39 protein-coding genes are annotated in these 57,628 nt (G+C 52.2%); 26 read left to right on the top strand and 13 right to left on the bottom strand.

The genetic code is table 11. From position 1 onward, the window contains the following. Positions 1-899: 899 nt before the first annotated feature. Genes HMPREF6485_RS01630 through HMPREF6485_RS01620 form a run of 3 tightly spaced genes read left to right on the top strand, consistent with a single transcriptional unit; the run spans position 900 to position 8,452 of the window. Positions 900-4,184 carry a SusC/RagA family TonB-linked outer membrane protein gene (locus HMPREF6485_RS01630; protein ID WP_004344226.1) on the top strand — a complete coding sequence of 1,095 codons (3,285 nt, stop codon included), beginning with the start codon at positions 900-902 and terminating at the stop codon, positions 4,182-4,184. Between the two features lie 16 nt (positions 4,185-4,200). After that, entirely contained in the window at positions 4,201-6,210 is a 2,010-nt protein-coding gene (locus HMPREF6485_RS01625) for a RagB/SusD family nutrient uptake outer membrane protein (protein ID WP_004344225.1), read from the top strand. Between the two features lie 7 nt (positions 6,211-6,217). Next, the gene (locus tag HMPREF6485_RS01620) at positions 6,218-8,452 is read left to right on the top strand and encodes a right-handed parallel beta-helix repeat-containing protein (RefSeq protein WP_004344224.1); all 2,235 of its coding nucleotides are present in this window, start codon (positions 6,218-6,220) and stop codon (positions 8,450-8,452) included. A gap of 260 nt (positions 8,453-8,712) precedes the next feature. Here HMPREF6485_RS01620 and HMPREF6485_RS01615 read toward each other — a convergent pair whose 3' ends face one another. Then, complete coding sequence (locus tag HMPREF6485_RS01615) at positions 8,713-9,636, bottom strand: Abi family protein (RefSeq protein ID WP_004344223.1); 924 nt, start codon at positions 9,634-9,636, stop codon at positions 8,713-8,715. A gap of 224 nt (positions 9,637-9,860) precedes the next feature. Here HMPREF6485_RS01615 and HMPREF6485_RS01610 point away from each other — a divergent pair, with 224 nt between their 5' ends. From HMPREF6485_RS01610 to HMPREF6485_RS01570, 8 genes are all read left to right on the top strand, one after another. Further along, positions 9,861-10,856 carry a YqiA/YcfP family alpha/beta fold hydrolase gene (locus HMPREF6485_RS01610; RefSeq protein ID WP_004344221.1) on the top strand — a complete coding sequence of 332 codons (996 nt, stop codon included), beginning with the start codon at positions 9,861-9,863 and terminating at the stop codon, positions 10,854-10,856. Between the two features lie 747 nt (positions 10,857-11,603). Beyond that, positions 11,604-14,063, top strand: coding sequence for an outer membrane beta-barrel protein (locus HMPREF6485_RS01600; RefSeq protein WP_004344218.1), 2,460 nt, complete (start codon positions 11,604-11,606; stop codon positions 14,061-14,063). Positions 14,064-14,183: 120 nt separating this feature from the next. Then, entirely contained in the window at positions 14,184-15,605 is a 1,422-nt protein-coding gene (locus HMPREF6485_RS01595; RefSeq protein WP_004344217.1) for a hypothetical protein, read from the top strand. Between the two features lie 27 nt (positions 15,606-15,632). Next, positions 15,633-16,088, top strand: a complete 456-nt coding sequence (locus HMPREF6485_RS01590; protein WP_004341505.1) for a hypothetical protein — start codon at positions 15,633-15,635, stop codon at positions 16,086-16,088. A gap of 24 nt (positions 16,089-16,112) precedes the next feature. Beyond that, positions 16,113-16,745, top strand: a complete 633-nt coding sequence (locus tag HMPREF6485_RS01585) for a DUF4903 domain-containing protein (protein WP_004344216.1) — start codon at positions 16,113-16,115, stop codon at positions 16,743-16,745. Positions 16,746-16,823: 78 nt separating this feature from the next. Next, positions 16,824-19,184, top strand: coding sequence for a TonB-dependent receptor (locus tag HMPREF6485_RS01580; protein WP_211205713.1), 2,361 nt, complete (start codon positions 16,824-16,826; stop codon positions 19,182-19,184). Then, positions 19,181-19,879, top strand: coding sequence for an HmuY family protein (locus HMPREF6485_RS01575; RefSeq protein WP_004341502.1), 699 nt, complete (start codon positions 19,181-19,183; stop codon positions 19,877-19,879). The genes HMPREF6485_RS01580 and HMPREF6485_RS01575 overlap by 4 nt, the downstream gene beginning before the upstream one ends. A 273-nt stretch (positions 19,880-20,152) precedes the next feature. Further along, positions 20,153-21,019: a hypothetical protein gene (locus HMPREF6485_RS01570; protein WP_004344214.1), complete on the top strand. Its 867-nt coding sequence runs from the start codon at positions 20,153-20,155 to the stop codon at positions 21,017-21,019. Positions 21,020-21,124: 105 nt separating this feature from the next. Here the strand turns inward: HMPREF6485_RS01570 and rseP are convergent, their stop codons facing one another. The 6 genes from rseP to tsaB form a co-directional block, all read right to left on the bottom strand. Beyond that, positions 21,125-22,516 carry an RIP metalloprotease RseP gene (gene rseP / locus HMPREF6485_RS01565; RefSeq protein ID WP_004344213.1) on the bottom strand — a complete coding sequence of 464 codons (1,392 nt, stop codon included), beginning with the start codon at positions 22,514-22,516 and terminating at the stop codon, positions 21,125-21,127. A 114-nt stretch (positions 22,517-22,630) separates the two neighbouring features. Continuing rightward, entirely contained in the window at positions 22,631-23,806 is a 1,176-nt protein-coding gene (locus HMPREF6485_RS01560) for a 1-deoxy-D-xylulose-5-phosphate reductoisomerase (protein WP_004344212.1), read from the bottom strand. A 92-nt stretch (positions 23,807-23,898) separates the two neighbouring features. After that, a complete protein-coding gene (gene rimM, locus HMPREF6485_RS01555; protein WP_004344211.1) occupies positions 23,899-24,420 on the bottom strand; it encodes a ribosome maturation factor RimM in 522 nt (173 codons plus the stop codon). Between the two features lie 26 nt (positions 24,421-24,446). After that, positions 24,447-25,757, bottom strand: coding sequence for a UDP-N-acetylglucosamine 1-carboxyvinyltransferase (gene murA, locus HMPREF6485_RS01550; protein ID WP_004344210.1), 1,311 nt, complete (start codon positions 25,755-25,757; stop codon positions 24,447-24,449). Between the two features lie 10 nt (positions 25,758-25,767). Next, positions 25,768-26,370, bottom strand: coding sequence for a DUF4290 domain-containing protein (locus HMPREF6485_RS01545; protein ID WP_004341496.1), 603 nt, complete (start codon positions 26,368-26,370; stop codon positions 25,768-25,770). A 4-nt stretch (positions 26,371-26,374) separates the two neighbouring features. Next, positions 26,375-27,067 (bottom strand): tRNA (adenosine(37)-N6)-threonylcarbamoyltransferase complex dimerization subunit type 1 TsaB, encoded by a 693-nt coding sequence (tsaB, locus tag HMPREF6485_RS01540; RefSeq protein ID WP_044125700.1) that lies wholly within the window; start codon positions 27,065-27,067, stop codon positions 26,375-26,377. A gap of 91 nt (positions 27,068-27,158) precedes the next feature. Here tsaB and HMPREF6485_RS01535 point away from each other — a divergent pair, with 91 nt between their 5' ends. Then, positions 27,159-28,037 carry a YicC/YloC family endoribonuclease gene (locus HMPREF6485_RS01535; RefSeq protein ID WP_004341494.1) on the top strand — a complete coding sequence of 293 codons (879 nt, stop codon included), beginning with the start codon at positions 27,159-27,161 and terminating at the stop codon, positions 28,035-28,037. A 244-nt stretch (positions 28,038-28,281) separates the two neighbouring features. Further along, the gene (gene gmk, locus HMPREF6485_RS13275) at positions 28,282-29,358 is read left to right on the top strand and encodes a guanylate kinase (protein ID WP_004344207.1); all 1,077 of its coding nucleotides are present in this window, start codon (positions 28,282-28,284) and stop codon (positions 29,356-29,358) included. Positions 29,359-29,819: 461 nt separating this feature from the next. Here gmk and HMPREF6485_RS01525 read toward each other — a convergent pair whose 3' ends face one another. After that, complete coding sequence (locus tag HMPREF6485_RS01525) at positions 29,820-31,919, bottom strand: RCC1 domain-containing protein (protein ID WP_004344206.1); 2,100 nt, start codon at positions 31,917-31,919, stop codon at positions 29,820-29,822. A gap of 30 nt (positions 31,920-31,949) precedes the next feature. Then, on the bottom strand, positions 31,950-33,215 hold the full coding sequence (locus HMPREF6485_RS01520; protein ID WP_248622187.1) for a T9SS type A sorting domain-containing protein: 1,266 nt from the start codon (positions 33,213-33,215) through the stop codon (positions 31,950-31,952). A 424-nt stretch (positions 33,216-33,639) separates the two neighbouring features. Between HMPREF6485_RS01520 and nadD the strand changes: the two genes are divergently transcribed. The 13 genes from nadD to HMPREF6485_RS01455 all read left to right on the top strand — a co-directional run bounded on the left by nadD (position 33,640) and on the right by HMPREF6485_RS01455 (position 52,657). Further along, a complete protein-coding gene (gene nadD, locus HMPREF6485_RS01515) occupies positions 33,640-34,227 on the top strand; it encodes a nicotinate (nicotinamide) nucleotide adenylyltransferase (protein WP_004344204.1) in 588 nt (195 codons plus the stop codon). 110 nt (positions 34,228-34,337) lie between these two features. Beyond that, the gene (locus tag HMPREF6485_RS01510) at positions 34,338-36,257 is read left to right on the top strand and encodes a phosphoethanolamine transferase (protein ID WP_004344203.1); all 1,920 of its coding nucleotides are present in this window, start codon (positions 34,338-34,340) and stop codon (positions 36,255-36,257) included. After that, on the top strand, positions 36,247-37,371 hold the full coding sequence (locus tag HMPREF6485_RS01505; protein WP_004344202.1) for an acyltransferase family protein: 1,125 nt from the start codon (positions 36,247-36,249) through the stop codon (positions 37,369-37,371). Before HMPREF6485_RS01510 ends, HMPREF6485_RS01505 begins: the two co-directional genes overlap by 11 nt. Beyond that, positions 37,368-38,414 (top strand): acyltransferase family protein, encoded by a 1,047-nt coding sequence (locus HMPREF6485_RS01500; RefSeq protein WP_004344201.1) that lies wholly within the window; start codon positions 37,368-37,370, stop codon positions 38,412-38,414. Before HMPREF6485_RS01505 ends, HMPREF6485_RS01500 begins: the two co-directional genes overlap by 4 nt. Continuing rightward, positions 38,411-39,292, top strand: a complete 882-nt coding sequence (locus tag HMPREF6485_RS01495) for a decaprenyl-phosphate phosphoribosyltransferase (protein ID WP_004344200.1) — start codon at positions 38,411-38,413, stop codon at positions 39,290-39,292. Before HMPREF6485_RS01500 ends, HMPREF6485_RS01495 begins: the two co-directional genes overlap by 4 nt. Then, entirely contained in the window at positions 39,289-39,882 is a 594-nt protein-coding gene (locus HMPREF6485_RS01490) for an HAD family hydrolase (RefSeq protein WP_004341484.1), read from the top strand. The genes HMPREF6485_RS01495 and HMPREF6485_RS01490 overlap by 4 nt, the downstream gene beginning before the upstream one ends. Continuing rightward, positions 39,848-40,249, top strand: a complete 402-nt coding sequence (locus tag HMPREF6485_RS01485; protein ID WP_044125697.1) for a GtrA family protein — start codon at positions 39,848-39,850, stop codon at positions 40,247-40,249. Before HMPREF6485_RS01490 ends, HMPREF6485_RS01485 begins: the two co-directional genes overlap by 35 nt. A 754-nt stretch (positions 40,250-41,003) precedes the next feature. Then, positions 41,004-44,141: a hypothetical protein gene (locus HMPREF6485_RS01480; protein ID WP_004344197.1), complete on the top strand. Its 3,138-nt coding sequence runs from the start codon at positions 41,004-41,006 to the stop codon at positions 44,139-44,141. Positions 44,142-44,329: 188 nt separating this feature from the next. After that, positions 44,330-45,175 (top strand): acid phosphatase, encoded by an 846-nt coding sequence (locus HMPREF6485_RS01475; protein WP_004344196.1) that lies wholly within the window; start codon positions 44,330-44,332, stop codon positions 45,173-45,175. A gap of 40 nt (positions 45,176-45,215) precedes the next feature. Continuing rightward, on the top strand, positions 45,216-48,152 hold the full coding sequence (locus HMPREF6485_RS01470) for a TonB-dependent receptor (protein ID WP_044126177.1): 2,937 nt from the start codon (positions 45,216-45,218) through the stop codon (positions 48,150-48,152). A gap of 49 nt (positions 48,153-48,201) precedes the next feature. Beyond that, positions 48,202-49,539, top strand: a complete 1,338-nt coding sequence (locus HMPREF6485_RS01465) for a DUF4957 domain-containing protein (RefSeq protein ID WP_004344194.1) — start codon at positions 48,202-48,204, stop codon at positions 49,537-49,539. 42 nt (positions 49,540-49,581) lie between these two features. Beyond that, positions 49,582-51,429, top strand: coding sequence for a heparinase II/III domain-containing protein (locus HMPREF6485_RS01460; RefSeq protein WP_004344193.1), 1,848 nt, complete (start codon positions 49,582-49,584; stop codon positions 51,427-51,429). Between the two features lie 19 nt (positions 51,430-51,448). Continuing rightward, positions 51,449-52,657 (top strand): membrane lipoprotein lipid attachment site-containing protein, encoded by a 1,209-nt coding sequence (locus HMPREF6485_RS01455; protein ID WP_169310378.1) that lies wholly within the window; start codon positions 51,449-51,451, stop codon positions 52,655-52,657. 183 nt (positions 52,658-52,840) lie between these two features. On the opposite strand, the gene HMPREF6485_RS01450 is transcribed toward HMPREF6485_RS01455, so the two are convergent. The 4 genes from HMPREF6485_RS01450 to HMPREF6485_RS01435 form a co-directional block, all read right to left on the bottom strand. After that, positions 52,841-54,022: a DUF4861 domain-containing protein gene (locus HMPREF6485_RS01450; RefSeq protein ID WP_004344190.1), complete on the bottom strand. Its 1,182-nt coding sequence runs from the start codon at positions 54,020-54,022 to the stop codon at positions 52,841-52,843. Positions 54,023-54,123: 101 nt separating this feature from the next. Then, positions 54,124-54,906, bottom strand: coding sequence for a Cof-type HAD-IIB family hydrolase (locus tag HMPREF6485_RS01445; protein WP_044126175.1), 783 nt, complete (start codon positions 54,904-54,906; stop codon positions 54,124-54,126). Between the two features lie 20 nt (positions 54,907-54,926). Beyond that, positions 54,927-56,156: an L-serine ammonia-lyase gene (locus HMPREF6485_RS01440; RefSeq protein WP_004344186.1), complete on the bottom strand. Its 1,230-nt coding sequence runs from the start codon at positions 56,154-56,156 to the stop codon at positions 54,927-54,929. Positions 56,157-56,188: 32 nt separating this feature from the next. After that, on the bottom strand, positions 56,189-57,346 hold the full coding sequence (locus tag HMPREF6485_RS01435) for an aspartyl protease (RefSeq protein WP_248622185.1): 1,158 nt from the start codon (positions 57,344-57,346) through the stop codon (positions 56,189-56,191). Positions 57,347-57,628 lie beyond the last annotated feature (282 nt).

Genomic DNA, 57,628 nt, shown 5'->3' with positions numbered 1-57,628 from the left:
ACTTATTGATATTGATGGGCAAAGCGGTGGATTATTCGATAAAAGGATAAAAAGACTCTGACAACGGGGCGGAAGTGCTCCGATAGGCGTAAAGTTTTTTCTACTCTGATTTGCATTTCCGCCGTTTATATCGTATCTTTGCAATAGCAAGGGGAGCGCATGTACGCTCCCCTTTTTTGTCTTCTTCCCGTTACAGGTGACAATTCGGCCCAAACAGTCTTGCCGAACGGCCTCTTCCACATTCTCACTCGGCCCGAGTGAGCTTTCAAGTGTGGCTCTTTTGCATCGTCGTTTGGGCTTAGTGAGAATTTTGATGGGGCGGATGAGGCAAATAAGACGGATGGGAATAGCCAACAGGATGGGCGTGAGAAAAGGTCATGTAAGGCTTTTTCGAAAGGTTTAATAGTTTGTGCTATATACAGAGAGAGGATGAAAAGAGGAAAACCGAGAAGGAAAAAGGGGAAAAGAGGGAAACAGGAAAAAGCAGGTTACCGCAAAGAAAGTACATAGACAAGGAGCTAATGCCAATCGACGATGAAAAGGCCGTACACGGCTTGCACCCTCCATGCCACTTGCCGGCCTTCCGTCAACATGCCGTCGTAGACTCTTGCTGATGGGTGGGGGAGCCTGACAACTGCACAGCATCAAGCTGCCGATAAGCTGACAATGGATGGGAATGGGGGTAAAAAAATGTCGGAAAGGGTGTATTTTTGTCCTTTCCGGCCATTTTTTCCATCTGAAGTGTTGCTTCGTGTTGTTTAAATGCTTATTTTTGCCGATGCTATATAATCTAATGCCCTAACAAACTGCTTAGACAAAGATGAAACCTTTTGCAGGCATAGCGTCATGAAACGATAATTCTCAATCACTTATACTAATAGTTACTAAAAACAAGACACATGAAGAATGCAATGAATCTGATGTGTAAGTTCTGTCTGCTGACGGGGCTTTTGCTGATGCCGCTTGCGGCGTTGGCGCAAGGCACCGTCAGGGGAACGGTCGTTGACTCCAATGACGAGCCCATTATCGGCGCATCGGTTGTCGAAAAGGGCAATGCGCGCAACGGCACGGTGACCGATCTTGACGGTAACTTCACGTTGAAACTGGTCAAGTCGAAGACGGCCGTTGTGACCTACATCGGTATGGTTTCACAGGAAATCACGGTTGCGGATGCCGCCCGGAAGGTGGTCATGAAAGACGAACAAGGGCAGTTGGACGAAGTGGTGGTGCTGGGTTACACCAGCCGCGCCCGCAAAGACCTCACAGGTTCGGTGGGCTCCGTGGGCGGTGCCAAGTTGGCTGCTGTGCCTGTGGCCTCGGCCGCCGAAGCCTTGCAGGGCAAGATTGCCGGCGTGCAGGTGACCACGGTCGACGGTGCGCCGGGGGCCGATGTCAATATCCGCATCCGCGGCAATACGTCGGTGACCCAGAGCAACGAACCGCTCTACATCGTCGACGGTTTCCAAGTGGGCAATATCAATGACATTCCGCCCACCGACATCGCCTCCATCGACGTGCTCAAAGACGCTTCCCTCACGGCCATCTACGGGGCCAAGGGTGGCAACGGCGTGGTGGTGGTCACCACCAAGTCGGCCAAAGAGGGCAAAATCACCGTGGGTTTCAACGGTCGCACCACCGTGGCCCATCTCTCGAAGAAGCTCGACCTGATGGACACTCCGCAGTTTGTGGGCTATCAGTACGACCGTGCGGCTGCCAACGGCACCCGTTCGAGTTGGGCAAAGCCCTTCCGTGGCAATTTCGGCAACCCCGCCGACCTTGCTGATATCTACCGCCGGGCCGCGACCCACGACTGGCAGGACGAGGTGATGGGGGAGACGCCTCTCAACTACTCGGCCAATGTGACCGTCGGTGGCGGTTCCGACAAAGTGAAGTTTAACACCTCCCTGACCCAGAGCGACGACAAGGGCATCATCATGGGCTCGGGTGTGCGGCGCACCAATCTGAACATCAAGCTGCTTGCCAAGCTCTCCAACAACTTGGAACTGACGCTCAATCCGCGTATGACCTATCGTCGTGACATTGGTGCCGGAGGCGACAACATTGGCTCGGGCGGCATCATTGATGTGCTGCGCTATCGTCCCACCAACGGTCTGCGGGAGTTTGCCTTCTGGGATCCGCGCACGGTAGACCCCGATGAGGAGGCGGCTTTCTCCTACACCAACCCCAAGAGTGACATCCAGACCAACACGCAGAAGAAGCATTCCTACAACATCGTGAATCAGGCGAGCTTGGCGTGGACGCCCATCAAGGGCCTGATGCTGCGCACGGAAGCGGCCTACAACATCACGTTCAGCGATGTCAACCGCTTCTACGGACCACTGACGCGCGTGGGAAAGGGGCACAACAGCCAACCCGTGGCGCAGGTGACCAACAGGCGCCGCATGTCCTACACATGGACTAATACCGCTACCTATAACATGACCGTGGCCGACAGGCACAACTGGTCGTTCCTCCTCGGACAGGAAATCTACAGCAGCGAGGAGCGTGTCAACTATCAGATGAACCGCTACTTCCCCCGCGACATCTCGGCCCAGAAGGCCATCGACAATCTCAATCTGGGCACTCCCTACGAGTCCAATTCCTCTTTGAGCACCCCCGACCGCACAGCCTCGTTTTTCGGACAGGCCGGTTGGAACCTTGCCCATCGCTATTTCCTTGCCGCCACGTTTCGTGCCGACGGCTCGTCCAAGTTCGGTGCCGGCGAGCGTTGGGGCTATTTCCCCTCCGTTTCGGGCGCATGGGTCATCTCGAAGGAGAAGTTCATGAAGCGTGTCAAGTGGCTCGACAACTGGAAACTCCGCGCCTCGTGGGGCCTGTCGGGCAACAACCGCATCGACAGCGACCTCTGGCGCTATCTCTATGCCATCAACTCCACCGGCGGTCCGGGCTTCGGAGAAACCGTGGAGCAGGGAGAAAAATACTACGGTTTCGGTAGCGGTGACAAGCTGGCCAACCCGCGCATCAAGTGGGAGACCACCGTCTCGCGCAACTTGGCTATGGATATCAGCCTCTTCGGCGGCCGCCTGCAACTCACGCCCGAATTCTACTGGAAGACCACCAAAGACCTGCTCTACAAGTCGGACATTCCCACCACCACGGGCTATTCCACCCAAGTGCAGAACATCGGGCAGGTGTCCAACCGCGGGGTGGAACTCAGTATCAACGCCGACCTGCTGCGTGGCAAGGACTACGTGCTGAGTGCCAATCTCAGCATGGGCTTCAACAAGCGTGTCATCGACAGGCTCAACGATACCGATGACGTGCTTTGGGATCAGAACAACCGTTGGAAATCGAGCTACAATGACTATTGCCTGCGCGTGGGCGACGAGCTCGGACTCATCTACGGTTTTGTGTACGACGGTCTTTACAGCCCCGAGGAGTTCGACTTCGATCCCAACCGGAATTTTCTGGCCGTGCCCAAGCCTCTCACGTTCGATAAAGACGGCAGGCGCGTTTCCGGCACGGTGATCAATCAGGTGTCGGCCAGCAGTAATTCCGGCGAAGCCACGTTGCCCGGCAAAATCAAGTTTAAGGATCTCGACGGCGACGGATACATCACCGAGAAAGACCGCACCGTCATCGGCAACACCAACCCCAAGGTGCAGGGAGGTTTCGGAGTGAGCGGGCAGTGGAAGAGCTTCGACTTCACCGCCAACTTCTACTACATGCTCGACTTCGATGTCAACAACGCCACGGCCTATGCCCTCTCTTCGTCAACGAAAAACCGGAATGAATTTACCAACGTGCTGGGCAAGTTCACCGACCATTGGCAATATGTCGATCCGGCTACGGGAGAGTGCATGTACAAGAACTACTATCTTGACAATTCTGTGGAGAGTTATATCGGCATGAATGCCGGCAAGAGTCTTTGGAATCCCGCCGATGTGGTGAACAATCTCACCCAATCCTATTTCATAGAAGACGGTTCGTTCCTCCGCCTGCAAGATGTGACCATCGGCTACACGCTGCCCGCGAAGCTCACCCGGCACTGGGGCATCTCCAAGTTGCGCTTCTATGCCAGTGCCTCCAACCTCTTTATCATCACCGGCTACTCGGGTTACGACCCCGAGGTGGACATCCAGACCGGCCTCACGCCCGGTATGGACTACAACCGCTACCCGCGCAACCGCGCTTTCTCGCTCGGTGTCAATCTTAATTTCTAACGAAAGGAGCCTTTATATGAAACTCAAGAATATCTTATGGATAGGTGCTGCCCTCACCACCCTTACGGCCTGCAACGACTATCTCGATGTGGACGCGCCGTCGAAATATGACAACGGCTATGTGTTCGGGGGCGTGAACGAAATCAATACCGCCCTCAACGGTGTTTATGCCCAGCTGCTCAGCGGTGACACCTACGGCAGTGCCTACCTCTCGACGTTCTGCCTGAACAGTGATGTCGACTTCGCCACCAACAGCAACGAGCAGCCCGGCACCAACAACTTCCGCCGTTTCGACGGAACCAGTGAGGCCGGTGATCTCAAGAAAACATGGAATGCCGCCTATCAGGGCATCGAATATGCCAACAACTTCATCTGGCAACTGGAGCACAGTCCGCTCTACACGCCCTCCAACAAAGACTTCGAAACCCTGCAACAGCAGATGGGTGAGGCCAAGGTGATGCGCGCCATGTTCTATCACGACCTGATGTGGCTTTGGGGAGATGTCCCGTTCTCGCTGCTTCCCACCTCGCAGATGGCCGACAAGGTGATGCCCGTAGCCTGTCGCGACACCATCAATGACAGGCTGATAGCCGACTTGAGGGCGATAGCTTCTAAGATGAAGTTTGCCAATCGGCTCGACAACGGCATCGAGCGCATTTCCAAAGAGATGTGCTGGGCCATGATAGCCCGCCTTGCCCTTACCGAGGGAGGCTACTCTCTGCGCCCAGACAAGGAGCACAACAGCTATGGCATCATGCTACGCCCCGACAACTACCGGGACTACTATGCCTTGGTACACCTTTATTGCGACTCCATCATCAGCTCGGGCACGCACCGTCTCACCAAGAGTTATCGCAATGTGTTCATCGACGAGTGCAACTATCAGGTGGACAACTCCGATGATCCGATCTTCGAAATACCCTTTGCGCAGAACTCCACCGGCAGCATCGGCTATCTCCAGGGGCCGCGCTGCGACTTCAACGAAGGCTCCACCACGGGGCAGAACGTTTGGGGCAAGGCCTCCGGTGCAGCCCGCGTGAGCACTTTCTACCGCTATTCTTTTGACCCGACTGACGAACGGTTGAAGTATGTTGATAACACTTGGTACTACCTCTACGACGGTACGCCGCAGGTGAACTTCTCCTACACCATGTACAACAACAAGTGGTCGAAGTTCTGGAGCAAGGGAGCTCCGCTCGGCCCCACGAGCGAAGGCAACACGGGCATCAACTATCCCTACATGCGTTATGCCGATGTGCTGCTGATGGATGCCGAGGCGTTGAACGAACTTAATGGCGGTCCGACCGACCAAGCCAAGGAAGACTTGGCCCAAGTGCGCCGCCGGGCCTTCCAAAGTGCCGACCAAGCGGAGAAGGTGACGGCCTATGTCAATGCCGTGAGTGGCAGCAAGGAGCGTTTTCTCAAGGCCGTGCTTGATGAGCGCAAGTGGGAGTTTGCCGGCGAAAACATGCGCTGGAAAGACCTTGTGCGCAACAATCTCTATGGCGTGGCACTCTATTATGAGTTCCTGCGCTTTATGGCTGTGGCCGAGAATGCAGGTGGTTCGTCGGAGTATGAAGACGTGCTGGCCGAGCATGACGGGCGCGACTACATCGCCACGTGGCCCTACTCGGTGTACTATCGCAAGGCCGCCAATCCCAAGAACACCGACACCTATCCCAATACGACACTAGACATACTGGAGCTCAGCGACTCTTTCAAAGACGTGCGCCCCGCCGCCGACCCGGCCAATCCGTGGAGTCAGGCCGATGTCTACGGCTGGTGGGACGAGAGCCAAGGTGTGAAAAACGAGTGTCGCTATTCGCTCTACGGCTACATCCGCACCGATCTGTTGGGCAATCCCGTTGTGGTCAATGCCGACGGACAGCCCGTTTCCATGCCCGCTCCCTCGGCAGACATGCAGCCCTCGCAGCTGCCTGTGGTGCGCTACATATTGCCCTATCCGCGCGAAGCCATCCAGCGGAGCGCCGGAGCCTACAAGAACTATTACGGTTATCTCAACTAACGCCTAAATGAAAACCCTTATGAAGAAATCACTTTTATATACACTGCTGCTGCTTGGCGGCTGTGCCCTCGCAGCTTGTTCTGACAAAGACGATGCCGGAACGGCCTCCGGGCGGGAGTTCATGACCATGTTCCGATGCGACAACAACACGGGAAAGGGCGACTATCCCACTGATCCTTACGCCTGCCACGTGCAGGACATCAACGACATACACCTCTATTGGTATGGCGTGAACGACTGTGCGGGCTATGAAATCAAGATGGCCCTGCAGCCCAATGTGTCTTCCGGACTGGCTGAAGACTGGGAAAATCCCAAGCATATTCTACTGGACACCATTGTCGGCCCCGATGTGTTGGATATGGTGATCAAAGACTTGCAATACTCCACTGACTACCGTTTCGCCATCCGCACGCTCTCCAAGCGTGGCGAGGGCTACCATTCCAACTGGTATGGCTACGGCAATGGCCGCCAATGGGCCGAATACTTAGGGCTCACCACGGGCAACCGCTATGAGGTGCCCGAGGTCATCATCGCCAGTGACGTGACCAAGACGACACTCCGCGTGAACATTGAGCGCAAGGCGGGCGAGTCGGGAACGGCTGCCGAGGTGGCCGAATTCAAGACGCACTTCTCCACCGTCGACTTCAACGGCACGGAAAGTTGGAAGATGGAGACCCTCACCGTGGAGGCTTCTCCCTCCAGTCCCGATGCACAAGTACCGGAGAAGTGGCGGAAATACCGGCTCACGGCAGAAGACTTCGAGCGCGGCTATGTGGACATTGACGGACTCACGCAGAACAGCGTCTATCTCATCAATGCCGTCGATGACGACATTCCCGTGGCTGTGGACGCCTGCTACAACACGTTGGCCATACGCATGGACGGTGAGTCGGGGGCTCCGATAGTGATCAAGCACGTGGTGAACGACCCGGCCGGCAGCACCATCACGCCCGAAGAGGCGGCCGCTGCCACTCAGTATCAGGCCTGTCGTCTGGACTCCATCATCAACAAGTACAATGTCAACTCTGCACTTGCCGAAGGGCAGATATTCTATCTTGAGGGCGGCAAGACCTATTACTTTGCCACCAATGTGAGTCTCTACAAGGGCTTCACCCTCAAGACCAATCCCGCCGACCTTGCTGCCGGGAAAGGTCGTGCCACCGTGCTTCTGAACGGAATGTACACCACCGGCGGCAACGTGAACTCCTGCAACTTCATGTTTGGCCGCCAACCGCAGAGCGGAGAGAATCCCAACGTGCGCATCAACATCAAGGCCCTCGAGTTTGAAGACATCGATTTCAACTGTCCGTTGGCCCGCAACTACGGTGATCAGGAGGCCGGTGCAGGCAACGCCACAGGCAACTATTTCGCCAACATGTATTCCAATGGCATGGGCATTCAGGTGCAGCGCTTCCTGGTGAAGAACTGCTCGTTCCAAGGCCTCGTGCGTGGCTTTGTGCGCGTGCAGGGATCTGCTGTTAAGGTGTTTGAGAACTTCATCATCGAAAACTGCGACTTCTACAACGACGGCTACTACAACAACAAAGGGGGTGGCTACCCGTGGATAGCCGGCGACGGCAAGCAGCCGAAGAGTAACGTGTTCAAGCACATGGTGTTGCGCAACAACACGTTCTACGACTCGCCGTTCCCCAGCCTGTTCAACGATGCCAACAAGAATCTTGGCTGGCCCGCTTCGGTGTCTTACGACATCACGCTGGAGAACAACACATTCGTCAACTTCAACACGCGAAGCACGGGATGCCCCATCTTCAACCTGCGCTATCTGCCCGGTGGTTCCAAGATCACGGTGCGTAACAACCTCTTCATCCTCACCAAGCAGGCCGGCGACTCGCGCAACATGTACTTCTCGGGTATGGATATACGTACCATCAACGGTTCGGGCCTCGTGTTCTTCGACATTGCCAACAACTGGTCGACCAACACCCACCTCACCAACGGGCAGATATTCTCGGGCTCAGCCTTCAGTGCCAAGAAGAACAGTGCAGGTGCCTTCGGCGACGATGCCCTGCTCAGCGGGCGCGGCGAACTCGAAGTGCATGTCGATGACATCTCGCCCGAAGAACTGATGACGGCTCCCAACCCGCCCCACCTCTCGGGTAAGGACATTCACGAGACCGACAATCTCAACGGTCTCTACTACCGGCAGACCGACAAAGTGCGCGGCAGCAACATCTTCAAGCTTGGCATTGGTGCCCCGAAGTGGCGCACGGGCGCGAAGTGACGAAGATGCATAAAGACACACCATAGCTGCCCGGTGGGGCAGTAGCCAGTTGGTAAATTCCGGCGGAGAAGTGCACACCCTGCATTTCTCCGCTTTTTGTATAGGTCCGTTTCATTTCTTTTGTTACATGGAACGGAAAGTTCAGCCATTCTTAATATCAAGAAAGTCTGAAAGATGGAGGCTTTTCAGGTCACTATTTATCAATCTCGAAACAGCCCTAAAAATATGAATTTACTTGAGAATGAGTTTCAAAGGAGAAACTATTTCCATATTGGTTCATGATGCCAATCACCCGTAAAGCCCAATTTCCCGTAGGGTATATCCTTGCTTTCTTCCAATAAGGAGAGGAGCTTTGTCTTGATGCGATTCTCCGGATATACGGCATTGCAGAGGTAGAGCATAGCGGTGATGACCCCGTAGGGTTTCTTCTTTTGGTTGTCTGTCAAAGGATTGTTCAGCCACTTGTCGCGATGTCCTTTGATATTCATAGGCTGCTTGGCAAGATTTCTGTTCCATAGTCGTGAGTGATGGGCGATGATGTTTCGGAGCACAGAGACAGCTTCCAGCCAACCGGATAGTTCTTTGGCGGAATAGAGCCCGAACTCATTAGCTATCAATGCACGCTGGGGGAGTTGGCTTTTCAGGTTCTTGTACATCTTCGATAGTGTGCCGAAGGTTGCCACTTCCATAATCATCCAAGCATCAGGGTTGTCACCCTCCATTGAGTCGACCTCCCATTCCGGATGCTTGGAGATATACTCCTTGGCAAACGGCTCCGTGCTGCGTTCGAACTCATATTTCAGATCAAGCACAAAATCCTCATAATATGTTGTATTTTCAAAGAGAGAAGCATCCAAGTACCAGAGTCCGCTACCCTTAGCCTTTGACAGATGGTTGATAATTTTGGCACGCAAGGCCACTTCGACAATCTCGATGGCATCGAAAAGTATCAGGCGCAGACGGCGATCAAAGTCGTATCGGGCAATCACATCGTTGAAGGATGCACCCTCCCGGAAGTTATGTTCCGTCTCTTCGTCGCGCATATCTGTCCAATAGTATTTTAGCCGGAAGTAACTGATGTGGGATAAACACATCTTTGCATGCTCCTCATTGCCAAATGTCATGCCCCTTGAGCGGAGCAGGCGGATTTGTTCTTCTATCGACCGTGGCTTCTGATTGCTCATATTTTCTCACGTATTAAAAAAGTGACCCGCCGGCAGATCTACGGGATGCCGACGGGTTCTGTTATTGTTTTTCCGGATGTTAGTCCGCAAGTTTTCTTGTTTTCCAATGCAAAGATAGTGTTATTTCTCGGAGTTTCCAACTTTTTTAGAAGATTTTTCACGGGGAGGTGGAAGTTTGTAGTACTTTTTTTGTTATTTTTGCAATCGTCAAAAAGCAATCAGCAATGGAGAATCCTTATATCAAACAGTTTCCCGACCTGATGTCGGGGAAGACCATTATGTATGTCCACGGCTTCGGATCGTCGGCCGCTTCGGGCACGGTGAAGCGCATCCGGGAGACGCTTCCCTCGGCCCGCGTTGTGGCCTACGACCTCCCCCTCCATCCCGAGGAGGCAATGGCGTTGCTGCAAGAGAAGTGTGCGGAGGAGCGGCCCGCTCTCATCATCGGCACGTCGATGGGGGGCATGTATGCCGAGATGCTGCGCGGCTACGACCGCATATTGGTGAACCCCGCCTTCGAGATGGGCGACACCATGCACGAGCATGGCATGATGGGCAAGCAGGTGTTTCAGAATCCCCGGCAAGACGGTGTGCAGGAGTTTATCGTCACCAAGGCTCTGGTGAAGGAATACCGAGACATCACCGCCCGATGTTTTGCCGGCATCACCGATGACGAGTGCCGTCGCGTGTGGGGACTCTTCGGCGACGAAGACCCGGTGGTACACACCTTCGAGCTCTTCCGCAGCCACTATCCGCAGGCTGTGCATTTCCACGGAGAGCACCGCATGACCGACAAGAGTTTCCTCCACGGTGTGCTGCCCGTCATCCGTTGGGTGGACGACCGCCAAGAGAGCCGTGAGCGCCCCATCGTCTATCTCCATTGGAACACGCTCGCCGACAGCTATGGTAACCCCAAGTCGAGTCTGAACAAGGCCTACGACCTGCTCGTCGAACGCTATGAGGTGTATGTCGTGGTGCCTGCCCCCACCAACGACCACGCTTCGCTCACCGCTGCGCAGGAGTGGATAGAGCGGTATCTCTCCACGCCGGCCCACGACCGCGTGGTCTTTGCCAACCAAAAGGCACTCCTCTATGGCGACTATTTCATCGACTCCGAGCCCTGCAAAGACTTTATGGGTACGACTCTCGCTTTCGGTAGCGACGATTTCAAGACTTGGGAAGAGGTCATCGTGTTTTTCGAGCGGCTCGGCGGACAGTGAGGAGGGGAGGTAAAATTCAAAGATTCAAAAATGCAAAAGGTGGAAAAATCAAATACAGAAAGGGCCTGTGTCCTGCTGTAGGGGCAGTGCATGTCTTGCTGTAGGGGCAGGCATAAAGCACTGCCCCTACAAGTAGGATACGGCCTCTGTCCCGAGGTGTTCCTTTGTTCAGACCCCCAACCCCCTAACTTAGGGGGCTCTAGACAGCCTTTGTCCCGCGAGGCCCTCCCCTCCTTCGGAGGGGTCGGGGGAGGCTCTCCCTATAGCACGAACTATTAAATCTTTCGAAAAAACCTTACATGGCTTTTTCTTACGCCCATCCTGTTGGCTATTCCCATCCGTCTCATTTGCCTCATCCGCCCCATCAAAATTCTCATTAAGCCCAAACGACAATCCAAAAGGGCCACACTTGGAAGCTCGCTCGGGCCGAGTGGCAAAGTGAAAGAGGCCGTTCGGCAAGACTGTTTGGGCCGAATTGTCATCTGTAACGGGAAGAAAACAAAAAAGGGAAGCACTCCTGCGCTTCCCTTGCTGATGCAAAGATACAACCTTTTGAGGCGAAAACAAAATGTATGACGAAAGATGTTGACATGACAAAACGTCCGAAAGTCCGTTGGAAGTATAAGATTGCCGTCTGCTATTGCTTGCTTTTGCCCTCCTCTTCCTGCCGGCATTCCATGCTCCTCACAGAATAATCATTTCAAGGTATTGCACAATCAAGTGATTTCCTCTACCTTTGCAGCGCCAATGTATAGAAGGCTTCTTTTTTTATTCGTGATACTGATAGGGTGGCAGTTGGCAGCCCTTTCCGCTTTTCGGGAAGGGTGGAGGCGTAGCGTGTCGGGCGGTGTGCCTGCCGACACGGCCCTGATAGACCGCAACATCACGCTGGGCGAGGTGGTCGTTGTGGGCCGGCGCAAGCTCATCGAACTGAGCAACGACACCACTCTCATCAACACAAGCGGCTTGCAGATACACCGTGGGGCGAATCTGGAGGCCTTGATCAAGAAGATTCCCGGCATGTCATACGACCGGGAGAGCAAGCAGCTGTCGTTCAACGGCAAGGTGCTCAACGGCGTGAACATCAACGGCGAGACCTTCATGGGCAATGACATCGCGAGTGCTTTGGAAAATCTGCCCGCCGATGCTGTGGAGCTGCTGAAACTCTACAACATGCTTTCGGAGCTGGAGAAGATGACCGGCGTGGACGACGGAGCGGAAGACTTCGTGCTCGACATCAAGACCAAGGACTCTTACAACGGCAGTCTCGTGGGGTCGTTGGCCGCCGACCACGGCAGCCGGGGCAAGCGTCTCGACGAGGCGCAGGCCAATGTGTTCAATGCCGGGGGCGAGAACCTTTCGCTCGTGGGGCGCAGTGACAATCTCAGCAGCATGGATGTGGGGCGCGGCAATTTCCAGAACATGCTCATGGGCAACGTTGTCAAGAAACTGGGCAAGCGGCTCACGCTCACCGGCAGCATCTCCACAAGCACGTTCCACAACGAGACCGAAAGCAGAAGCTACGACGAGCAGTATCTCGCCTCGGGCACGAAGTATCAGGGGTCGTCGGCACTCACGGCGGGGAAAAACCGCAGCGACTTTGCCAACTTCTCTCTGAAATACAAGATTGACGACCGCACGCTTCTCAACATCAGTGCCAACGGTAGTCGGGCGCGCACCACCGGCTCGTCTGCCACAACGACCGAGCTTTACGAGAAAGGCTCCGCCATCGACTCCCTGACCTCCTCCACGTTGCAGACCTCCACCGGAGGGCGGGCAACGAGCTACTATCTCTCGGCCGATTTCACCCGCCGACTGAACAAGGCCGGGACTTCTATAAGTCTGAAAGCCGATGCCAATGGCAACTCCGACAACTCCGATAATCTCAGCCTCTCGCAGACGCGCTACCATCGGTTGGCAGGCGCGGCGGGCGGAGACTCGCTGCTTCTGCGCCATCTCTACCAGCTCACACCCTCCCACCAGCGCAACAGCCTCGTCTCCCTGCGCTTCACGCAGCCTCTCGGCAAGCTCCTCCGCCTGCAAGCGGGCTATGGATTGGTCTACCGAAAGACCGCCAACGCCCGCGACAGCTACGACTACGGAGCCCCCATGCGGCCCCGCGTCGATAGTCTGGCCGGCGAGAGCCGGCTCGCCACCCGGGGGCAGGAGCTCACGCTGCGGATGGATTATAAGGGGCGGCGCTGGACGGTGAACGGCGGAATCGTGGTGGAGTGGCAGCGCCGCAGCATCGGTCAGCGGCAGGGCTTCCGGTCAGTCGACTCCACGCTCCGGGCTGTGGAATACAAGCCCACGGCCACGGCCAAATGGCGGAAGGGCAAGGTGAGTGTGGAGATGCGCTACGACGGCTACACCACGCAACCCTCCCTCTCGGCCCTGCTCACGCCGGTCGACGTGAGCAATCCGCTGTCCGTGCGGGTGGCTAATCCCGGTCTGAAACCCTCCTACCGGCAGCGGCTGGATGTCAGGGTGGAGCATGAGAAGTATGGGCTCACCCTCTCGGGCAATTACAGCAACACGTTCAACGACTTTGCCGAAGAAGTGTCTTATGACAATGCTACCGGTGCGCGCACCTACCGCACGGTCAACATCAACGGCAACCGGACCGTGGAAGGCTCGCTCCGGTGGCAGAAGCAGTTGGGCGCCTTCCTGCTTTCGGGCGCCGGGCGCACCTCCCTGCGCCACGATGTCGCTCTCTCCAATGAGTCTTCGCTGTCTGTTGCGGCCCGGAGCGAGACCCGCACGGTGGACGGCAGTGCCAACCTGTGGTGCAGCTACCAGCCCAAGTGGGGCTATGTGGGGCTGACTGCCGACTGGCGGCTGAGCCGTTCGCACAATCGGTTGACCGACACGCGGGTCAACTCCATTGACTACGGTGCAGGCATCAGCGGCGATGTGGAGCTGCCATGGGGGCTCGAAGTGCGCACCGACGCGAGTTGCCGGCTGCGCCGGGGCACCTACGCCACGGCGACCGACGACCAGTGGCTGTGGAACATGACGGTGGCGTGGAGCTTCCTCAGGCAGCGGCAGGCCACGCTCTCTTGCACTTGGAACGACATTCTCAGCCGTCGCAACGACATCAACCGCTCGGTTTCGGCCTACAGCTATCACGAAATCTACCGTCCGCAGATACGGAGTTATGTGCTTTTTTCGCTCAAATATCGGTTTAATATCACTCGAAAACAGTAATTGTTATCCCCATAAATGAGGATGCCGACGGGTGGTAGAATCATCATTTTAAGGTATTGTGCGTTTCTTTAATCATTGCTAACTTTGTCGGCAATATCACAGTTATTATTTTTTATAGCAATGAAAATCAAAAGTTTAGTATTGCCTTTGATGGCATTTTGTGTGTTGGGCTTCACGTCTTGCAGTGACGACAACGGCCCCGGCTACAGTGCTTCGGCCCTGAAAAATACCGAGTTGATGACCATTTTGAAGTCGAAAGGCTACACCTTCGACCAAGAGGGTAAGCTCGAACTCAACGACTTGGCCAACAACACCACGTCGCTCGACCTCAGCGGCACCAAGCTCACCGACTTCACAGGGCTCGACATCCTGCCCAACCTCAAGGAGGTGAAACTCGCCAACAACGGCTACGGCCCCTCGTTCGACTTTGCCAAGCTGCCCGCGCAGATCACCGGCATCGACCTTACGGGCAACGATATCCACAACTACGACAATCTCGTGAGCGTCAAGGTGGAAGAAAACGACGACGAGACCGTCACCAATCTGCACAACATCACCAAACTCTATCTGCCCGCAGAGGCAAAATTCAACATCAAAGACCTCGTGCGCTTCTATCGTAAGAACAAGGCCGACATCGAGTCGGGCAAGATAGACATGCAGATGGCCGACGACAAGGGCGCGCTCCAGAAGTATAACACGCTACGCACCATTCCCGACGACAACATCCGCAAGAACTTCAAGAAATTCTTCTCAAGCATCTTCGATGCCGACAGCATTCACATTGACATCAACAAGAGGATGAGCAACACGGATAAGCAGAATAATTGTAGCTTGGGTAGTTGGAATGGGGTATCCAGTGCTACTACATTGGAAGGTATTCAATACATCGTGGAAAATCCTTATTGGGAAGGAAATGCATTGTCTATTCATTTGGATGGAGCTGATAAATTACCATATATGGAGCTAAGTCCAAAAATGATGACTATGGCTTTATATAATTTAGATGCTTCTGCCGGTTTAGGATATACAAATGCAAAGAGTCTGACAACGGTACTTTTGTCAAAAGTGACAGGGTTGAAATTGCTGGATTACAGCCATAGTACTCTTTTCGGACAACGCAATATCGATATAGAGCAAAATGGTCCTGATGGGACGACAATTTACGTTATAGGTTGTCCAGACATAGAGAGTATCTTGCTTCCCGAAAAAACAGGGCTACGTGCATATCAGGTGTTTGTTGCAGGAAACGCTAAATTGAAACAGTTGGATTTATCCAAATTCAAAATGATACAGGAGTTACGATTAGGTGATATGGCAGAGAATGCCTCCCTTGCCTATCCCAACTTGACAGAATATCATACAGTGACAGGATTAACGGAGTTTGCTTGTACCCAATCTATATTTGATAAGCAGGCTACAAAAGATTTCATTAAGAAGTACTATGTCGATGCCAATCCGCCCACGTTAAAACCAAACAGGGCTGTAGGCAAAGACATAACAGGTGTATCTGGTGTCCGTTGGTGGACACTAATTGCTCAATAATTATAAATATTTTAAATCATTAAATTTATGAAAAAGTTAATGTTTAGTGCCGTATTGGCAGTAATTGGCCTTTTTGGCCTCGTATCGAATGCAAGTGCCCAAACTTCCTACAAGGGAACATTGTCAAACATTACCATGAATGGTAAGCACTTTAATAATGTAGGAGAAAAGGTTTTTACCCTGACTCAGGGTGAGGGGAATGAATATGTCCTTTCAGGCACCGTAGATAAGATTGGAAAAATGCCCGGGACTATCAGCGTGAATGTTGATGTTATCATCAATAATGGTGTTATGGTCTTTGACCCAACAGGGGAGTCAAAAACAACATTGACCGTTGCAGGTATTCCAGTGAATCTTAATGTTAAGAGCTTTACGGGTACAGTTACGGACAATACTCTTCATTTTGTCTTAGACACGTATGCTGGATGGGGGACACTTCCCGTATTCCCTGCTTCCGTCACCTTTGATGGAACGAAGCAATAGCCACATAGAGTGATTTCATTATAGATGGGAATACATCTATCTAAAAGTCTTCTTTGTCTCTTGACCGTCACCGTGTTGGGATTGTCTGCTTGTAGTAGTGATGACAATCTGGAGCAAAAGGATCCTAATGCGGAATACGTGGATGAGGCAAAGAAGATTCTGAATGGCGATATCGTGCTTTCCACAAAAGCGACGATGGCCGAAGTTGACAAGACGCTGCTGCCCAATGGCTGCCCGACGAAGTTTAATTTTAAGTGGGAGAAAGACAGCATGCAGCTGTCGCTTAATGGATTCACCGTGGGCAACATGCCGCTGGTGATCTATTTCTCCTGCAAATGCAAGTTCATGCAGCTCAACTCTTGGGAGAAAGATGAGTACAGAGGCGAAGGCTGGGTGAAGTTCAAAGGAAAGGACGGTAACGTGACGGGCGACCCGAAAGATGATTCCGGGGTGCAGAAAGGTAGCGGAGCCGGTGTGGACGGTTACCTGAACGTGAAGACCAATCAGATAATCTTCATTGTCAACTACAACATGATGAATGTGCGCTCCGAATGCTTCTTGCAGACCATTGACAAGAGCCGCATCAACAACTTTGAGGCGGAGTTTGCACAATATGAAAAAGACTTGGCTGCCTACAAGAAAGAACATGGACTGTAGGCCATGGCCGAAGCATTAACATCAGAGAGGGAGTGGAAGGCTCGGTTTCCTTTTGCTTCCTCTTTTCATACGAAGATCATGCATATACAAAAGAGACATATCGTCCTTGTTCTGCTGGGCCTGCTGTTGTCTGTGGGCATCCGGGCGCAGCAGCACAGGATAAGAATCACCGTACAAGAAAAGGGTACGCAACAGCCTCTGGCCGGAGCGACCGTCAGTTTTGCCCCCAACAAGGAGATGGCGGGGGCCTTGAATGCCATCACCGACATAGACGGGCAGGCCGTCATCGAGGCGGAGCAAGGCAAGAATATCTACTATCGGGTGGAGTCGACAGGCTATGCCCCGGTGACGGGCAGCGTGGCCCCGTCGGTCAGCGAGATGAAAGTGGTGTTGCGCGAAGACGTGATGCACCTTAACGATGTCGTGGTGACGGGCTCGCGCACGGAGCGCCCCATCAAGTTGTCGCCCATCACCACGCAGGTGTTGGGGGGCAAGGCGTTGGTCGATGCCGGCTACAGCGACCTGCAACACGCCCTGCAACAGGAGACGCCGGGAATGAACATACAGAAGGTGGGCTTCGGAAACGAAATCTCCATGCAGGGACTCGATGCGCGCCACGTGCTCTTCCTGCAAGACGGTGAGCGTATGACGGGCGACATGGCCGGCAACTTGGACTATGAGCGTTTCAATCTGCACGCCATCGACCGGGTGGAAATCGTGAAGGGAGCCAGCAGTACGCTTTATGGCAGCCGGGCCTCGGGGGCGGTCATCAACCTCATCTCGAAGAAGACCACGAAGCCGCTCGATATTCAGGCCGGTATGCGCTGGGCGCAGATGAACGAGCGCAACTACAAGCACGCCTCGCCGAAAGACTTTCTCTACATGTTCGAGAAAAACAGCGACCGCCCCAACCTGCAAGCCTGGGTGTCGGCCGGTGTCAAGCAGAAGGCCTTCACTTCGCAGACGGATGTGTGGTACAGCGAGAGCGATGCCTTCTACATGTATCAGGCCGACCACGACAAGAAGGTCTACACTAAGGAGGCCAACCCCTTCCTGCCCCACGACATCACGCTCACGAGCGTGGCCGCCCGTTCGCCGATGGGCATCGAGGGCACGGAGCACATATCCGCGGCGCAGAAGTTCTACTACGAGCCCACCGACCGGCTTTCGGTGCAGGTCTACGGTTCGATGTTTTTCATGAACTCCTACGACCTGATACAGGACATGACCTTCTCGCAGAGCCGTGACTTCATGGCGGGCCTGAAGGCCAAATACAGTGTGAAGGATTGGTTCACCGTCAACCTGAGCATGCACAGCGACTTCTATGACCGCTTCAAGCGCCATGAGCGCATCGACGAGCGCAAGAAGGTCTACAAGAGCCGCATCCTTGAGCCCCGGCTGTCGCTGACGAGCGATTACTTCAAGGGGCACAGCATGATAGTGGGCGTGGAGCACACCACCGACGACCTCACGAGCGACCGCTTCGTGAACCGCAAGATGACCACCCGGTCGCTGCACGAGACGGAGTTTTTCGCGCAAGACGAATGGACGGCCAACGACCACTGGATGCTCTCTGCCGGTGTGCGCACCAACTTCTCCAAGGCTTTCGGCTTCATGTGGATGCCCAAGCTGGCCGTGAAATATTCACCGGACAACCGATGGGCCGTCCGCGCCAACTACTCCATGGGCTACCGCGCGCCGAGCATCAAGGAGCTGTTCTTCAACTGGGACCACTTGGGCATGTTCCAAATCAGGGGCAACGAGGAACTGAAACCGGAGAAGAACAACTACTTCTCCGTGGGGGCGGAATACGGCACCGACCGCTTTTTCGTGAATGTCAACGCCTACGGCAACTTCTTCAGAAAGAAAATCGAGGGTGTGTGGCACATCTACGACATGCAGTACAACTTCGAGTACACCAACCTGAGCAGTCAGCGCATGCTCGGCATGGAGGCCATCGTGAAGTGGCACCTGCTTGACTGCCTCACGCTCAACGGCACCTACAGCTACGTGAACGTGAGCAAGCAGAACGGCGTGCAGGTGAACACCACCTCGCCCCATGCCGCAACGGGCAGTGCCGACTACACGCTCAACCGCAAGAACTATCGGCTGAAGACCATCCTCAGCGCGTCGCTGATGGGCGAGAAGAACTTCGACGTGCAAGACCGCGTGTGGGTGGAGGAGCACAAGAAGAGCTACGATGCCTACTTCCGCTGCACGCTGCCCACCTATGTGCTGTGCAATCTGGCCGTGGTGCAGACCTTTTATAATAAGGTGAAAGTGACACTGGGTGTGGACAACCTCTTCAACTACGTGCCCCACACGCTGGGTTCGGGCATCACGATGTTCAACGTGCCCGCCACCTGTGGGGCCAAGGGGTATGTGCAGGTGGAGTTTTTGGTGGATGACATTGTGAAATCTTTAAAACGAAAGAAATGAAACACTATCTCTTAGCCGTGTTGTGGGCCGCGGCGATGCTGACTTCCTGCGTCAGTTACGATGCGGAACCTTTCACGGGCAAAGTGTTGCCGCGCACCACGGGCTACACCACGGGCGTGACCAACGACTGGCTGTATATCAATCTGCGGACAGGACAGGTGTTCAATCAATACCAAGTGGGCGCCGACATCAAGGAGGGTGAGCAGAAAGGCCGCTTGGATTGGGACTTGGCCTTCTGCGGCTACCGTATGCGCACCAACAGCGGAACCTCGGGCGACGGCCGGGGCGGTGCGGCCGACTTGGGATACGGTCGCTACGATGAGTGGCAGACGGCCTCGCAGTTGCCTGCCGACCTCACGTGGGCGGTGGACGACCACTCGGTGAGCATCACCATGTCGCGCAACGACTGGAACAAATATCTCATAGCCAACAAGCTCGACTTCAACCAGAATCCGTGGTTTGACCCCAACCGCGGGCCGGCGACGACCAAGACTGATGCCAATCCGGTGCTGGCGCAGGCCATGACCTTCACGGGGCCGCCGCCCGTCTACTCTCCGTCGTTCCACACCTACGTGGTGCGCACGGCCGACGGCAAGCGGTATTTCAAGCTCCAGATTATCAGTTGGTATAAGGCCGATGTTGAAATTGGCGACACGGGAGGCCAAATGAGCTATTATTGCGACGAACTGAAATGAGGCCATCGGGCTGCTTCGGGATTGGTACAAGGGTCTTGCACCACCCGTGCAGAGCCTTTGCACGGATGGTGCACCGGCCTCGAACGAAGCGTGCAGCGGCCTTGCACCACATCCATGGCTGCCGGCCGGTGGCTGCACTTGGGCGGCATGGCATGGCCGTTGAGGCTTTCCGTCCCGCTCGGAGCTTCTGTCGTCGGGAGGCGTCGTCCGGGGGAAGCGCATTCGTGCCGGCCTAACAATCGAAAGTAAACAATCAAAAAATACAAAAGAACAATGGAAACGAAAAAGAATATCTATGTATGGCGCACGGTGGCCTCTTTCCTGCTCGTGCTCTTTGCCATGCCTTTGGGCCATGCGCTGATGATATTGATGGAGAAGTTGATGAGCGAAGGAGCCATGCACGTGGCCGGATTTCTGATGGGGCTGGTGGGGCTGGTGATGGTCATTGTGGGCGTGTTCGTGAAAGGCGACACCCGCCAGACCCTCTGGGGACTGTTCGGCGGCCTGCTCTTCTGGACGGGATGGGTGGAGTTTCTCTTCCTCTACTACGCCCGCCGCTACGGTGTGCAGCCCGAGATGGAAAACGGCGTGGTGGTCACCAAACCCGAATACCTCATTCTGCCGGCCTCGTTCGGCATGTGGATGATGACGATGGTGATGTATATCTTCAGCACCAAGAACGGCTGTGACTTCATCACGTGGATACAGAAAGTGTGCTTCCGCGACAAGCGCAAGGCGATAGTCGTGCAGCCTATGACCCGCCACACGAGCATCGTCACCTTCATGGAACTCAACATGATGTTGTGGGCACTCTATCTGTTGCTGATGTTCTGCTACGACAAGAATTTCCTCGGCGACCACCATCCCGTCACCTTCCTCGTGGGGCTGGGCTGTCTGGTGGGCTCGGTGTTCATGCTGAAGAAGCAGCTGACGATTGCCGCGTGGGGGGCCAACATCCGCATGGCCATCGCTACGGTCATCATCTTTTGGACACCGGTGGAGATACTCGGCCGCATCAACTTCTTCCGCGAATTCTGGGTGGAGCCTGAGAAGTATGCCATGCAGATGGGGGCCATCCTGATAGTGTTCATCGCATTGGGCATCTACCTTTGGATGAAGGGGAGCAGGCGGAAGCCCTGACTGTCTCTTCGGCCCGACACCCGGGGCCTGCAAATGAAAATCCCGCTACCGAAACAGCTTCGGTAGCGGGATTTTCCGTATTGTCTTTGCCTTTGTCGTGGGCGTCTACATCACTCCGAATGCCCTCAATACATCGTTGAGATTGGCTACCACCATGAGCAATATCAAGAGACTGAAGCCCACATAAATAGCTTTCTCCATGAGTTGTTCGCTGGGTTTCCAGCCGGTTATCATCTCCAGCAGGAGGAAGAGCACGTAGCCGCCATCGAGGGCGGGGATGGGCAGGATGTTCATGAAGGCGAGTATGATGCTCAGGAAGGCCGTCATCTTCCAGAAGAGGTACCAGTTCCACGTGGAGGGGAACATGCTGCCGATGGCCCCGAAGCCGCCGAGGCTCTTGACTCCGTCTGCAGTGAAGATATATTTCAGGTTTCCCACGTAGCCCGAAAGCACGTTCCAGCCGTATCGGATGCCGGCGGGGAAGCTCTCGAAGAAGCCGTAGGTGAGGTGGGTCTGCTTGTAGCCGGCGAGCGTGTTGTAGGGCGCGAAGCCCAGCATCAGGTCGGGAGTGAGCGTGGTGGTGAGCGTGTCGGTGACCCCTGTAGCCTTGTGGGTCACCACGATCGAGGCTGTGCGCAGGCGCAGGCTGTCCCGGCGGGTCCGGGCGTCGGTCATCTGGTCTTGCAACCGGCCTATGGCATCGGTGAACTCGTTGTAGGAGTCCACGGCCCGACCGTTGAGTGCGAGTATCTTGTCGCCTTTCTCCAGATGCAGTTTGGAGGCCGGTGTGCCGGGCAAAACGCTGTCGACGACAGCCGGTGTGAACGGGCGCACGAATGGAGGCTCCGTCTTGATCATGCCCAGCATGTTGAGGTTGCCGTTGAGTGCGATGCTCACCTTCTTGCCGCCCCGCAGCACATCTACTCTCCGGGCCTCTGAAATGCGGCGGTAGAGGTCGGCATCGAAAGTCTTGAATTCGCCTTCCTCCGTGCCCAGCAGGATGTCATGGTCTTGGAAACCGAGTGCCTTGGCCTCTTGGTTGAATTTCATGCCGTAGGTCATGTCTTTGGTGGCGATGAATTTCTCGCCCCATGCAAACATGATCATCGAATAGATGAAGAATGCCAGAAGGAAGTTGACCAGCACGCCGCCAATCATGACAAAGAGACGCTGCCAGGCCGGTTTGGTGCGAAACTCCCATGGCTGCGGCGGTTGCTTCATCTGTTCCTTGTCCATGCTTTCATCTATCATGCCTGCTATCTTGCAGTAGCCGCCCAACGGGAGCCATCCTACGCCGTAGGTGGTGTGGCTCTTCTTGGGCTTAAAGCGGAACAGGCTGCCGTTCCACTTGCCCACACCGGGGTCGAAGAAGAGATAGAATTTATCCACGCGGATGCCGAACAGCTTTGCGAAGAAGAAGTGGCCGCCCTCGTGCAGGAGCACCAGCAGCGAGATGGCCATGATGAATTGTAATGCTCTGATTAAGAATACTTCCATTTAGTTTTGTCTCCTCCTGACCTCCCGAGGGGAGGAAGACCGGCCTGTTAGCGGAGGAAGGGGACGGTCTTTTTGATTATATGAATATGAATGGAGTGCTGTCGTTTTTTTCCGTCAGCCCTTTGCAGCGGCCTTTTCAGCCACAAACTCGGTGGCTATCCGGCGGGCCTCGGCATCGGTTTGCAGATAGACTTCAAGGTCGGGCGAGGCGTCGAATGTGGCGCGCTGCATCGTGCGGTCGATGATGTCGGCCATGCCGAGGAACGAACATTTATTGTGGCGGAAAGCCTCGTTGGCCACTTCGTTGGCCGCATTGAGTATGCAAGGCATGTTGCCGCCGCGGTTGATGGCTTCGTAGGCAAGGGCCAGACAGCGGAATTTCTCTGTGTCGGGCTCGAAAAACTCCAGACAGTGGGCCGTGAAGAGGTCGAGCCGGTCGCCCTTGAGCGGCAGCCGTTTGGGGAAAGAGAAGGCATACTGGATGGGCAAGCGCATGTCGGGCACGCCCAGTTGGGCCTTCACGGCCCCATCGGCAAACTGCACGGCACTGTGGACGATGCTCTGTGGGTGGATGAGTACTTGTATTTTGTCTGCCGGAACGCCGAAGAGCCACTTGGCTTCCATCACCTCAAAGCCTTTGTTCATGAGCGAAGCCGAGTCGATGGTGATTTTGGCGCCCATGTCCCATGTGGGGTGTCGGAGGGCGTCGGCGGCTGTGACGGTCTGCAATCGGTCGCGGTCGAACAAGCGGAAAGGTCCTCCCGAACAGGTGAGGAGTATCTTGTCTATCTCGTTGTCGTCTTCACCCACGAGACTTTGGAATATGGCCGAGTGTTCCGAGTCGACGGGAAGGATGGACGCGTGATGCTCTTGGGCGAGCTTGCAGATGAGTTCGCCGGCCACCACAAGCGTCTCCTTGTTGGCCAGGCAAATCTTCTTGCGGGCCTTGATGGCTGCGATGGTGGGCTCCAGGCCTGCAAAACCCACCATTGCGGCGAGCACCATGTTGATGGGTTCGGCCTCCACAATCTGCTTGAGGGCTTCCTTTCCGGCGTAGACTTTGATGTCGGGTCGGTCGGTCAGCAACTTACAAAGCGTGGCGTAATGGGCCTCGTTGGCAATGACCACGGCCGCCGGATTGAACTTGCGGGCCTGTCGGGCGAGTTCTTCCACCCGGTTGTTGGCTGTCAGGGCATACACTTCGTAGAGGTCGCTGTGCTGTTCGATAACGTCAAGTGCCTGTGTGCCGATAGAGCCGGTAGAGCCCAGAATGCATATTTGTTGTTTCATAACTTGTCTTGAGAGTATGTTTGAAGGCACGTTTGTGTGCCGCAGCTTTGGCCGTGATCCTTTTGTGCGTCAGCGGCCGGGCGGAAGGGTGGTCAGAGGTCAAGCAGTCCGTCGGGCAATGTCACTGCGATTTCTTTCCTTTCAGCATCCACGCTGTTGATGATTTCTTCCGACGCAGGAATGAGGAGGTTTTTCCCGTCAGCCGTCTCCACCTCAAAGAGCGTGTTGATGGTAGTCTCATCCACAGCCCTGAGTGTTCCTATGGCCTTGCCGGTGGCCTTGTCGGTGAGCGTGAAGCCGATGATTTCGGCCCATGTCATGTCCTCATCGCTGCTGTCGGAGAGACGGCGGGGGAAGTAGACTTCGGTGCCCGTAAGTTCCCGTGCCTGCTCCTGCGTAGTAATGCCGTCGAAAAGCATAAGTGCGGTGGAGCCGTTCTTGAACCGGTATTCGTCAATGAAAAACGGCACGAGTATCTCGTCCAGTTCGAGCACAAGGTAGTCGGCGTCGGTGCGGTCGAACACATCGTCGTCGAAATGGAAGGCTATTTCGCCTTTCACGCCGTGGGGTTTGCCCAGTCTTCCTATCTTGTAGACCTCTTCTTTTCTTATCATCAGTTTCTTGTTGGTGGTTTGACGGGTCAGTCGTCCACGCGTTTGATTCTTGCCCCCAGATTGTTGAGACGCTTCTCGATGTCCTCATAACCACGGTCTATCTGTGCAATGTTGGCGATGCGGCTGGTGCCGTTGGCACTGAGAGCGGCTATGAGCAATGCAATACCTGCACGGATATCGGGGCTCGTCATGCGTCCGGCACGCAGCTGGAGCTTGTGGTCGTGGCCCACCACCACGGCCCGGTGGGGGTCGCAGAGGATGATTTGGGCACCCATGTCGATGAGTTTGTCAACGAAGAACAGGCGGCTCTCGAACATTTTTTGGTGGAAGAGCACCGAGCCACGAGCCTGCGTGGCCACCACAAGCAGCACCGACAGCAGGTCGGGAGTGAGCCCCGGCCACGGTGCGTCACTCAAAGTCATGATGGTACCGTCGATAAATGAGTCTATCACATAGTGGCTCTGGTGGGGTATCACAAGGTCGTCGCCCTCCTCTTTCACCTTCACTCCCAACCGGCGGAAGGCATCGGGGATGATGCCTAAGTTGCGCAAAGACACGTTTTTGATGCGTATGCCTTCGCCCACCATGGCTGCCATGCCTATGAACGAACCCACCTCTATCATGTCGGGCAGGATGGTGTGCTCGGCACCATGCAGTGTTTTCACGCCTACGATGGTGAGCAGGTTGCTGGCTATGCCGCTGATGCGGGCACCCATAGCATTGAGCAGGTGGCAGAGTTGCTGTATGTAAGGTTCGCAAGCAGCGTTGTAAATGGTGGTGGTGCCTTCGGCCAGCACGGCTGTCATGATAATGTTGGCCGTTCCTGTGACCGAAGCTTCATCAAGGAGCATGTAGCATCCCTTCAGCTTGCGGGCCTCAATGCGAAACACGTTGCACCCGTCGTCATGCACGAACTTCGCTCCGAGATGCTTGAACCCGAGGAAGTGGGTGTCCAACCGGCGCCGTCCAATCTTGTCACCGCCCGGTTTGGCGATGATAGCCTTGCCGAAGCGGCCCAGCAGCGGCCCTATCAGGAGTACCGACCCGCGCAGCGAGGCGCATTTTCTCACAAACTCCTCGCTCTCCAAGTAGTCGAGATTGAGGCGGTCGCTCACGAAAGTGTAGTCGTTGCGGCTGTTGCGCGTCACTTTCACCCCGATGTCTTTAAGCAGCAGGATGAGGTTGTTCACGTCGAGAATGTCGGGAATGTTCTTGATGCGCACAGGCTCTTCTGAGAGCAGCGTGGCGCAAATCACCTCCAGTGCCTCGTTTTTGGCACCTTGCGGTGTGATGGTTCCTTGGAGCGGATGTCCGCCTTCGATGATGAAAGACTCCATGGGCGTGCGGTTATTTCCTCTTTTTCTTGCCGTTGTCGGTGGCAAGGTCTTTTTCTGAAATCTTCTCGAATTTGAATGAATCGAGGTCGAGCTGTATCGCCCCGTCGGTGTATCGGGCCAGGTCGGAGGCCACTTTCTCGTCGTCGTGTGACCCGTGTCCCCACTGCATGAGGCTGCGCTTCATCTGGTTGGCAGCCAGACGGGCAAGTGCATCACGCTCTTCGCCGGGCTCCATCGTCTTGAGCCGGTCGAAGATGTCAAACAACATCTTGCCGTAGTGGCGCACGGGAATCTGTTGCATGGGATAGGGCATGGGCTCGGGTTTGGCTGCTATCTTCGCCGCCTGTGTCACATCGTAGGGATAGTCGATGTCGAGCCGGAAGTTGCTCATCAGTGCCAAGTGGTCCCAGAGTTTGCGGTCGCCCTCTTCCGAGCCTGCATCGTTGGGGAACATGCGCTTCATGATGGTGATGATTCCCTCGGCGCATTTCTGCCGTTCGGCCCGGTCTTCGAGGCCTACGGCATAGTCCACCATGCTCTGAATCTCTCTTCCGTATTCCGGGAGCACCAGTCTCTCGCGTTGCGTGTTGTAGTCCAATCCTTCTATTTTCATTATGTTATAATAATTTCTTTGCTTCTTTGGCCACAAAATCTTTCAGGTAGAAAGGCACGAAATAGGCCACGTCTTCAAACTGTTGCTGCGCAATGCGCTTCTCGGCCAGCGGGAACATGTTTTTGGCCAGTGGCTCTATGCCCTCGATGAAATGCGCGTTGGGATGGGTGATGGCCTCCATGCACTTGGCGGCACCGTTGCCGAAGAAGTAGACGGGGCCTTGGTCGAGCAGTTCCCTGTAGGTGTCGGCATCCACGATGTCGGCACTGATGGGGCGCACCTCATGCAGTGCGCGGTCGAACACTTGTGCATAGACCTCCATGCGGCGTGCGTCGAGCATCGGGCACAGGCGTGCTTCCGGCTCCGTGACGCGCTCGGCGAGCAGCACCGGCACGGCGAGCAGCTCCAGTGTGGGCACGGCAATGAGTTTCACGCCACGCCCGTAGCAAATACCTTTGGCCATGCTCACGCCGATGCGCAAACCGGTATAAGACCCCGGCCCGCAACTCACGGCCACGGCATCGAGCGTCATGGCGTGGTTGTCGATGAAAGCCAGTGCTTGCTCTACGAACACACCCAATTTCACGGCATGGTTGGGGCCGTTGTGATCTTCGAGGTTGAAGATGCACTCGGCATCGTTGCTCACGGCCACGGAACACACATCGGTGCTTGTCTCAATGTTTAGAATACACGACATATAACAAGAATATAATTCTAAATAAGGTGCAAATTTACGCTTTTTCTCCGATTTTTTTGTACTTTTGCAAAAATTTAACGCGAAAGTAACCATGATACAATCGATGACAGGTTACGGCAAGGCTGTCGTGACCCACAAGGAAAAGAAGATTAACGTAGAAATCAAGTCGCTCAACAGCAAGACGCTCGATCTCTCCGCGCGCATCGCTCCGCTCTACAGGGAGAAGGAAATGGAAATCAGACAGCTGATATCCAAGCAGTTGGAACGTGGTAAAGTGGATTTCTCCATTTGGGTGGAAAAAGACGCTTCGGCCGATGCCACACCGGTGAATGTGGCACTTGTGGAAAACTACTATCGCCAAATCAAGGACATTGCCGCCAAGACGGGCATCCCCGAGCCCACGGACTGGTTTTACACACTGCTCCGTATGCCCGACGTGACGACCAAGACCGAGGTGGAAGAACTCTCCGACGCGGAGTGGGAGGCTGCTCTCGGGGCCATCCGGCAGGCCATCGACGCGCTTTTGGCTTTCCGCCGTCAGGAGGGGGAGGCTTTGCAGCGGAAGTTCACCGAGAAGATAGACAACATCGCTGCGCTGTTGGCCGGCATCGAACCTTACGAGAAATCGCGGGTGGAGAAGATTCGGGCCAACATCGTGAAGGGGCTGGAACAGATTCCGGAAGTGGACTACGACAAGAACCGGTTGGAGCAGGAACTCATCTATTATATCGAAAAACTCGACATCAGCGAGGAGAAACAGCGGTTGGCCAACCATCTGAAATACTTCCGCGAGACCATGGCCGAAGAGGGGCATGGCGTGGGCAAGAAGCTCGGTTTCATCGCTCAGGAGATGGGACGCGAAATCAATACCACCGGTTCCAAGAGTAATCAGGCCGAGATGCAGAACATTGTGGTGAAGATGAAGGATGAGTTGGAGCAGATCAAAGAGCAGGTGCTGAATGCGCTTTAGGGGAGGGAAGCCTCCCCCGACCCCTCCGAAGGAGGGGAGGGCCTCGCGGAGTGTCGGCAGCTGAAAGGCTGTTGAAGGGGGCTTTCTGCAATGGGAGCACTGCCCCTACATGCCGGGGAGAGGTGGAAAATAGAGATTGCGGTTTGCCGGTTGACTTATACTCCAGATAGCTTTTGTATGGCTCTCAAACGGTTTTGCATATCCCCGAGCATCTTTCGTATAACTCTTCAAATCATTCTCGTGCATGACAAACAAGTTGCATGGCTATGAGACAGCCCATTCTGCCGATTACAGTCTGCTGGAGCGTTCGGCCCGGCAGCATCGTCGCTACCCTACGGCAGCCGAGGCCGTGCTTTGGGATGTCCTGCGCGGAAAGCAGTTAGGCTTCCGTTTTCGTCGTCAGCATCCGGTAGAAGGTTGCATCCCCGATTTCGTTTGTCTTCCCAAGCGTCTGATTGTAGAGGTAGATGGGCGTTACCACCTCACCGAAGAACAACTCCAATCCGACTCCGACCGCACCGCCTATTTGGCTTCCCACGGCTTTCGCGTCATCCGATTCACCAATGATGAAGTCATTGGCAACATAGAACAAGTCATTAAAACCATCAAAATGGAACTAAATAAACAAAGTAATATCCTTCAGCCCACCTCCGCCACACCATCAGGAGAAGTGGCAGCTCTCAAAAAAGAATCCATCCCCTCCCCGTCATCCACCTCTCTTCCGCCAGGCACTCCCCTCCTTCGGAGGGGCCGGGGGAGGCTCATCATCTTCTCCGCCCCTTCCGGCAGCGGCAAGAGCACCATTGTGCAATGGCTCATGCAGGCCCATCCCGAGCTCAATCTCGCCTTTTCGATAAGCTGTACCAGCCGTGCCCCGCGCGGCACGGAGCGCGATGGCATCGAATACTTCTTCCTCACCCCCGAAGAATTCAAGGCCCGCATTGCCGCCAACGAGTTTTTGGAGTATGAAGAGGTCTACGAAAACCGATTCTATGGCACCCTGAAATCGCAAGTAGACACCCAGACCGAGGCCGGACAGAATGTCGTGTTCGATGTAGATGTGAAAGGCGGTGTGAACATCAAGAAGTTTTATGGCGACTGCGCCTTGAGCCTGTTTGTGCAACCGCCGTCCATCGACGAACTGCGTCGGCGTCTTGAAGGCCGTGCCACCGATGCCCCCGAGGTCATCGAACAGCGGTTGGCCAAAGCCGGCTACGAACTCACTTTCGCCCCACAGTTCGACCATGTGGTGGTCAACGACAATCTGGATGAGGCCAAGGCCGAAACCCTGCGCCTTGTCCGCACATTCCTCGGTCTCTGAACTCGCATCCCCATCATTGCCGCCACCCGACGAGCTTTTGCTTGTCGGGTGGCGGCGTTTTGGGCCGTTACCTATATAGTATGAACTATTAAAAGTTTAGAAAAAGCCTTACATCGATGCTCTCTGCATTGTTCTGATGTGACTGTTCTGCTTTCCTGAAAAACCAAGAAAAACAAAAAATATCTGTCGCTCGGCCCAAACGAACTTGCGAAAGAGCCACAGTCAGAAGGCCATTCGGCCCTCCCCGGAACCTCAAATGGCCTCTTTTACACGGTCATTTGGGCCGGACGACACCTCATGACGGGGGTGTGAACTTTAAGAGATGAAAAAAGGAGAGCACCAATATGCTCTCCTTGCAATGCAAAGGTACGGATTTTTGTCTCCAAATACAAATGAATGGTGAAAACCCTTTACATCATTCTTTGCTCCCTTTTTAGCCGCACTGCCGGCTATTGATGGCCTTATCTGACGATCACTTTCCGGCCATGAAGAATGTAAACGCCTTGCGGCAGATTGTGCAAATCCTTTTCGCTGTTGACGGTCGTGACATATTGGCCGCTCAGGTTGTAGACTTTGCCGGGCGCAAAAGTTTGATTTGCCGGTGTGTTTCCTATGCCGGCCGTTGAAGCTTTGACGAGTGTGAACTTGCTCCAATCGGCATGAGCGGCGAACGAATCGTATGCAGCATCGGGCACGATGAGGCGTATGGCCTTAAAGTCAGTGACATATTGGAACAAGTCTTTGGCAAAATCGGGGGCTTGTGTACCCTCGTATGCTTCCCAGTCGATTTGTTTTAGCTTCAGACAACTGCCGAAAGCGTATTTTTGCAATACGATTTTGGAGGGCAGTTTCACCTCTTCCATAGCTTCGCAGTGGTCGAACAGGCTTTCCGAGGAAGTGATCTTGCTGCATGAAGACAGGTCGCAGATTTTCAAGGTGGTGCATCCGAAGAAGGCATCTGTGAGGTTGGTGAGGTTGGTGCAGCCCGTCATGTCGATGGCTTCCAGCTTGTTGCAGTTTTGAAAGGCAGCGCGGAAGCTGGTGAAATGGGCCGCTTCCGACTTTGTCGGCATGACAAACTCTTTCAGGGCCTTGCAGCCTTGGAATGTACCCACGCTGCCAATGCCGTAGGCAACATGCAGCGAGGTGCCCGACTTAATGGTTGCCTGACTCATGTCTACTTTCTCAATGGTGTTGTTTCCTGCCGGCGGAAAACCGGAATTGTTGCCGATCGCGGCAGTCAGAGCGGCAAAGTCGGCGGTGCCCCATTCACCCGTGAGGATGAGTTGTTTGGCACTTTTCAGAGAGGAGGGGATGTTCTTGGCGTCGAAAGTGAAGACATCTTGTTCCTCCTTCGCCTTTTCGCCGGCCGGAATGGGCAATGTGCTGAACAGCATTTGGGCTTCCGAGGAGTGGTCGCCAAGTTGTCCGCCGCGGTTTTTGCCCCATCCGTACAGTTTCCCGTCATCAGTCAGGACAATGGTGTAGGCCTCGCCTGATGAGAGTTGGGTGATCTTGGTGCCTTCCGGCAGTTTGGTCTGTACGGGAACTCCCGTAAATGTGATGCCTCCGCCCGGGTTGTCGGCAGCCACACCGGTGCCATTGCCAAGTGCCCCGTCTTCGTTGGTGCCCCACACATAAACCTTTGTGGCCACGCCGTTAGCCCCCACGCCGACCACTCTGCCGTTCCGATAGCCGGAAATAAACACCACTTTCTCGCTGATGGTGGTTATCTTGGCAGGTGTCTTCTGTTTGGTGATTTCTTCGTCGTTGAGCCCCAGTACATTGTTGTCGGCTGCCCCCCACACCCATAAAGAGCCGTCGGCCTTGATTCCATAAGCACTTGTCGATACGGCGAAAACTTCCACCCAGTCATGGTCTGTACCGATCTGTGTGGGAGTTTTTACGTGAGACGGAAGATTGCAGAGTGTTCCGTTGTTGTTCCATCCCCATCCCCACAGTGTTCCGTCGGTCTTGAGGGCAAGGGTGGAGTGGTCACCAATCGTCACAGAGGCCCAGTTCTTGTCTGTTCCTATCTGTTTCGGAACTGTTTGGTTGGCATAGTTGCCCAAGCCTAAGGCTCCTGTTTCGCCTTCTCCCCACGCCCAGAGAGTCCCGTCGGTCTTCAGTCCGATGGCCGTGTGTCCGAAAAACCGCGACACGGATACGCTTTTCCAGTTGTTGTCTGTGCCTATTTGCGTCGGTATCTTGTGCCCCATGCCGTCGCCGACACCTTGCACACCTTTGGTGTTGTCGCCTGCAGCCCAAAGTGTTCCGTCCTCTTTGATGAAGAAAGCATAGGACTGGCCGGCGACGGCACTTTTCCAGTTGTTATCTGTTCCCACTTTGGTTGGTACGGAAATCTTTGTGTCGCCTCCGCCGATGCCCAACTGTCCGCTTTCGTTCCATCCCCATGCCCACAGTGAACCGTCTTTTTCGATGGCATAGGTACTGCCTTCGCCGGTGGTGACAAACTTCCATTGATGACTCTGTGCGTTGGCGTTACCTATTGCCAACAGGCCACATGCAAGGCCGAATAATGTTTTGATAAATGCTTTCATGCCTGATGTTTTTAGTCGTTGTTTGATATTTTAGTGTGTTATTTTTATGCTTTCGCCGTTGGGGCCGCGCACGATGTATAGGCCTCGGGCCATGTCGCTCATGGTGACACTTGTGGTGCCCGTCGGTATATTGAACTTCTTGACAAGTTTGCCCGTGGTGTCGAAGATGCCTACGTTTCCACCCTGTCCGGAAGTCAAGGACAGTATGCCGTTGGCATGGCTCGCTTTAAAGTCTTTAGACTCGTTACTTCCGACTGCCGACAGCCCCGTGGAAGCCAGTGGAATTCTGATGAGAGGGCAGATGGCAAAACTTCCCGTGCCGGCTCCAAACATACTGATTGGGCGCAGATAGTCGGTTTCTCCTTGCAGTCTGATGAAAGAATTGTGAGCGAGCCGGTTGTTGGAATCGGCCTGGGAGAGGTTAGTGCCAATCTGATCGAGCAATACGCAGAAGTCTTCGGTTGTAGGATCGTTGCTGAATCCCTCTACCGATATGAAGAAAATGCCTTTTCCGAAAAGGTCCAATGGAGTGGAGAATTTGAAGTGTGCGACAGCTCCCCCGATAATGGGAGCCCACGCTCCGTCTTCGCCGTCAGCCTTGACGTCTGCCATCTTCAAGGTCTGTACTTCCACAGGCAGGTGTGTAAACTTAATGCCACTGCCTTCCGAAATCTGCACCATCCATACTTTCAATACGAGTGTGGCGTTAGCTTTGTATTTGGTAGGCTTGTGGAGCAGATAGACATTCACCCCATCCATGTAGGCTTCATCGCTGCCCAGCATGAAAAGGTTGCCCACTCCGACGATGTTTTTGTTGTTGGTTCCGCCCAAATAGCCGCTGACATCTGCGCCTTCCGTAAACGGGAGACCGGTCAGGCTGTAGGTGCTTCCCCACTCCCTCGTGTCCATCGTCGTGATTTCCGAGGTTCCCCCGGCTTTAATTTTCAGGTCGGGATGGTACGAACTTTTGCTGGTGGCCGTTGTGACCTCGAGTGTCGGAAAGTCAAACACGCCTTCTGTGGCATATTTGACACGGGCATTTTGTGTCTGCACAGTCGGGGTTTCACCCCCGGGAACCGTCCAGTTCCAGTTCGTGGGATTGTTGCCCGACTTGTCTTTGAACACCACTTCTTTCTCTTTGGAGGCCAACAGATAGGCCCCTCCGTTGATGGCTTTGTGGCGGAAGAGCAAGTTGCACACGGCATTATCGGTCTTCTTGATGGTGGCGATATTCCTCAAAGGGACAGGCAAAGCGTAACTCGCATTATGACTGTTGCCCACCTGAAGCGTTTTCAATTCCGCTTTCGGCCGGCAGACAACCGCGTCTGACAGTTGTGCCAATAGGGACGAAGACGGTAAGAGAGTGAATAACAATGTGAATAAAAGGGTAGTTTTTTGTCTCATAACTTTGCTTTTAGTTAATATTAGTTTTTTCTATCGAGCGTAAAGATAGCATAATTTGGAAAATATGGCAATAAAATTATCTATAATAAAAGTGGAATAAGGTTAAAGGACGCTTGTGCCTTGTGATGACATTTTGTCTCTGGCAGCTACACATTTGGAGGTAGGCAGGACATTCTGTCGGTATGGATGCACCTGCTTTTGGAGCAACTCCGGTCGGTGGAGTCTCCGGAGCCTTAAATAATATAGGTGCAGTCAACCGCTATTTCGAAATTTAGTTGTATATTTGCAAACATAATACAGGTTTCAACAAGGCGGCATGTACACTACCGGCAAGCGGAAAATAGGCCTTTATGGCGGTTCTTTCAACCCCATACATGTGGGGCATATTACTTTAGCCAAGCGACTTATAGAGGTGGCAGGGCTTGACGAAGTGTGGATGATGGTCTCACCGCAAAATCCGTTTAAGGCGAACGACACGTTGCTTGCCGATGACCTGCGGCTGGCCATGACTCGTAAGGCTCTTGAAGGGGAGACCCATATCGTGGCCTGCGACTATGAGTTCCACTTGCCTAAACCCTCCTACACTTGGAACACGTTGCAGGCTTTGGGGCGCGATTGTCCCGATTGCGAGTTTACACTACTCATAGGAGGTGACAACTGGCAGGCGTTCGACCGCTGGTTTCGCGGAGAAGACATCGTAGACCGCTATCGCGTGGTGGTCTATCCCCGTCGTGGGGCAGAGGTGGATGCTGCCATGCTGCCACCCCACGTACAGCTTGTAGACACGCCGCTCGTCGATGTGAGCAGCACGGAGATACGCCGACGTGTGGCCGCCGGGGAGAGCATACGGGGCATGGTGCCCGAAGCCATTGAGGCAGATGTGTTGAAATATTATGCCAGGTAGGGCAGTGGTGGATTTGAGGAAGTGAAGGGAGACAGGCGGTGATAGGGGAAAAGAATTGGGAAGACCGCTATATCTCCTCACCCAAAGCAATAGCAACTAACCTTTAAGTGATGAAATATCTGAAGTTGACAGAGCGTTTTTTTGTTTATGTGGCCAAGCCCATACGCATGAATCCGTGGTTTTTCGTGTTCATGTACGCGCTGGGCGTGCTCTGCACCCTCTGTACGCTGCCACGCGGACAAGGCACAGGCCTCTACGGCAACCTCTTTCTCGAACTCTTCCTCGACCTCTACCTGCTCTCTGCCCTGCTCACTTTCGTACCACGCAAGGTGAGGGCATGGGTGAAAATGCTGTTCTATGTGGTCTTCTACGTCACAGCTCTGGCCGATGTCTACTGCTTTGTCAATTACGACTCCACGCTCACCCCATCGATGCTCATGCTCGTGGGAGAAACCGATAGCCGCGAGGTGGGCGACTTCCTCTCGTCGAGCCTGTCGGTCGATGTGCTGTTCAGCAGGGTGGGGTGGATAGTGTTGCTCATCCTCATCCATGTGGCTGTGGCCGGACTGGGGCGCAAGTTGTCGCTCTCGGGTATGATTCCCGCACGCTTCCGCCGGTGGCATCCGTCGCTGGTGGCAGGCATCGTGTGTCTGGGATTGCTGGTGGTGAGTGTGCTCACGAGTGCCCAAAACAAGATGGCCATTCACAAACTGATGACCGGCAGCACCATTGGCGAGGTGGAGCACACGCTCACCGAGAAGAATCATGCCGTGCTCTATGAGCCTGTCTATCGGCTGGTGTTCAGCATCTATGCCAACTCGCTCGCCGCCCGGCAGGTGGATCAGCTCGTGGCTGCGGCCGACAAGGTGACGGTGGACAGTTGCACTTTCCGTTCGCCCAACATCGTGCTCATCATCGGCGAAAGCTATGGGCGCCACCATTCCCAGCAGTACGGTTATTTCATGAAGACCACCCCGCGACAAGTAGCGCGCGAGAACAGCGGACTGTTGGTGAAATTTACCGATGTCATCTCCTGTTGGAATCTGACCAGTTTTGTGTTCAAGAACGTGTTCTCCCTCCATGTGGTGGGCGAGAAGGGGGAGTGGTGTGACTATCCCCTCTTCCCCGAGGTGTTCCGCAAAGCCGGCTATCACGTGACATTCCTCACCAATCAGTTCCTGCCGCAGGCCAAAGAGGCAGTCTATGACTTCAGCGGCGGGTTCTTCCTCAACAACCCCGTGCTCAGCCGGGCGCAGTTTGACACGCGCAACACCGAGCTCCACACGCTTGACGAAGGACTTCTGGAAGATTTCGACACGATGAAGAAGGAGGGCACGATTCCCGTCATTGCCTACCCACGCAGACGGCGTTCGGGCAGCAATCCTATTGGAACGAAAACGACGGATGCCGGAAAAACCGCTCCTCGCGGGAGTCTCACGATTTTCCATCTCATCGGGCAGCACGTGAACTACAAGACCCGCTACCCACGCAAACAGGAGCATTTCTGGGCCGGCGACTATGAGGAGCGTCGGCCTGAGCTCACCGACAGGGAGCGTAAAGTGTTGAGTCAATACGACAATGCCGTGCTCTACAACGACTCTATCGTGGACCAGATCATCCGTCGCTACGAGAAAGAAGATGCCATCATCATCTACATGCCCGACCACGGCGAGGAATGTTATGAAGACGATCGCGGTTTCATCTGCCGCAATCATAGTGCAGCCATTGACTGGCCACTGGCTCACTACGAGTTTGAAATCCCCTTCTGGATTTATTGTTCGCACAGATATGCCGTGCGCCATCCCGAGATATTCAAGCAGATTGTGGAAGCTCGCAAGCGCCGGTTCATGACCGATGCCCTGCCGCATCTGTTGCTCTATCTGGCCGGTATATCCTCGAAGGACTATCATGCCGAATACAATGTGCTCAGTCCCGACTACAACGAGATGCGCCCCCGCATACTCAAAGGCACCACAGACTATGACGTGTTGCGCGAAAAGCACTTGAAAGAAATGGAAAATGGAAAATAACGAACTGCTCACTCGGACGGAGTGCAATGCCCTGCGCGGGCTGGCCATCATCGGCATCTTCCTGCACAATTATTGCCATTGGCTGGGGCCGATAGTCAAGGAGAACGAATATCAGTTTTTTGCAGCCAATGTGGAAGGGCTGAACCGTGCGTTGGTACATGCCGACTGGAACTTGCCACTGCATCTGCTTTCGTTTTTCGGGCACTACGGCGTGCCCCTGTTCCTCTTCCTTAGTGCCTATGGCCTTGAACGGAAATATGCAGCCCGGTCCGTTGCCATGACAGGGCAGGGGCCTGTGGGGAGCGGTGGCCGGCTGCCCAAGGTGGGCGTTTGGCCTTTCATCCGCTATCATTTCCTCAAGCTTTTCAAGATGATGGTGGTGGGCTATGTGGCCTTCACGCTGGTCGATTATGTCACGCCCGGCCCGCATCACTATCAGGTGATCGACATCGTGGCGCAACTCGGCATGTTCAACAATCTGCTGCCCCATCCCGATGCTGTCATCTGGCCCGGTCCCTATTGGTTTTTCGGACTCATGTTGCAGTTGTATGTGGTCTACAGGTTGGTTCTCCACCGCCGCCATTGGGGCGTGACGGTGGCTCTGATGGTGGTTTGCACGTTGGCCCAACTGTTTTTTGCCCCCGAAGGTGAAGCCCTCAACCGCTATCGCTACAACTTCATGGGAGGTATGTTGCCGTTTGGCATGGGGCTGCTCTATGCCCGTTTCGGGACGAGATGGCATGGATTGGTGAAAGACACGAAGGTGTTTTATGGCACCGCAGCCGTAATAGTAGCTGCTTTGGTCTATGTGTTGAGTCTCGGTTTCTTCATGTGGCTGCTCGTGCCGGCAGCCGTTTGCCTGTTTGGTGTGTGCTTTGTGAAAGCATTGGGTGCGACGAGTCAGCTTGCCGGTTTGTTTGCCATGTTCGATTGGATGGGGAGCATTTCGGCAGCCCTTTTCGTCTGCCATCCCATTGCCCGGAAGATATTCATTCCTGTTTCGCGCCACGGCGACATGTATGCCGGTCTGTTGCTTTACATCGTGTCGGCTGTTTGTCTGGCTTGGCTGTTCCGGGAACTGATGAAGAAGATACCTAATCCGCAGCAGTCATGAACCGAAAGATAAACGACATAGAGTTGGCCAACATCTCCCGCTACCGTGGAGAACTGATGGGAGCTGCCATGCTGTTCATCATTCTTTTCCATGTGGGTCTGCCGCGCAACGACTTGTTTTTCGGACTTCGGCGCATGGGAAATGTCGGGGTAGACATGTTTCTCTTCTTGAGCGGCATAGGACTTTGGTTCTCGTGGAGCAAGTTGCGTGAGAAAGGAGCCGGAATGCAGGCGGCAACTAAAGTCTTCTTTCTGCGTCGCTATCTTCGCATCTATCCCGCGTGGCTCATCGTGGCTTGCCTGTTTTATATCTCCCGTTTTCACGGCGGCGACCTGATGGCATGGATAGACCTCATCGGCGACATCACCATTAATTGGGACTTCTGGTTGCACGACGAACTCAACTTCTGGTATATTCCCGCCACGATGATGCTATATCTCTTTGCACCGGGCTACATGGAACTTATCCGGAGGCATCCTATCTACAGATGGCTTCCCGTGGTGATGATTATGTGGTGCATTCTCGTGCAGTGGGTGACACCCATCAACCATCTTGTGGGCCATTTAGAGATATTCTGGAGCCGTGTCCCCATATTCTTCATCGGCATCAACATGGGAGAGATGGTGCGGCGGAAGCAGACCATAGACGGCACGGGCATTTGGATGATCGTCCTGATGTTTGTCATGACGTTGGCCTCAAGCATTTTTCTCGAGCAAGTGCGGCATGGGGAATTTCCCCTTTTCATCGAACGCATGCTCTATATTCCCCTCACGATAACCACCATATTGCTGCTCAACCGTGTTTTCCGCCGCACACCGGTATGGTTCAATGCCTCCTTCCGTTTTGTCGGGGCATTGAGTCTGGAAGCCTACCTCCTCCACATCCATTTTGTGCTGCACTACATTCCGGCAGCATGGAGCTACTGGCCTACGTTCCTGCTCTGTGTGGCAGTCACCCTGCCTCTTGCATGGTTGTTGGCCAAAGTGGCCGACGGTATAGGCCGGCTGTTTGCCCGTATGTTCTTAAAACCGCTATCACAATGAAACATCTGTTGAAACTCATACGTCCCAAGCAATGGATCAAAAACGGCTTCGTGCTGCTCCCGATGTTCTTCGGAGGCACCCTGCTCGACGCCACCGACGTGGTGGCATCCGTCATCACGTTTTTTGCCTACAGCTTTGCCGCTTCGTCCATCTACTGTTTCAATGACATCCACGATGTGGAGGCCGACCGCCGGCATCCCGTGAAGTGCAAACGGCCTGTCGCCTCGGGGGCCATCAGTGTGGTACAGGCATACGGGCTCATGGCGCTGATGTTCGTGTTGTCGGGCATAGTGCTTCTCCTATTGCCCGTCAACCGGATAGAAGTCGGTGGCGTTATCCTGTTCTATTGGCTGCTCAACCTCTGTTATTGTGCCCGTTTGAAACAGTATGCCATTGTCGACGTGTGTGTGGTGGCCTTTGGCTTCGTACTTCGGCTGCTGGCCGGCGGACTGGCCACAGAGACGGCTTTGAGCCGGTGGATCGTGCTGATGACCTTTCTGCTCACGCTCTTTCTCTCCTTTGCCAAGCGGCGCGACGATGTGCTGCGCATGAATGAGACCGGTGAGGCCCCCCGCAAAAACACCAGTCGCTACAATCTCACGTTCATCAACCAGGCTATTACCATTGCGGCTTCCGTGACGCTTGTGTGCTACATCATGTACACCGTGAGTCCCGAGGTCACCTCACGCTACCATGCCGATTACCTTTACCTCACCACCGTGTTTGTGCTCTTGGGACTGCTGCGCTACATCCAGATAGCCGTGGTAGACAAAAAAAGCGGCGATCCCACCAAGGTGATACTCAAAGACCACTTCACCCAGCTTGTCGTCTTGGCATGGGGTGTCAGTTTTCTGTTGATCATCTACGTATTTAAATGAAACGGAAGGTTTATTGTTTTGATTTCGATGGCACGCTGACAACGAAAGACACGCTATTGCAGTTTATTCGTTTTGCCGTGGGCGACCGGGCTTTTCTTGCAGGCTTTCTGCGTTATAGTCCGTTGCTGGTGCTGATGAAGCTGCACCTTTATCCCAACTGGAAAGCCAAACAGAAGGTTTTCTCCCATTTCTTTGCGGGCATACCCGTGTCGGAGTTCGATGCCGTTTGCCGTGATTTTGCCGATGCCGGTCAGAATTTACTGCGCCCGGGGGCTGTCGCCGAGATGGAGAGAGCCGAAGCGGAAGGTGCCGAGGTGTATGTGGTGAGTGCCAGTATCGATAATTGGGTGAGGCCCTTTTTCCATTCGGCGACGGTGATTGGGACACAGGTGGAAGTCATCGACGGTCGGCTGACCGGGCGTTTTCTCACCGCCAACTGCTACGGGCAGGAGAAAGTGACCCGCCTGCAAAAGGTGCTCACGGAGCCGCGCACACATTATTATATTATAGCCTACGGCGACAGCCGGGGCGACAAAGAGATGTTGGCCTATGCAGATGAAGGATTTTACAAACCGTTTAGACGACCGTAAGCGTCGGAAACTCGGCGAACTGCTCCGTTTCGGCATCGTCGGCGTGCTGGCCACATTGCTGCAATATGCCGTCTATCTGGCCATGCTTCGCTTCGCCGGGGCCGCCATCGCCAATACGGTGGGCTATGCCGTCAGCTTCGTCTTCAATTTTTTTGCCAGCACCCGTTACACCTTCAGGGTGAAAGCCAATGCCCGTCGAGGGGCCGGCTTTGCCTTGAGCCATGTCATTAACTATCTGCTCCAGATGTTGACGCTCCATCTCTTTATAGCTGTGGGCATACCGGAGCGGTGGGCTCCCATTCCCATGTTTTGTTTTTGTGTGCCGGTAAACTTCCTGCTGGTGCGTTTCTTCTTGACCAAGGAGTAAACGGACCGATGGATATTCGGATGGGAACATGAATATATGTATGGGGCATGCACCGGCAACCCCGATGAAGGCAGGCTCTGAAAGATGCCGGATGGTGATGAATAATATGAACAAAAACACCTCTGCCAAAATTCTCCAACCAGATCAGCCTATCGGCTTTAAATAGCCGGAAAAGCCCACCGAATTTCTCTTCCGGGCTCTCCGAACTTGCAAAAGAGCCACACTTGAAAGCTGAAAGGGCCACAGTTGCAGCGCAACTGTGGCCCTTTTGCAAGCCCGTTTGGGCCCTTTCAGTCCTTTTTCCGGCCCTTAATATCTGTCAATGAAATTCAAACGGCTGATTATCAACGGCTTGAAAAAGTCGCCAAATTCGCGCATTTGCACCGAGCGGGTTGCCCGCCAAGAATATCGCAATATCAGAGGCCGAAAACGGACAAATAGCTTGACAATTTTTGTTTAGTCCTTTTTCCGTCAGAAGCCGGTTGAGCCGGATAAGTCTCCATGTATAAGCATAGAGATCACCTTGCCGGTACGGAGGTGGAGAGGTAGAGATGTTGCCGTCTAAGAAAATGCAAGGCTGGAAAACTTTCTTTCCTTAGATGGGGCCTGCTGCCCGCTACAATCGTCATTCGCTGCATTTGATTCCCCCATTAGCCACTCCCGTTAACCACCTCATTTCAGCATTTTTCCTGCCTGTCTCCATGCTTTTAAGAACTTTTGTTTATCTTTGCATAAGGATTCCAATTCTGTACCGATGCAAAAAAAAGCCTATACAATCATTGTTATTATCTCTATACTATTCTACGGATGCCTTGACTCCAAGCGGACGAAGACACTCGGAGAGAACGAATATTACATAGGTGAAAGGCTGGCCTCAATCTCTGCTGATGAAGATTCTACTTTTTGGATAGGGGGAGAGTCGGGAAAGGTGTGGCATGTAGACGGAGACAAGGTGTCGGCTTATATTACCGGCACAGACAGAATCTATAAAATTGCTACACGGCCCAATGCCGACGGTGACACAATCTGTTGGCTGGGAGGACGTAATTCCGGTCTTCAAGAGTGGCGGTTGTACCGCGGTAAGATGAGTCACGAACGGACTTATGACATACTTTTTAAAAATAAAGAATACTCAGCCTACGATTTTATCATTACAGCAAAGGGTATTTTTACGGCTACCAGCCAAGGCCTCTATTTATTGCGGAGCGACAAGAGCTTTTCGTTATTGTATCCTGCCCTTGACAGTCCGACGGCTAAGGCAGGCATGCCCTATATCATCTACAACCTGTGTCCTTACGGCAGGGACTATCTTTTTGCCGCCTCCATCAACGGACTGCTGCGGATAAATTTGCAAAGTGGCAGTATCTCCCTGTTACATAAAGGCGAAAACATACAGTATGTGACGGTGTTTGGAAATGAGGTGTGCGCTCTTTCGGGAAAGAGAATCTATATTGAAGACGTATGGGGAAAGTCTGTCAGAACGGTCGACCTGTCTTTCGTTCCCCGTTTCTACTACCGGGTGGGGAATGTGCATTATATCCTGCGCAGCCATTCCATGGTCATCAGCGAAGATTTGCGCCATTTTATTACCATCCCACTTAGGAGAGATTTTCCAAAGGGATGCCACAATGTGTTGCTCCCCGATTACCGTTCGGAGACCTCTATTTTTGTCACCGACAATGCATTCTGGCGAATCCCATTCCACTCCGGCTATTTCAATAACAATGGGATTGTGGTCTCTGCCTGCGCTAATAGTCGTGAAGCTTACTATCTGAATAGTCAGAATGAAGTGTTTAGACAGCCTGCTGGCGACAGTGTGGCGGTGAAAGTGTATTCGCTCCCCAAGGAGGAACAGGTGACGGAAATGGTTGTTACCGACAGTAGACGATTGATTTATGTAAATGATCGTTCAGACTTGCGGGCCGTGGATATTAGTGGCAACAATTTGCGGAATGAGGTGTTGTCTAATATCAGGACGCTTTACCATTCTGACAAGAAAGTGACAGCCCTCCATCTTGAAGAAAAGGGTCGGGAAGATAGAATTTATCTGGGTGTACAGGATGGTTTGGTGGTCATTGACAGGAATGGTGTGGCCGGCTCTGTCAAGGGGATGGAAGACAAATATATCACGTCTTTTTTCTCGTCCTCCGGCATGGATGGGATTTATATGGGAACGATGGACGACGGCATACTATATGCCGATAAAGGACGGTATTTTACTATCCCCGGGTCGAAACGCTTGACCTTTATTCGGGATCTGTTTGTCTCGGGTGGCTATCAGCCGGCCTTGACAGTACTCACCAATCACACATTGGTGAGACCGAGCCGACAAGATACGCTCAGCCTGAACGGGTATAATCGTCTCATTCCTGTTGACGATTCGCTTTTTTATGCTTTTCCTGAGTTTGGCGTGCAGAAATATGCCATAATGAATGGGAAAATGAAATATATAGGATATTACTTTAAAGATATCCGGTTCAATGCGAAAGCCTCTTTCTGCATAGGCCGCACGTTATATCTGGTATCGGAAATCGGTGTACTGAAGCTAAAGACAGAAGAAAAAAAAGCACCCGAATACGTGGCCTTCGATACCAATGTGGGCTCCATTCGTATGGTGTTGTTTGTATGTTTGGTCGTATTGGCTTTGACGGGCATATCTTTTTGGATGCATACTCGCAGAAGACAAGAACAGAAGCGACAGATACGATTGCGCATAAGCGATTTAAAAGAACGTACTTTGGGAATGGAAACGATGGCCGCACTGCTGAGTGAAGACGAGCAAGAGCAGATCAGACAACTCATGGAAGATATTTATATGTTGGAAGCAGGAACCGGGCAGACAAGTAGGCAGATTAGCATGCTTTCCGAGCGCATCATGTATAAAAACCGTGATATGGCACTCTTGTTGTCTAAAATGTTGAAGAAACAAATAGGAGAGTTACAGCATATTGAGGCTTACGACTGCATCAAGATGCTTGAAAAATCTGAGACGGCATTGGCACAAGATAAGGTTTCGGAGATAGGCGAAAGAGTCATGAAGAATGGTTTATGGTTGGAACAATATCGGAAGTTTATAGATAATGTGAGGAAGTATAGGTCTGTAGTGGATGATTGTTTAATAATACGATATGTCAATGGCATGATGGAACGGCATGTTGAGGTGCTGTGCAATGCCCTTCGCCATCGCCCTATGGTGGAGATGAAAGAGGACATGGAGAAGGCAGAGGCTGATTATAACCATATTTTCACTGATGAAACCCTCTTGAGACTTACCGATGCACTCCGTCATTTCCGAGAGCGGGTGTCAAAATTGCCAGTAGACGGGGTGAGTACAGCCCTGTTGGAAAGTATAACTAAGTTGGAAACTGTGGCAGCAACATTTCCCCGTCTCGAAATGTTGCATGTGATGAAGCGTGTAGAGGCCGAATTGTCACAGCTGGAAATACGCCAACAGCTCATGGAAGAGATGGAGTGCTATCGCCGTATGAGAGAAGAAGTTGTTCAGGAATACGGCGAAGGGGGGCATAGACGAATGGATGTAAGGTTGGAGGTGAAAATTTCAGACTACACACAGGATGTAATCAGTAGGATAGACAAATTGATCATACGATTATACGACGATTTTCTCTTTACGGACAAAGAGGTGTTTGAGCATGTGTTGAATTTCACAAACTTTACCAATCAGCAGGCTCGTGTATTGGCTCTGCTGATAGCCAATCCGAAAGTAAAAAGGGTTTTGCTGCCGGGAATGCTTGGTATGTATGGAAACCTGAATCCGGTTATCAGCCGTTTGGTAAATAATAAGATTAAACCCAATGAGGGATGGTTGCAAGCTTATGTTGAGAAACATCCGGCCGGTATTGTTGCCTATATCCTGAGACTGACCGAATAGACCTTTGTAACAGCCTCTTTACATGTACTTTAGAATAGAAAGTTGCAAAAGGTTGCATTGTTTATTTTGTACGAAATAATGGAATGCAACTTTTTTTTGTGTCTCTTTTTATCTATCTTTGTGACATGCCTAAAGCATTATTACCGAATAATTGATTACTATAACCATTTAATTTACCTTGAATAAAAATGAAAGGGTCAATATCAAACGAAAAGCAGAAAACACAGACTGATAAGATCGGTAACCGTTTTCGGTTGAGGAGGATAATCGTCTTTTTATTCCTCAACTGTGTTGTTGGCACCTACGCACAAACAGAAAGTAAAGATGTCAGGACACACCCTGAAAGTTATTTCCTGAAAGCAGAAGATGTGGTCAACAGTCTGGAGCTGCTTCCTGCTCCACCCGAGCAAGGCAGTGCGCTCTTCAAGTATGACGAAGAACGTTATCTGTGGGGAAAGAGCCAACGTGAAACTCTCCGAGGAGAGCAGGCAGCAGCAGATGCCAATGTTGAAGGTGAAGGAGTGCCGCAGGCTTTTTCAGAGTCATTTGGCATTCGGATATCGAAAGATCAGACTCCGGAAATATACCGGTTGGTTCTTAAAATGCGTGAGGATGCCGGAGATTTGTCCACCAGATTGGCAAAAAAACATTATATGCGGGTACGACCGTTTGCATATTACAATGAACCGACCTGTAATCCTGCCCAGCAACAAGAGCTGGCTTCTAATGGTTCCTATCCATCCGGACACACAGCCATAGGTTGGGCCACAGCTTTGGTGCTGGCCGAGATAAATGTCGATAGACAAAATGAAATCTTAAAGCGAGGATACGAAATGGGGGAGAGCAGGGTTATTTGCGGCTATCATTTTCAGAGTGATGTGGATGCGGCCCGCTTGGTAGCAAGTGCTGTCGTGGCACGGCTACATGCCGACAAAGGTTTTGTCAGACAGTTGGCGAAGGCGAAGAAAGAATTTAAGCATCTGATGAAAGAGGGCAAAGTGGTATTGTCCGAGCTCCGTGGCGATTCCGATTGATATTAAACACAATAATCTAAAAACATTAAAAAAACCTGATATGAAAACCAAAAAGCGACTATTTGTTATCCTGTATATGTTAGCAGTTTGCTTTCATGCAATGGCACAGAATGCTATTATCACAGGTGTTGTGGTAGACGAAGATAAAGCTTTCCTGCCGGGTACCACTGTTTGGTTGAAAGGTACAAACAACAAAACCATCACAGACATCAACGGAAGATATACGTTGTTGTCTGTACCGAGGGGAAAGAACGAAGTGCAATTTTCTTTCGTGGGCTACGAAAGTAAGACGATGGAAGTTGTCGTGAGAGATAATGAAACGCGCACCATGAACGTCAATATGCAGCCTGCGAGTATATTAGGGGCCGAGGTGGTCGTCAGTGCCCAAGCCAAGGGGCAGACGGCAGCCATCAACAGACAACTCAATGCCTCAGGAATTATCAGTGCTGTATCCGGTGAGAAACTTAGCGAATTGCCCGATGTAAATGTTGCTGACGCTATTGGTCGTTTACCGGGGCTGATGGTTGAGCGCGATGGAGGGGAAGGACAGAAAATTATTATTCGCGGTCTGGATCCCAAATACAATTCAGTCGCTATCAATGGCATGAATTCTCCCTCCACCAGTTCCTGTGACCGCAGTTCGGATTTGAATATGATTTCCCCCGAGATTGTTGGTGGAGCTGAGGTGCTGAAAGCCAATACGGCCGACAAGGATGCTGACGGATTGGGTGGCACGGTAAATCTTATCATGAAAGATGCTCCCAAGGGGCTTAAATTGAATGTAACCGGACAGACCGGTTATCACTCTCAAATCAATGGTGTTGGCAATGTCAAGGGAAATATCTTGGCGAGCAATCGTCTCTTTAACGACCGCTTGGGGCTTATTTTTACAGCCAGTGCAGAACAGACCGATCGAAGTAACGACCGTTTTATCGCTGCTTATAAGGTTAATGGCAATACGCCGACCGAAGGCTTGCCTTATACCAAGCCATGGATTACAAGTACACGCTTGCAATCTAATCTTGAAAAGCGAAATCGATATAATGTCAATCTGAATCTTGATTTTAATATAGGGCGTGGTTCCAAAATAAAGATGTATAATCTGTTTAGTGCGCTCAGCCGTGACAGGGATATCCGGGAGAAACGCTACGATCTTGAGGGTGGGCGCTTGCGTTATGCACAGACGGATGGCGACATACGTAGTAGCGTGTTGACAAACATGCTCCAAGGTGACCATGATTTTTGGAATTCAACGTTAAGTTGGGGGGTAGGCCGCAGTGAGGCAAGGCAAAAGACCCCTTATGAGCATCGTTTGGAGTATAGGATGAACACTCCATTCACGGTTGACATCAACGCATTGGGCACTCTTCCGCCACATTTGGTGTCGGCACCGGGCAATGTGAACGAGTCTGATATCACACAGTATTATCTCTATGACGGGACATTCAATACCGAACGTACTACGGAAAAGGAATATAGTGCATGGCTGGATTGGAAGAAGTCATTTGATTTTGGAAAATATTTTAATGGGTATATCAAAATAGGAGGCAAGTATCGTCAAAAAGATCGTGAGCGGCTCACAAATCGGAACTATCGGCGGCTTGATCAAAACGCAGAACTCGTTTATGTTAATATGCCTGATATTACACGTTCGGGCTATGATCGCCGTTATGTTGGTATCTCGGACTTTTTGGATGGCAAATTCAAACATCATGACTTTCTGAGCAACCGTTATGACAATCTTGACTTCTCCTTTGCGCTCAATCAAGATGTTATGAAGGATTTCTATCATGTCAATTCTGAAATTTATCGGCCGATTCTCACCACCAAAATTCAGAAGGATTACGACGGGCATGAACGGCTCACGGCAGCATATGTCATGGGTGAGTTCAACTTTGGCAAGTATATTACTTTTATTCCCGGAATTCGCTATGATCATACCAATATGCGTTATGGAGCATATAGTGGTGTCAATGTGCCTGACGATGAGACACAGGAATTGGCATTTGACTATACCAAGACCACCGACAAAAACTCTTTTGGGTATTGGTTGCCACAAATCCATTTGAAGATAAAGCCCTTAGACAACCTTGATGTCAGGTTGGCTTATACGGAAACCCTATCGCGTCCGGATTATGACTTGTTGGCTCCACGTACCATCATCAAGTCTACCATTGGAGAAGTGGTGTATAACCGAACCAATCTGAGACCGGCTTTGTCCAAGAACTTTGATGCCATCATTTCGTTCTACAATCCTAAAATAGGGTTGTTCACTGTGGGCGGATTCTATAAAAAGATCAAAAATTTCATATATACACGTTCGGCTTATTTGCTTGAAGGGACTGCCACAGATCCGGCCAACTTCGGATTGGCTTCGAGCTTGGTCGGTTCCGGTATTACTTATTCGCTCAATAGTCCTTATGATGCGACAATTAAGGGTATCGAAGTTGACATCCAGACACAGCTGCGTCAGCTTCCGGGCTTGCTTAAAGGTGTTGTCTTAGGTGCCAACATTACATTGATGGATTCTAAAATGGGCTATTTTGAGACGACCAAGTCTCGTGTGAAGAATCCCGATTATATAGTGGGTGATGGCAGTAAGCCTTTCTTGCCCGTAAACAGAGATACAGTTTATTATGACCGTCTGCTCAAACAACCATCTTTCTTGGCCAATTTCTCGTTAGGATATGATTATAAAGGTTTCTCAGGTCGTTTGTCTTACACTTATCAAGGCAATATCCTTGTGGCTGAACAGCATCGGGCGGACGGAGCTGATGTCGAATCAACAAGGGCATTCTCCAAATGGGATCTCCAACTGAAACAGCGTATCAACAGGCAGCTTTACGTCTATGCAAGTGCATCCAACATTTTTAATTGGTCTGACAGTAAGGAGAGAAATGTCACGGGTTATCCTTCCAGTGTTGAGATATATGGCTCTTCTTTCTATATAGGCGTGAAGTATGATATATTTAAATAGTGGGATCCGGTATTGACATTATATTAAAATAAGAGAAAGGAATTCTAAAATGAAGACGAAATCAGGATTGTCTCATAAGACAGCAGAAATCAGATATTGGAAACTTGATAAGACTTCCGTCAAGTTGTTTCTTGGAATAATGGCTGTATTGTTGTTGTCCGGATGTGAACCAAAAGATACTTTTGAGGAGGAGCATATTACCATTCCACAAACGGGACAAAAGGTTGTGCGGGTTGAACCGGACGATGGAGTGACGAGAGTAAATTCTCTCCCGAAAGCCATAAAAGAAAACGGCGATGCCATTTATGAGTTGGAGCGCGGTGGAGTTTATTATCTGGAGGGTAAGAATGTCATTTCAAATCATGTTACCATTAGAGCTACATACGGGTCTGGAGCACTTCCAACAATTCAACCTGTATCAGATGCACAGGGTGCTCTCAATTCCGACATGTTGCGTTTTGAAGGTAATGTTACTTTTAAGAATGTATATTTTAACGGAAAAGATGCTGCTTCCAACAACATCATGCAGCGTCTCTTCCGTTTGGACAAGAAAAATTTGAGATTGCGTTTCGAAGGATGTTTTGTTGAAAACTGTCGTAATTTCTGTATACGCACAGACAATAGTGGCAGCAAGGTGTATATAGACAACTCGACTTTTCGCAATTTTGCACTGACCTCAGATCCGGCCAACGGGCGTTTGTTCGATTCTCGGGGAAATGCTCCTGATACACTCTCTATCATCAACAGCACCATTTATAACCTTACAGGTCATCTCATTCGTTTCGATGGTGCTGTAGCCAATTATGTAGAACTGAAGAACAATACGATTTATAATGTAGGCTACCATTTCCGTATTGACTATGCCATGAAGGCTTACATAGAAAACAATATTTTTGCCAATGTAGGGTGGAAGGCCGGTTATAAAGCAGACTCCCCCGGTGCTTTTTGGGAATTGAGAGAGTTGGCAAACGGTGGTGCCTATCATCCTATGGATATTCGCATTTGTATCCGTAACAATAATGTATATACAGATCCGAAAATCAAGGCACTCTATGTCAAGTATCCCGGTAATATAGAGCGCGTCCCTCTCAATTCTGTTGCTCAGGCTATGATTGCCGATGGCCGTCTGGTCTACGAGAACAATATCTCTGAGGTCTTGACATTTGATGGTGCATCTCCGCTTCCAATGACTTATATAGAAAAATTCTTTGAGGTGTTGAATACAGGTATGTCTCCTTGGGCAGATTTGCCTTTTTATGTAGACGAGAATGGAATGGATGGGTTTACTAATGGTGAGACATTCACGTTCAGGTATTCTCCTTCGTCCACCTCTGCCACGGCTTCTACTACGCAAGGTCCTTTAGGTGCTCCCGTATGGAATCAATAGAAAAATAGTATGCTAAATATTCACTAATTGAACAATAAGTCCATGACGAATCTATTGTATAAATATTTACGTTTGGAGGTTTTCTTGGTTGCCCTGTTTTTGGGTTTGTCTTCTGAAATACAAGCTCAAGAGATTTTAAAAGATGTTCAGATGAAAGCCTCTCATCCTCGTTTGCTGATGGGCAAGACCGATGAAACATCTGTAAGGGCAGCTATAAGAAAAGATCGCTTTTGGAAACAGATAGACAGCCTGCTTATGGAAGCTGCAAATGAAGCGTTGTCGTTGCCTGCACCTCAACGTATTGTGACAGGACGGCGTTTGTTGGATGTTTCCAGGGAGACATTACGCCGTATTCTGCTGCTTGGTTATGCCTATCGTATGACGGGAGATAGCTGCTATGGTCAACGGGCAGAGCTGGAGTTGCTTGCAGTTTCGGCCTTTTCCGACTGGAATCCAAGTCACTATTTGGATGTCGCGGAGATGACAACGGCTGTCGCCATTGGTTATGACTGGCTGTTTGGCATGATGAGTAATGCTACAAAAGCCACTATTCGGCAGGCTATTCTTACCAAAGGCCTGAAACCTTCTTTTGATGCTCGATATAATGACTGGCTAGAAAGGGAGAATAATTGGAACCAAGTTTGCAATACGGCTATGGCTTATGGAGCACTTGCCATTTACGAGGATGTTCCATCTTTAGCTGATAGTGTTATTCAGCGTTCCATTTCTTCCATACATAGGCCGATGAAAAATTACGGCCCTGACGGAGCCTATCCGGAGGGATATTCTTATTGGGGATTTGGAACTACCTATAATGTTATGCTCATTGATGCTTTGGAGAAATGTTTTGGTACCGATTTTAACCTGCTTAAACAGAAGGGATTCTTGGCGACAGCGGGGTTCATCCTTCACATGGTGGCTCCTGATCATGACTCGTTCAACTATGGCGACAACAAAGATTCTGGTAGGATGAGTCCTGCTATGTTTTGGCTGGCTAAGCGGAATAAAGATCTCTCATTGCTGTGGAATGAGCGCAGTCTTTTCAAGAATGGCAGTAAAAAGAAGTTGATGGATTATCGTTTCTTCACACTCGCCTTGTTATGGGGGGGCGGTGTGGACATGCACAATCTGCCTGAACCGCTGCAAAAGACTTGGATTTCACCTGCTGCCATGACACCTGTTGCTCTTATGCGTACTTCTTGGAATGATAAGAAGGCCATTTACCTTGCTTTCAAGGGTGGAACTGCCACTTCGAGTCATGCTCATTTGGATGCTGGCTCTTTCGTGATGGTGGCCAATGGAGAGCGTTGGGCGATGGATTTTGGGCGGCAGGATTACAATTCGTTGGAATCATTGGGGCTGGATATATGGAATAAGGCACAGAATTCAGACCGTTGGAAAGTTTTCCGCTATAATAACTTGGCCCACAATACACTTACCTTTGACAATCGTCTACAACGGGTGGAAGGCTACGTATGTCTGGATGGCACTTCCTCGTCATTCGATCATCTTTCAGCATCAGCAGATTTGACCCCTGTTTATGCGGGACAGGTAAAGTCAGCCAAGCGTCGGGTCGAAATAGTGGAAGAACAATATGTATTGGTGAACGATGATATTCGTACCAATGAAAAGCCCACTACAATGCGTTGGACGATGTTGACCCCTGCCAATGCAGAATTGAAAGGGAAGAATAAAATTGTACTCAACCGTAATGGAAAGCGTTTGGTCATGGAAATAAGTGCGCCCGTTAAAGTACGCTTACGGACATGGAGCACTGCTCCCACAACTTCTTACGATGCCCCAAATCCCGGTACAGTGCTTGTTGGATTTGAATCTGTGCTACCGGCCAACAGCCAATATACGTTTCGAGTTAAGTTAATGCCAGAATAATAATTCATTAGATATGCTCATGAAGAAAATATTATTTATAGCGTGCTTGGCAGTGTTTCTTTCCGGCTGCAAACAATATGATGGGATGCAGGCTGTCATCAACAAAGGCATCAAACGTTCGGTCGAGCAGACGGAATTTCTTGCCAAGGCTATGGAGGCCGACCATGACAGTCTGCCAAGGAGTTACACTAAACAAACCGGGCTTGTCAAATCCGATTCGCATTGGTGGTGCAGCGGATTTTTTCCGGGAGAGCTGTGGTATCTCTATGAGGCAACAGGCAGTCCAAAACTAAAAAGATATGCGGAGATTTATACCCAACGTGTTGCAGAACAACAATACACGACCGATAATCACGATATAGGTTTTATTTTGATGTGCAGTTTTGGGAATGCCTATCGTTTGACTCACTCAGCAAACTATGTTCCGGTCTTGCTTAATGGAGCACAGTCTCTGTCCACTCGCTTTAATCCGGTAGTGGGGCTTATTCGTTCTTGGGACACTAAGACAGATAAGTGGCAGTATCCTGTCATCATTGATAATATGATGAACTTGGAATTATTGGAGTGGGCTGCCCGGCATTCCGATAGTGCCAAGTTTGCTAAAATAGCTTCCAGCCATGCCCGGCTAACGATGAAAAATCATTTCCGGCACGACTTTAGTTCCTATCATGTCGTGTCCTACGATCCTCGTACAGGCCTGGTGGAAAAGAAAAATACCCATCAAGGATATGCACATGAGTCGGCTTGGGCACGTGGGCAGGCTTGGGGACTCTATGGTTATACAATGATGTTTCGCGAAACGGGAGATTCCGTTTATTTGAACCATGCCAAAGGTATTGCCCGTTTCATTATGTCGCATCCTAATATGCCTAAAGACAAGATCCCTTATTGGGATTTCAATGCTCCCGACATACCTCATGCCAAGCGCGATGCTTCCGCAGCTGCCATTATGGCTGCAGCTTTCATAGAATTAAGTTGTTTGACAAAAGAGTCTCCTGACTTTTCCAAGCAGTGTTTGAATATGGCAGGTATGCAGTTGCGGTCACTCACATCTGATGAGTATCTGGCGAAGAAAGGGACTAATGGGGGATTTATTCTCAAACATTCTGTCGGTAACTATCCAAAAGGAACGGAAGTGGACGTTCCCCTTACTTATGCCGACTACTATTATGTAGAAGCATTAGTTCGATATAAAAAACTGTTTCAGAAACCGATCGTAGATAAATGAAAACATTCTTAATTTCAGATAGCTTGTAGATTCCCTGACAGTTGAAAGCTTTGGGCGCAAATCCTCATAGAAGAATTTGCGCCTAAAATGTATCTGATTTGGAGGTGCTGATATTCAGATTGATGTCGAAAGAACATCGTGGGCGTGTCAAGGGAGGGGGGATTTGACAACCTCTCCATTCCTTCAACGGAGGGTGACGGTGAGGGGCTGGCTCAAGGCTTGGAGAAACGACTCGGTCTCAAGTGTCCACTGGGCAAAGTTGCGGATGTCGTAATTGCTCCATGCTGCCCCGAAATAATAGGTATATTCTTTCCCTTTGTAGTTGTCTATCATGCCTATAGCGTGGCTCTTGTCTTCGGTGACAAAGGTTTTGTTTGCTCCTTCGGGAAACAGCACCCCCACATAGATCTGCGAGTTGTGGACATCCGGTCTGTCGGTCGGGTCTGCATAGCAAATGTAGTCGCTGCCGACTTTCAGGTCGCCGGTCTTGTGGAGCACCACTCCTGTAGCCAGTGTTAAGGGTTGCCGAATGTGTTCATACCACACTGTCATGCGGTTGAAATGCGCACCTTTGTCCAAGCTTATCCGCCGGTGTTCCACTACTCCGTCCTTGTTGGGCGCATAGTCCAGTTCTACCGTAAACCTCAGGGGACCGTTGTCCAAGATGCGGTAACGCTCATAGCAGTAGGGGAAAATCATCGTCCGGCCATTCATCAAGGCCGGTGTACCGCACCCGAGGGTCGGACCGACTGCGTATGCGTCCATTCCCTCTCCATGATCGAGGTGAAACGAGGTGGCTTTGTCCACGGAGTCATTCAGCATTTCCAGACCCACGCTCTTGAGGGAGTCAGCCAAGAGATTCCCCTTGTGGTCTATCTCGTAGCGTTTTTCCACGACAGGGTAGGGTACGTTCTTCACCCACACATCAATGCCGTATGATTTCTCTCCCGTCCGTTGCAAGGCCGGCCCATAAACGCGATAGGCGCAACGATCGTTTTCCCATGCAATGTCATCTTTGCGCAGGGGGTACATCTTTCCGCAGACATAGGTTCTCATGGGCTGCGGAGTACCTTTCATCACTTGATAGGTCGCCTTGGCATGAGGTTGCACGCTTACTTCCATCAGTAGCTGTCCGTCGTGTGAAAGCTGGTAGGGAAGTTCCTGCCCGAGCGTGTTCTTGATCAGAAAAGTTTCCGATTCAGCCAGCCCGGCATGTTTCCGGAGCGCATCCAAGTTAAGTTCTATCAGTTCGTGTCGCTGGACATCGCTGTTGTTGGATACGACAATCAAAGTTCCCGCTGCATGGGCTGGTATGGTTATTGCCGCCAGCAGCACCAAGAGTTTTCGAAGTATAACTTTTTTCATAATCTTGATGGTATTTTCTAAATGGTATAAGTGTAGTTTTATCTGCTTTGTCGAAGATTTGTCAATGGACAGTCTGGGAAGTCAGTGAAAGCCTTCCGGGGCTAAATCACACCGTAGTGGCAGAGTGCGTGTCTGACGCCTTCATCGTCCACGGAGGTGGTCACGAAATCGGCTTCGGCTTTCACCCGCTCTCCGCCATTGCCCATAGCCACTCCGATGCCTGCCCGGCGGATGATGCTGATGTCATTGCCGCCGTCACCGAAAGCCATTGTCTCGTCTGTGTGCAGTCCCAAGTGGGCCGTCATGGCAAGTAGTCCTTTGCCTTTGTCGGCTTCTCGTTGGGTGATGTCGGTGAACTTGGGAGACCATCGGCCGCTTGTGCAGTCGCTGATGGTAGCCATCAGTTCCGCTTCCTTTTCTGCCGTGATGAAGGGTGTCACCTGCAAGATGGGTTGCCGCATCACGATGTCGAGGTCGGCAAAGCGGAAGTCATGGAGTCCCAACCCGTCACGAAACACCTTGTCCACAATGGGTTGGTGTTGGTACACGGCAATGTCGCGCTCGCCTACCACGATGGCCGGTCTCCGGCTGTGGGCGCAGGCTTGCAAGATGGTGTCCACGTCAGAGTGGGCTATCTCGTGCCGGCAGACGGTGTTGTGGCCGATGAAACAGAGAGCTCCGTTAGTGGTGATGTAGCCGTCGATGAGCCCGGCTATCTGTCCCAGATTGGTGATGAATCCCACGGGGCGGCCCGTGGAGATGTATATTTTCACGCCATTGGCTTTGGCCCGGTGCAGGGCGTCCACCGTGGAGGACGGTATGCGGTGGGTCTTGAAGCTCACCAGTGTGCCGTCGATGTCGAAAAACAGTGCTTTAATAGCCATCTTCGTATGGTGTTTGTGATTCAGGAACATCCTGCCTTTCTCAACAGGTCGTAGTCTTTGGCCAGTCCTCCGATGCCCGTTTCTTTGTAGAGTGAGGGCAGGTCGTGCCCGGTTTGTTTCATTACTTCCACCACATGGTCGAACGACACGCGGTGGCGGCCGTCGCTGAACGAGGCGTAGAGTTGGGCATCGAGGGCTCGGCAGGCGGCAAAGGCATTGCGCTCGATGCAGGGTATCTGCACCAGTCCGCACACGGGGTCGCAGGTCATGCCGAGGTGGTGTTCCAGGCCCATTTCTGCAGCATATTCTATTTGCGACGGACTCCCGCCGAAGAGTTGGCACGCTGCTGCCGAGGCCATGGCGCAGGCCACGCCCACCTCGCCTTGGCAACCTACTTCGGCCCCTGATATGGAGGCGTTGAACTTGACGATATTGCCAAACAGTCCGGCAGTGGCCAAAGCATGGAGCATCTTCGACTCGCTGAACTCGTGGCCTTTGGCCAGTTGGTAGAGCACGGCCGGCACCACACCGCAGGCTCCGCAGGTGGGGGCGGTGACGATGGTGCCCCCCGAGGCATTCTCTTCGCTCACGGCCAGTGCGTAGGCGTAGACCAGTCCGCGGCTTTGCAACGAGTGCTTGTAACCGCGCGCCTTGATGTAGTAGTTGGGGGCTTTGCGTGCCAAGTTGAGTGGCCCGGGCAGTCGTCCCTCGTGGTCGAGTCCGCGCTCAATGGCTTCCTGCATGGTTTGCCACACAGTGCGCAGATAGTCCCAAATCTCTGCTCCCTCGCATTCGTCCACATATTGCCAGTAGCTTTTACCGCTGTCTTCACACCATTGCTGTATTTCCTTGAGCGTGTGCAGCTGGTACACCGAGGGCGAATAGAACAGGTCGTCTTTGCCTTTGCCCTCCGAGAGGGCACCTCCACCGATGCTGTAGACCGTCCATTCGTCGGTCACGTGGTGGGCCCCGTTAAAAGATTTGAACACCATGCCGTTGGTGTGGAAAGGGAGTACGATGTCGGCTTTCCACACGATTTCCACGGGGGCTATCGGTTCGAGCACAGCCTTGATGGTCACGTCGGTCATGTGCCCCTTGCCTGTGGCGGCGAGGCTGCCGTATAGGGTCACCTCAAAAGCCTTGGCTTTGGGATGGCTGTTGGCAAAGATTTGGGCGGCCTGTTGTGGGCCCATCGTGTGGCTGCTCGACGGGCCTTTGCCGATGCGGAAGATTCTCTTCAATGATTCCATGTTTGTTGATGATTGATGGGATGATTTGGTGGCTAACGGGTCACGCTCACTTCTTTGTCGAAACCGCGCCTGTCGCGCAGCACAAACTTGTAGGTGTGCCCGTCGGCAAACCGGTAGGCTGTAAATTTGCGGTAGGAGTCGATGGGCTCATCGTTGATTTTCAGCACAATGTCTCCCTGTCTCATGCCGTTCTTGTAGGCATCGCTCTTGTGCCAGATGAGGCCGATGGCGGCTTGGTCGTCCTTATCGATAAAGGCCACTCCGAACTGTCTGTTGCTCACACTCACGCTGTCAGCCCCGTTGTAGGGGGAGAATGTGAGCTGCTTCTTCCACGGATTCACCACCACCCTGCCGTAATTGAACAACTGGGCGCCGATGCGCGAGTCGCCTTGGGTGGTGATGGCGCGCACCCGGGCGAAGGAAAAGTCGTCCCATTTCAACCGGTCAAGGTTTAGAAAATACACGATGTCTTGTTTTTCCGTGCTGTTCGTGCCTATGGCGAAGTTGCCGCGGGCCTCTCCCTCCACCTGTGCATTCACTTGCTTGCTTTTGTATCGGTGGTCGAAGAAGTGTTCGCGGTTCATCTGGTAGAGTTGGCGGGCACCGGTGTCAAACAGGGCGAGGTCGGTGTGGCGCATGAACGGACTTACGAGCACGTAGGGCACAAATCTGACCAATTTATATTTCAGCGTGTGTCCCGGTTCGTTGTCGAAGTAACCTTTGATATCTGTGAGTATCAGGCATTTTCTCTTGGGGTCTATCTTGCCCGCAATGCCTTTATTGAAAAGATCGAATCCGATGATGCCGTCGAAGTTGTTACGATAGACTTTGCGTGATTTCACGGCGGCCACGTAGCCTGCTATGGTCAGTCTGCCCAACTGCATTTCAGGCAGTTGCACCACGAGAGTGGTGTCGGCCACGCCATTGGCATCGTATGAAACCACATGGCCGAGTTCCTTGACCACCGGCACGCGCGTGCCATAATATAGCATACCTTGGCTCGACCCCGTATCGAGATTAAACCGGTAGGTCTTCTCGCCGATCCGTATGGGCACATAGAGTTGGTCATCGTCGAGTTCCAGAGGGATGGTGTCGACAAAGTGGTGTTGCGAAACCGTGAAGCTGGTGTCGTAGCGGTGCATTTGGGCCTGTGCCGGAAGACCGGCCAGTACCCCGATTGCCACTATCATGCTTTTTATGCTCATCTTTTTATAACGCTCTGTTGTAGGGATTTGGCCCTCATATTTGTCCGCAAAGTTACAAAAATGTCGGTCTTTCAAGTTCTCTTTCTGTGTTTTTTATCGGGCCTTTTTCGTTTGTCTTTGTTTTTTTAACGTTTTATCTGCTTCCGTGTGAGTGTCTGTACTGTTCTTGGCTTTTGTCGGGTATTGATAGTCTTTCCGTTTTCCGGTCTTGTGTTGTGCTTGCCGGAGCTGTCAAGGAAATTCGCCATTGGTTTGCATTTTCTTCCA

The organism is Segatella buccae ATCC 33574, assembly GCF_000184945.1.
In the GTDB taxonomy this organism is placed as follows: Bacteria; Bacteroidota; Bacteroidia; order Bacteroidales; family Bacteroidaceae; genus Prevotella; species Prevotella buccae.
Note: the sequence above shows the minus strand (reverse complement) of the source record. Positions and strands in the feature narration are given on the sequence as shown.

What these genes read in the sequence shown, in the direction of transcription:
- HMPREF6485_RS01630 (WP_004344226.1), top strand. Translation starts at nt 900, where the DNA reads ATGAAGAATGCAATGAATCTGATGTGTAAGTTCTGTCTGCTGACGGGG.
- HMPREF6485_RS01625 (WP_004344225.1), top strand. Translation starts at nt 4,201, where the DNA reads ATGAAACTCAAGAATATCTTATGGATAGGTGCTGCCCTCACCACCCTT.
- HMPREF6485_RS01620 (WP_004344224.1), top strand. Translation starts at nt 6,218, where the DNA reads ATGAAAACCCTTATGAAGAAATCACTTTTATATACACTGCTGCTGCTT.
- HMPREF6485_RS01615 (WP_004344223.1), bottom strand. Translation starts at nt 9,636, where the DNA reads ATGAGCAATCAGAAGCCACGGTCGATAGAAGAACAAATCCGCCTGCTC.
- HMPREF6485_RS01610 (WP_004344221.1), top strand. Translation starts at nt 9,861, where the DNA reads ATGGAGAATCCTTATATCAAACAGTTTCCCGACCTGATGTCGGGGAAG.
- HMPREF6485_RS01600 (WP_004344218.1), top strand. Translation starts at nt 11,604, where the DNA reads ATGTATAGAAGGCTTCTTTTTTTATTCGTGATACTGATAGGGTGGCAG.
- HMPREF6485_RS01595 (WP_004344217.1), top strand. Translation starts at nt 14,184, where the DNA reads ATGAAAATCAAAAGTTTAGTATTGCCTTTGATGGCATTTTGTGTGTTG.
- HMPREF6485_RS01590 (WP_004341505.1), top strand. Translation starts at nt 15,633, where the DNA reads ATGAAAAAGTTAATGTTTAGTGCCGTATTGGCAGTAATTGGCCTTTTT.
- HMPREF6485_RS01585 (WP_004344216.1), top strand. Translation starts at nt 16,113, where the DNA reads ATGGGAATACATCTATCTAAAAGTCTTCTTTGTCTCTTGACCGTCACC.
- HMPREF6485_RS01580 (WP_211205713.1), top strand. Translation starts at nt 16,824, where the DNA reads ATGCATATACAAAAGAGACATATCGTCCTTGTTCTGCTGGGCCTGCTG.
- HMPREF6485_RS01575 (WP_004341502.1), top strand. Translation starts at nt 19,181, where the DNA reads ATGAAACACTATCTCTTAGCCGTGTTGTGGGCCGCGGCGATGCTGACT.
- HMPREF6485_RS01570 (WP_004344214.1), top strand. Translation starts at nt 20,153, where the DNA reads ATGGAAACGAAAAAGAATATCTATGTATGGCGCACGGTGGCCTCTTTC.
- rseP (WP_004344213.1), bottom strand. Translation starts at nt 22,516, where the DNA reads ATGGAAGTATTCTTAATCAGAGCATTACAATTCATCATGGCCATCTCG.
- HMPREF6485_RS01560 (WP_004344212.1), bottom strand. Translation starts at nt 23,806, where the DNA reads ATGAAACAACAAATATGCATTCTGGGCTCTACCGGCTCTATCGGCACA.
- rimM (WP_004344211.1), bottom strand. Translation starts at nt 24,420, where the DNA reads ATGATAAGAAAAGAAGAGGTCTACAAGATAGGAAGACTGGGCAAACCC.
- murA (WP_004344210.1), bottom strand. Translation starts at nt 25,757, where the DNA reads ATGGAGTCTTTCATCATCGAAGGCGGACATCCGCTCCAAGGAACCATC.
- HMPREF6485_RS01545 (WP_004341496.1), bottom strand. Translation starts at nt 26,370, where the DNA reads ATGAAAATAGAAGGATTGGACTACAACACGCAACGCGAGAGACTGGTG.
- tsaB (WP_044125700.1), bottom strand. Translation starts at nt 27,067, where the DNA reads ATGTCGTGTATTCTAAACATTGAGACAAGCACCGATGTGTGTTCCGTG.
- HMPREF6485_RS01535 (WP_004341494.1), top strand. Translation starts at nt 27,159, where the DNA reads ATGATACAATCGATGACAGGTTACGGCAAGGCTGTCGTGACCCACAAG.
- gmk (WP_004344207.1), top strand. Translation starts at nt 28,282, where the DNA reads ATGACAAACAAGTTGCATGGCTATGAGACAGCCCATTCTGCCGATTAC.
- HMPREF6485_RS01525 (WP_004344206.1), bottom strand. Translation starts at nt 31,919, where the DNA reads ATGAAAGCATTTATCAAAACATTATTCGGCCTTGCATGTGGCCTGTTG.
- nadD (WP_004344204.1), top strand. Translation starts at nt 33,640, where the DNA reads ATGTACACTACCGGCAAGCGGAAAATAGGCCTTTATGGCGGTTCTTTC.
- HMPREF6485_RS01510 (WP_004344203.1), top strand. Translation starts at nt 34,338, where the DNA reads ATGAAATATCTGAAGTTGACAGAGCGTTTTTTTGTTTATGTGGCCAAG.
- HMPREF6485_RS01505 (WP_004344202.1), top strand. Translation starts at nt 36,247, where the DNA reads ATGGAAAATAACGAACTGCTCACTCGGACGGAGTGCAATGCCCTGCGC.
- HMPREF6485_RS01500 (WP_004344201.1), top strand. Translation starts at nt 37,368, where the DNA reads ATGAACCGAAAGATAAACGACATAGAGTTGGCCAACATCTCCCGCTAC.
- HMPREF6485_RS01495 (WP_004344200.1), top strand. Translation starts at nt 38,411, where the DNA reads ATGAAACATCTGTTGAAACTCATACGTCCCAAGCAATGGATCAAAAAC.
- HMPREF6485_RS01490 (WP_004341484.1), top strand. Translation starts at nt 39,289, where the DNA reads ATGAAACGGAAGGTTTATTGTTTTGATTTCGATGGCACGCTGACAACG.
- HMPREF6485_RS01485 (WP_044125697.1), top strand. Translation starts at nt 39,848, where the DNA reads ATGAAGGATTTTACAAACCGTTTAGACGACCGTAAGCGTCGGAAACTC.
- HMPREF6485_RS01480 (WP_004344197.1), top strand. Translation starts at nt 41,004, where the DNA reads ATGCAAAAAAAAGCCTATACAATCATTGTTATTATCTCTATACTATTC.
- HMPREF6485_RS01475 (WP_004344196.1), top strand. Translation starts at nt 44,330, where the DNA reads ATGAAAGGGTCAATATCAAACGAAAAGCAGAAAACACAGACTGATAAG.
- HMPREF6485_RS01470 (WP_044126177.1), top strand. Translation starts at nt 45,216, where the DNA reads ATGAAAACCAAAAAGCGACTATTTGTTATCCTGTATATGTTAGCAGTT.
- HMPREF6485_RS01465 (WP_004344194.1), top strand. Translation starts at nt 48,202, where the DNA reads ATGAAGACGAAATCAGGATTGTCTCATAAGACAGCAGAAATCAGATAT.
- HMPREF6485_RS01460 (WP_004344193.1), top strand. Translation starts at nt 49,582, where the DNA reads ATGACGAATCTATTGTATAAATATTTACGTTTGGAGGTTTTCTTGGTT.
- HMPREF6485_RS01455 (WP_169310378.1), top strand. Translation starts at nt 51,449, where the DNA reads ATGAAGAAAATATTATTTATAGCGTGCTTGGCAGTGTTTCTTTCCGGC.
- HMPREF6485_RS01450 (WP_004344190.1), bottom strand. Translation starts at nt 54,022, where the DNA reads ATGAAAAAAGTTATACTTCGAAAACTCTTGGTGCTGCTGGCGGCAATA.
- HMPREF6485_RS01445 (WP_044126175.1), bottom strand. Translation starts at nt 54,906, where the DNA reads ATGGCTATTAAAGCACTGTTTTTCGACATCGACGGCACACTGGTGAGC.
- HMPREF6485_RS01440 (WP_004344186.1), bottom strand. Translation starts at nt 56,156, where the DNA reads ATGGAATCATTGAAGAGAATCTTCCGCATCGGCAAAGGCCCGTCGAGC.
- HMPREF6485_RS01435 (WP_248622185.1), bottom strand. Translation starts at nt 57,346, where the DNA reads ATGATAGTGGCAATCGGGGTACTGGCCGGTCTTCCGGCACAGGCCCAA.